Origin of the sequence: Streptomyces sp. IBSNAI002, from assembly GCF_052244475.1 — a bacterium.
In the GTDB taxonomy this organism is placed as follows: Bacteria; Actinomycetota; Actinomycetes; order Streptomycetales; family Streptomycetaceae; genus Streptomyces.
This window is the reverse complement of record NZ_JBQPXG010000002.1, coordinates 451,240-507,134: the sequence shown is the minus strand read 5'-3', so window position 1 is coordinate 507,134 and position 55,895 is coordinate 451,240. Positions and strand designations below refer to the sequence as shown.

Below are 55,895 nucleotides of genomic sequence, written 5' to 3'. Positions count from 1 at the left end.
GCTCCGGGATCCACGGTCCGAGGTAGCGGGAGAGGGGCCCCATGTCGCGGTGCAGCAGCTTGTACCAGGCCTTGGCGAACGCCTCCGCGAGCCTGGCCGGGTTCTCGTGGAAGCCCTTCGAGATGGGCCCGTAGACCGGATCCAGCTTCAGCGAGAGGTCCGTCGTCAGCATGATCGGAGCGTGCCGCTTCGACGGGTCGTGGGCGTCGGGCACCGTGCCCCGGGCCGACGGGTCCTTCGGGGTCCACTGCTGCGCACCGGCCGGGCTCCTCGTCAGCTCCCAGTCGTAGCGGTACAGGTTGTCCAGGAACCCGTTGTCCCACTTGGTCGGCTCGGTCGTCCACGCGCCCTCGAGACCGCTCGTGATCGCGTCGACACCGCTGCCGGCGCCGTACGAGTTGTGCCAGCCGAGGCCCTGCTGCTCGACCGGGCCGGCCTCGGGCTCCGGACCGATGTACTCGGGATCGACCGCGCCGTGGCACTTGCCGAAGGTGTGCCCGCCGACGATCAGCGCGACGGTCTCCTCGTCGTTCATCGCCATGCGCGCGAACGTCTCGCGAATGTCCCTGGCGGCGGAGAGCGGGTCCGGGTTTCCGTTGGGGCCTTCCGGATTGACGTAGATCAGGCCCATCTGCACGGCTCCGAAGGGACCGGTCAGTTCCCGGTCGCCCGTGTAACGCTCATCGCCGAGCCAGGTGTCCTCCGGCCCCCAGAAGATCTCCTCCGGCTCCCAGATGTCCTCCCGGCCGAAGCCGAATCCGAAGGTCTTGAAACCCATGGATTCCATGGCGCAGTTGCCGGCGAACACCAGAAGGTCGGCCCATGAGATCTTCCGGCCGTACTTCTGCTTGACCGGCCAGAGCAGACGGCGCGCCTTGTCCAGGCTCGCGTTGTCGGGCCAGCTGTTGAGGGGGGCGAAGCGCTGCGCGCCGGAGCCGCCACCGCCCCGGCCGTCGGCGATCCGGTACGTTCCCGCGGCGTGCCAGCTCATCCGGATGAAGAGCGGCCCGTAGTGGCCGTAGTCGGCGGGCCACCAGTCCTGCGAGGCCGTCATCACCTCGAAGACGTCCCGCTTCAGCGCGTCGACGTCGAGGGCCGCGAACTCCGCCGCATAGTCGAAGTCCCCGCCCATCGGGTTGGCCTGGTCCGAATGCTGGTGGAGAACCTGGAGGTCCAGCTGGTTCGGCCACCAGTCCCGGTTCGTCCTGGGCTGGGGCGCCGCCGGGGCCGGGGAGGGGATCGCTGGGTTTTCGCTTTCGCTGCCGGACACGTACGTCCTTCTTCCTGTCTCGGGGTTTCCCTCTGCTGGCTGCATTCCGTTTTGAGGCTGTCTGTCCTAAGTCGGCGTCCGTTATGGTTGCGCACCGCAGACCGCCTCGGCCGAAGGCGTGCCGGTAGACTTCGGTCATCCCGCCGAGCCCGAACTGTGAGCCGAACATGAGTGACCTGCTGGAGAGACTGCGAGGGCGCCGCTGGCGCATGACCTCCCAGCGGCGTGTCGTCGCGGAGGTCCTCGACGGCGAACACGTGCACCTCACGGCCGACGAGGTGCACGCCCGGGCGGCCCGGCTGCTGCCCGAGATCTCCCGCGCGACCGTCTACAACACCCTGGGCGAACTGGTCACCCTCGGCGAGGTCCTCGAGGTCTCCACCGACGGCCGCGCCAAGCGCTACGACCCCAACGCGCACCACCCGCACCAGCACCTGGTCTGCTCGGCCTGCGGCCTCATCCGCGACGTGCACCCGGCCGGAGATCCGCTGGCCGGCCTCGCGGCGGAGGAGCGGTTCGGCTTCACGGTCTCCGGGGTCGAGGTCACCTACCGCGGACTGTGCCCGGCCTGCGCGGCCGGCGCGGCCCGGAGTGAATGAGACGCCCCTGACCGGGCAGGTGCCCTGTGGATCGCCGGTGCGGGGCCGTTTCCCGGTGCCCCGGTCATGAAGTGGAGGCGAGCTGCGCATGACCGAAAGCGCGAGTCCCTACATCTCCGCGGCGCGGGTCACGGTACTCGCCGTGAACCCCGGTGACGCGCCGTTCCGCATCGTCGAGATCGACGGTGAGTTCGTCGGCACCGCCCGGTCCATGACGGACGTGCTGCTGACCGCGGCGGCCAACGGCATCACGGTGCACGACCTCGACGACCCGGACGAGGTCCGGTGGGTCGGCGGCGGGAAGTACCGCTGGAGCGCACACACGCACTGACCCGGTGCCCCGGCCCCCGGCCGCTCACGCCCCCACGTGGAGGTGCGCGGCCCAGCGGGTGGGGACCAGGGGATAGCGGTCGCGCAGGTCCCGCAGCGTCTCGTTCAGGGCGCGGGCCGCGTCCGCCGTGTCCGCGGGCCGCGTGCCCCCGTCGGTCAGCCGGAGGTAGAAGCCCTCGGCGACGGCCGCGGCGGCACGGTCGACGACCGGCCAGAGCGTACCGATGGCGTGCGGGTAGCCGGACAGCTGGAACGCGGCCGCGATGTGGACGGCCTCGTCGGCGAGGCGCGGGCTGGTGACCGCCGTTCCGCAGGCCGACAGATAGACCAACTCGGCCTGCTCCAGCCTGAGTCCGGCGATCTCCGAGACGGACAGCGGCCGGCTCTGGTGGTCGGCCAGGAGCAGCCGGCCCCGCGAGGGGTCGGCCGGGTCGCCCACGCCGTGGCAGACGAAGTGCGCCAGGCCGTGGTGCAGGAGCCGGGCGCGTACGGCGGAGGCCGTGGCCTGGGCGCCGATCAGTGTGGTGACCGCCCCGTGGGGCTCGAGCAGTCCGCGGGTGATGTCCGCCTCGGCGGCGGCCTGGGACAGCGGTTCCGCCCCGGGCGTCCGGGGCATGGCCACGACGAGCGTGGCCGGCACCGGCCCGCCGGGGTTCCGCCGGGCCCGCACCCGGGAGCGCGAATGGCCCAGGGCGCGGAGCGTGGTGGTCGTGGAGGACACCGTCCGGTCCAGCAGGGTCGGCGGCAGCCGGTCCGCTGTACGCGGTGCGCGGTGCCGCCCGGCGGCCTGGAGCGGCAGCCGGGCCAGGAAGCCCACCGGGCACCACCAGATCCGCGGCGGCCCCCCTTCCGGAAGGGAGCCGTCGATGCCGAGGTGGTCGAGTACCGGCGCGGCGATGGCGTCCCACAGCCACTCCAGCAGCCCGTGCAGGTCCTCCTGCGCCTGCTCGCGGGCGCCGAAGCCGGCGGCGTCGGCCGCCGCGCCGACCACCTCGGGAAGGCCCGCCATCCGGGCCAGGGCCTCCTCGGCGACCAGCAACGGCAGCGGCACGACCTCCACGTGGTGCCCCGGGGCGGTGCCCGGACGCAGGACGAGCGCGTCGGACCGCCGCGGACCGGTGTACACGAAGACGACGGGCCCCGGCTCGGCCTCCCGGGCCAGCAGGCCGATGGCGGGCGGCCGCAGGAACCCCTCGTGGCCGGGCAGGGAGCGGATGCGCTCCAGGAGGGCGGTCCACCGCGCACCGCGGCGGTAGCGCTCCTCGGCCTGCCCGGAGCCGGGGAGCGGCGCCGCCGGCTCCCGTACGGACGCGGCGCGCAGTTTCTCGTACTCCAGGGCCAGCGCCGGGTGGCTGCGCCGCAGTGCCTCGATCTCGTCGTCCGGGCCGGGCAGTACTTCGGCGTGGAGCCGGCCGCGGCACTGTTCGAGCAGTTCGACGGCGCGCTCGGGCCTGCCCGCGGCCACGGCCGCCTCGGCGGCGGTGTTGGCCAGTCCCGCCGTCCCCTGGAGGAGGTGCTGCCGGTCCCGCCGTGCCAGATCCCGCGGAGCGATCAACGGAATCTGGGCGACGGCCTGTTCCACGGCGGCCAGCGCGGCCGCGGCGTCCCCCCGGGCCATCGCGGCCCTGGCGAGGGCGCCGGCCGCGCTCTGCACGATGTGCGGTCGGGCGGTGGTCGTCGAGGTGATCGTGCGGCAGATCTCCTCGGCCTCGGCGGCGGCCCGCGGGACTCCGCCCGTCGCGGCCTGTTCCTCGAGGACGCGGGCCAGGAGCAGGGAGAACTCGTCCTTCCCGAGGGGATCGTGCGCGGCGGCCGCCGCACAGGCCGCCCGGGCCGCCGCCACGGCGCCGGGGAGGTCGTCCGGGAAGCCGCCGAGGAGGCCCTCCTCCTCGGCCGTGCAGCGGTGGCGCGTCAGGAGGAGTTCGGCCAGGGCCGCCCCGGCCTGGGCTCCGTTCGGATCGTCCGGGGGCAGGGCCAGCGCCTCCTGCCGCAGGTAGGCGTGTGCTTTGACGAGCGCCGCCGTGAGCCCGCTCCGCCGGTAGAGGCCCAGACAGGCCTGTCCCGCGCCGAGCAGCATCGCCGGGTACCGCCCGTCGTCCTCTGGGCAGGCCTCCTCGGCCTGGATGATGCACGTGAACGACTCGGTGGTGCGCGATCCGGCCGTGTGCACGTCGGTGGCCCGCTCCACCGCCTGGTCGAGTACGCCGCCCAGTTTGGCCAGGGCGATGGCGCGCCCGATGCCGGTGTCCGGAGCGAGGGCCAGGGCCCGCCGTGCGACCTGCTCGGCCTCGTCGAGCGCGTCGAGGTCCTCACGCCGCAGGTAGAGGAGCTGCAAGACGTCAACGAAGGCGAGCAGGTCACCCAGCGGAGTGCCGGACTGCGGCGGCGGGTGTCCGGCGGCCGCCGGGCCGGTCAGCCTCCGGTAGAGATCGGCGCATTCCACCAGTGTGCTCAGCTCGCCCGTGGAGTCGTAGGCGCGCTTGAGGGTCTCGGCGAGCACCAGCGCCGCCTCCACCGCGGCGCCGGGCCCGGCGGACTCGGCACGCCGCCGGGCCGTGTCCACGAGCTCGGCGGTCGTCTCCCGGTGCCCGGGACTCCGGCCGCTCAGCTCCAGGGCGCGGTACAGGTTGTCGAGGGAATCGGAGTGTTCGGCGTGGCCGGGGGGCGCGTGCCGGAGGTTCTCGCGGCAGACGGCGACCGCGAGGCGAACCGTCTCGGCGTCGGTCGTCGCCTCGGCCAGGTCCATGAGGAACGCGGCGAGGTTGTGCCGCCGGCCCGCCCACTGCGGGGACCCCTGAGCCGTGGCGGCCACGGCCCTGCGCTGCGTGCTCACGGACTCGCGCAGGGCCTGGAGGTCACCGTCGGCCTCGTACAGGGTGTGCAGGTCCTTGGCGAGGTTGTGCAGCCGCCGGCCGTCCCGGACCGGTGGTTCGGACGGCCGGCTGCGTACCGCCTCCCGGCCCGCCGCGACCGCCCTGCGCAGCTGGTGGGGATCGCGCGTCCGGTCGTACGCGAGGGAGTGCAGGTGCGCGACGTGGGCCAGCCGTTCGCGGCGGTCGGGATCCGCCTCCGGGGTCAGGGCCAGCGCGCGGAGGGCCAGGTGCATGCTCTCGACGAGCGCCCCGTCGTCGCCGGCGCGGAGGTGGGAGTCCAGGAGCAGGCTGGCGAGGTTGAAGAGCACCCGGGGGCGTTCGGGATGGCCGTCGGGACAACGCCGCAGGGCCTCGCGGCCGAGGGCCACGGCGCTGGGAAGGACCCTGAGGTCGCCGGTGAGGTGGAGCATCCGCTGGAGCCCGGTACCGAGGGCGCACCGCGCCTCCATGCCGAGCGTGTCGGCGTACGGGCTGCCCGGGGGTGTGGCGTCGACCGCTTCGAGCATGAGGTCGAGGCCCAGTTGCAGGGTGGGCCGGTCGCGCAGGCGGTCGTAGCGGTTCAGGGCGGCGAGCCCGTGCCGTCCGAGGGCGGAGATCCGTGCGCGGGGGTCCCGGCGCAGGGGCTTGAACGTGCGGGGCAGCCGGGGGAGTGCGCGGACGGCCGCCCGCACTTCGGCCGGTACGGAAGCCGGCAGGAAGGCGTCCGCCCAGGCGTAGAGGAACAGCGCGGTGCGCCGCTCGCTCCGGCCGTCGGCGCGGCGGGCACCCGGCAACCGGCGCCGGAACAGGTGGTGTTGCCACAAGAGGGTGGCCAGGGTGTGCACGACGTCGAAGTCCGCGCCGTCGGGGTGGGCGCGCCAGGCGGCGGCCATGCCCAGGGCGCGCTCGGCGGCCGCCGGGTCGCACAGCGGGCGGGCGTCCCCGCGCTCTTCGAACAGCGTGACCCGGGCGCGCAGTTCAGGGTATCCGTCGGCCTGCAAACTCGTCACTTTCGGTTATGTGTTCACTGCTCTCGGTGTCTGATCGTCTGTCATCATGACGCCTTGGGAGGTCGGATGTCGGACATGGATCACCGGATCGAGCGGCTGTGCGCGCAACTCGCGGGCGGTGAATTGACGCTTCGCGCCGAGCGGTACGGAGTCGCCGGAGCCTTGGAACGGGTGCTGGGCGCGCTGCGGCAGGGGGCGGATCCCGAAGCGGTGCGCGGGGACCTCGACGCCGTCGACGAGGGCTTCGCGGTGCACGGGATCGACGGTCTGACCACCGGCAGCCGCGCCTACCAGCCCCTGCCGGGCGAAGCCGGCCATCCGGAGCTGCGGGGCTGGGTCTGCCCGGCGCCGCGGCGCTGCGTGCGCTTCGCACCGCTGGGCGCCGAGGGCCGCCCGCCGACCTGCGCGGCGCTGGAGGCCCCGCTGGTGCGGGTCGAGATCCCCCTGTGAACGCCTTCCTCGGCGAGCTCGGCAAGCGGTTCGCCGAGCGCTGGCTCGCCCTGCTCGTGCTGCCCGGCGCGCTGTTCGTGGCCGCCGTCACCATCGCCTCCGTGCTGGGACACCGGCGTGCGCTGGACGCGGGCGCACTGGGTGCCTGGATCGACCGGCTGGCCGCCACCCAGGCGAGCGGGAAGACCGGGATCGGCGTGCTCGTGGCCGCCGGTGTGCTGGCGGCGGCCGCGGTGGCCGGGCTCGGCGCCTCGGCCCTGGGCCATTTCGTGGAACGACTGTGGACGGCGGACGGCCGCGCCTGGCCGCTGCGCCCGCTGACCCGGCTGCGGGGACGGCGCTGGCTGCGCGCGCAGGAGGAGGTCCGGGTGCGGCGTACGGCCGTCATCCGGTCGGCCACGCCCCCGAACCGGGCCGATCCGCAGGCGCGGGCGGCCCTGCGCGAGGCGATGGCCCGCTGCACGCGGACGTCCCTCGTGCCGGCCGAACGCCCGACCTGGATCGGGGACCGGCTGCGCGCGGCGGACGTACGGGTCCACCACGCCTACCGGGTCGACCTCACGGCGTGGTGGCCGACGCTCTGGCTGGCAGTCCCGGACAGCACGCGGGACGAGCTGACCCGCGCCCACGCGGCCTACCGGGCCACCGCGCGGCTGACCGCGTGGGGACTGCTGTACCTGGTGCTCGGCGGATGGTGGTGGCCGGCCGTGCCGGTCGCCGCCGTCACCCTGGCCACGGCCGTCATGCGGGCGAGGGCCGCGGCCGCGGCCCTCGCCCAGCTGGTCGAGGCCGCCGTCGACCTGTACGGCCGGGAGGTCGCCGCGCTGCTCGGCGTCGAGGCCGCCGCCGGCGCCCTCGACGCACGGACCGGAGCCCGGGTCAGCGCCCTGCTCCGCAAGGACGACCTCGTCGCCTTCGACGCCGGCACGCTGGAATTCGTACCGGAGCAGCCCCGGTCCTAGACCGGGGAGGCCAGGAGTGCGGCGGTCGGGTTCGGCGAGCCGGCGGGCCGGGCCGAGGCCGTGGTGCGCTGACTCGGCGGGGCCGCCGGGGGTTCGGTGTCCGTCAGCAGGGCGATGAGGGCGGTACGGGCACGGGCCACGCGGGAGCGGACCGTACCGATCGGGCAGCCGACGGCGGCGGCGGCCTCGGCGTACGGGAGGCCCAGCAGCTGGGTCAGTACGAAGGCCTCGCGGCGCTCGGCCGGGATCGCGGCCAGCAGCTCCGCCAGGGCGATGCCGTCCTCGAAACCGGGGACACCGTACGGCTGGCTCTGCTCGGCGGCGGTCTGCCAGTCGAAGCGGTCCGACAGCCGGGGACGGGCGGCGGCGTGCCGCAGGCTGTCCACGACGGTGCGGCGGGCGATGGACAGCAGCCAGGTGCGGGCGGAGGACCGGCCTTCGAAACGGGGGAGCGCGGCGAGGGCGCGCAGGAACACGTCCTGGGCCAGATCGTCGGCGGCCTGGGGGTCGGCACTGAGGTAGGCCACGTAGCGCCAGACGTCGCGGTGCAGGGCGCGGACGAAACGGTCCGCCTTCGCGGGGTCGCCGTCGCGGGCGTCGAGGGCCAGCCGGGTCACCGCCGCATCGGAATCCGGGGTGTGCCGGGCCGGCCGTTCGCCGGCGGGACGCTGCTGGGAGGTGGGCAGGGCAGGAGTCATCGCCACAAGTCCTTATGCAAGGTGTCCGGTTCCGCCGCGCACGGCGGAACCGGTGAAGGGGTACGGCCAGGCGGAGCGCATGGCCGATGCCCGAGGCGCGACGGGCACGGAGGGAACGCCGTCAGCGCGAGCTCGGGAAACCGGCTGTCACAGGACAGCGGTTCCCGTCGGAGGGCCCCGCGAGGTGATGGCGTGGACGAGGAACAGCTGCGGGAGCGCCCGGCTCCGGCGCTCCCGGCGCACGCGGACGCGCGGTGGGAGCGGCGCCGGGGCGAGACCGGCGAGCAGGCGCAGCGGCGCCCGCAGCCGGCCGGCGACGGCGCGCAGGACACGGAAGGCGCCCTGCTCGCCGTGGGCCAGCCACAGGCCGCAGAGCAGTGCGGCCAGCAGATGGGCGGCCAGCATCCCGGCCATGTCGTGACCGCCGGACGGCACGAGCGTGCCGGCCGCCTCGGCCGCGGCGCCGGCCGCGCCGTGTGCGGCGTGGTGCGCGTGGTGGGCGCCGGCGTCCGGTACGGCGGCGACCGCGGCGGCGGCCGTCCGCGAAGGGTGCGCAGGCAGCACCGACGACTGGACCAGGGAGAAGCCCCAGTGGAGCGCGGCCTGCGCGGCGACCGTCGCCGTGGTCACGCAGAGCAGTCCGCGTTCCCGTCCGGCGAGCGCCCAGGCCGCCGCGCCCGTGACCGTCACAGCGGCGGACAACGCCCACCAGGGCAGGCCCGTACCGGACATGAGGACGTGCCCCACGGCTGCGAGCAGCACGCAGACGGCTGCGAACATCGCAGCCCGTACGGCTCGTAAACAGGGCCCTGGCGTCATGGCGGGTTCATCCTCGCACCAGCCTTCCGGGTCGTGCAGTGGAGTGCGCACTACCTGACAAGTTCTGGAACGCGACCGAGGAGAGCGCCTCGGAGGCGCTCGCCCGGTGTGGTGCGGGGCACGGCGAAGGACGGGAACCGCACTGCCGGTCCATCCGACTCCCTTCCCGGTCGGCCGAGTTGTGCAACATCCGGGGAAGGGAGACTTCTGTGGCGGCAGAGGGGACGACGGCGGCCGGAGAGTCGCCACCGCGTGCGGGGGACGGGGGCACCCGGAGCCTGACCGCGCTGCTCACCTGCGCCATGGCCTTCTCGATGCTGCAGTTGTTCCTGCTCGGCGCGCTCGGGCCGCGCCTGGTGGCGGAACTGGGCATCTCGCCCACCGTGCTGGGGCTGACGACCACGATCGGCTTCGGTGCGGCCGCCGCGGTGTCCCCGGCCGGCGGCCGGATGGTGGACCGGGTCGGGCCCCGGCGTTCGCTGGTCCTCCTGCTCGTCACGTCCGCCGTGGCACTGGCCCTGATCGGGGCCGCCCCCGGCGCCGCTCTGCTGCTGGGCGCCGTCGCGCTGGGCGGAATACCGCAGGCACTGGCCAACCCCGCCACCAACAAGGCGATCCTGGCGACGGTCCCGCCCGCCCGGCGGGGCGCGGTCACGGGCCTCAAACAGTCCGGGGTCCAACTGGGCGCGTTCGCCGCCGGGTTGCCGCTCGCCGCCCTCGCGGGCGGACTCGGCTGGCGGGGTGCCGTGTGGACCGCCTCCGGGGCGGCGCTCCTCGCCGGGGCGTGGGCGCTGCTCGCGCTGCCGGCCGATCCGCCCGGACCCCGGGCCCCGCTCGGCGGTACGCCGTTCGTGCCGCGCGGGATGGTGGCCTGGCTGGCAGGCTTCTCGCTGTTCCTGGGGGCCGGTATCGCCTCCGTCAACACCTACCTCGCCCTGTACGGGGCGCAGCGCCTGGGGATGGGCCCCACGGTCGCCGGCGCGCTGGTCGCCGTACTCGGGGTCGCGGGGATCGCCGGCCGGATCGGGTGGTCGAAGGCGGCCCGTCCGGGGCGGGCCGAGTGGCTGCCGGGCCTGCTGGCCTGCGGGGCCGTGGGCGCCGCGGCCCTGCTGGCCGCGGCGCTCCTCGCCGGTCCGCTGGTGTGGGCCGGGGCCGTCGCGGTCGGGGTGTTCGCCGTATCCGGCAACGCCGTCTCGATGGTGCTGGTCATGCAGCGGGCCGCCCCCGGGCGGGCCGGACAGGACTCGGCGCTCGTCGCCACCGGGTTCTTCGCCGGATTCGCGGCGGGCCCGCCCCTGTTCGGCCTGCTCGCGCAGAGCGGGAGGTACGGCTGGGGCTGGTCGCTGGTGGCGGTGGAATTCGCGGCGGCGGGAGCGGTCGCGTTCCTCTGGGCCGTGCGGGACCGCCGTGCGAAGACGGCGAAGACGGCGAAGACGGCGTGAGCGGCGCGGGGTCCGAGGACCGGGCCGGCCGCGCGCTGGCGGCCGTCATCGACCGGGTGACGGTGACCGAGGCTGAGGTCGGATCCCGCTTCCCGCTGTACGCCGACCCGCGGGACGGACGGTGGACGACGACCGGCCGCGGCTCGTGGACCGGCGGATTCTGGGCCGGACTCCTGTGGCTGCGCGCCCGGCGCACCGGCAGCGAGGCGGACGCGCGTACCGCGGCGGCGTGGACGGACCGGCTCGCGCCGTGGGCGGAGGCCGACACCGCCACCCGCGGCCTGATCTTCTGGTACGGGACGGCCCCGGCGCTCGGCGAGGCGGCGGCCGGGGCCGAGCCACTCCGGGCGCGGGCGGCCCGGGCCTGCGTGCAGGCCTACGATCCGCGGGCGGGCCTCGTGCCCTGGGGCGCCGGGCTCGGCGGCCCGCGCCTGCTGGCCCGTGCGGACGCCGTGGCGGGGCTGGTGCCGCTGCTGGCCGGCGCCGGACCCGAGGGGGCCGCCGTGGCGGCGGCCCACCTGCACCGGCACCTCGACCTCTGCCTCGGGCCGGAAGGCGCCCCGCACCCCGGGAGACCGCGGCCCGCCTGGCGGTTCGACCCGGCGACCGGATGGCACCCCTGCGAGGATCCGGCACCCGGCTGGAGCCGCGGCGAGGCGTGGCTGCTGCTGGCCGTGGCCGACGCACTGCTGCGCCCGGAGCCGGCCGGCCACCGGCCGCAGCGGCTCGCCGACGCGGCCGGGCACCTGCTCGAACGGGCCGGGGCCCTGACGGGACCGCTGATCCCGCCCCATGAAGCCTCCCGGCCGCGGGGGCCCGTCGACACCTCGGCCGCGGCGATCACCGCCGTCGCGCTGCTCAAGTTGTCGCTCGTGCCGGGGCCGCGTGCCGCGGCGTGCTCGGACCGGGCCGCGGCGATCCTGGACCGCCTGGCCGAGGGCCACCTCAGCCCGCCGGGCGGCCGACGTCCGGCGGGCATGCTGCTGGACGGCTGCTACGACGCGCGCAAGGGCCTGGCCGTACGCCACGAACTGGTCTGGGGCGACTTCTTCCTGGCCCTCGGACTGGCCGCCCGCGTCGGCCTGGCCGACCTCACCCGCGTGTAGCGGGCCCGTAGCCGCGCAGCACCCGGCGGGCCACCGAGGTGATGTGCAGCTCGTCCGGGCCGTCGAGGATGCGGGCCGCGCGCCCGCCCCGGAACAGGGACGGGAGCGCGGTGTCGGGCCCGAGCCCTGCGGCGCCGTGCACCTGGATGGCGCTGTCCGTGACCTGCTGGAGCATCCGGGCGGCGGCCACCTTGGCCAGGCCCACTTCGGTACGGGCGTCCCGCCCGGCCGCGATCAGCGCGACCGCCTCGTGGACCAGGGGCCGGGTGGTGCGCAGTGCGAGGAGGGCGTCGAAGACGTGCTGCTGGACCAGCTGGTGGCCGGCCAGCGGCCCGCGCGACCCGGCGCGGGTCGCGGCGCGTTCACACATGAGGTCGAAGGCGCGCTGGGCCTGGCCGAGCCAGCGCAGGCACCGCAGGGTGCGGCCGAGCGCGAGCCGCTCGCCCGCGATGGCCAGGGCGTCACCTCCTGCGCCGAGGAGGTGGTCGGCGGGCACCCGGACCCGGTCGAGTTCGATCTCGTACGGTCCGGCCGCCCCGAGGACGGGCAGTTCCCGTACGACGCGGAACCCGGGGGAGCCGGTCGGCACGAGCAGGAGCGACAGCCCGTCCCGGTCGCCGGCGGACCCGCCGGTACGCGCCATGACGGTGACGAGGTCGGCTCCCGCGGCGCCGGAGGTGAACCACTTGCGGCCGCTGACGCACCAGCTGCCGTCCGTCCGGAGCTCGGCCCGACTGCCCGTCAGGAACGGGTCGGTGCCCGGCACGTCCGGTTCGGTCATCGCGTAACAGGTCCGCAGCCCGCCCGCGACCAGCCGCTCCAGGTATTCCTCGCGCACCCGGGCGCTGCCGTGACGGGCCAGCATGGTGACGTCGAGCAGCGGGGCGGAGCCCAGCGCGGCCGGGCCGTGGTCGCTGGCGCCCTCGGCCTCCGCCAGTCGTGCGTACGCGCCGAAGGACAGCCCGCCGCCACCCAGCTCCGCGGGGAGCGGCAGGGCCCACAGCCCCGCGTCGCGCGCCTCGCCCCGCAGCTCCGTCAGGACGGCGGCCGCCGCCGGCCCGCCCGCGTCCAGCACCGCCTCGCGCGGGACCACCCGGGTTCGGACGAACCGTTCGACGTGCAGCCTCAAGTCGGCCGTCCGCACGTTGGGTTGGGCCGACGCGCCGTCCGCGGTGCCTGAATCCGTCACTGCGTCCTCCTCATGCCCGTTCCCGGGAACCGGTGGGAACGGCTGTCCGACTCCCTGTCCGAGGAACTGGTCGGGTGCGCACCCTCCCCGGTTCCCGCGATCCGTTCGACCTGGGCGACGGCCACCGCCGCGCCGGGAGAGGAGAGGCATGGCGTCCCCCGCGAACACGCAGACGATCCGGCCGCTCGACACGATGCTCTGTGAGACCTCCGGGGCCGGGAGCGGCCCCCCTCAGATCACCGGCGTCGTCGCCGCACACCTGCGGCTGCTCGGCGCCCGCCCGCACGGGCCCGCCCACGGCGACCCGTCCCGCCGCATCACGCTGTCCGGAGGCGGCTTCGAGCCCGCCCGCGCGACCGCCGCCTGGTCGGACACCGGGAGCGGGCTCGTCGACGAGGCGACCGTGCAGGCCGCCACCGGGATCATGGCGGTCCACGGACGGCGCGACGGCCGTCCGCGCGCGCTGGCCGCCGACTACGCGGCCACGGCCACCGCCGTCCTGACCGTCCAGGGGCTCCTCGCGGGCCTGGTCGGCCAGGCCCGCGGAACCGGGCCCTCGCAGGTCACCACCACCAGCGCCGGCCGGGCCGGGCTGCTCGCCGTGTCCCAGTACCTCGCGGCGGCCGGGGCCGACGAGGGCGAAGCCGCCGAACTCGCGCCGGGCGGACCGCCCTTCACCTCGGCCGAGGGGGTCCTGTTCGAGCTGGAGACCCTCGACCCGGAAGCCTGGGCCGTCTTCTGGCGGGCTCTGGAGGCGCCCGCCGAGGCGGTACGCGACGGGTGGCGGCCGTTCCAGTTCCGCTACGCCACCGGCTGTGCGCCCCTCCCCGAAGCCCTCCACACCGTCACCCGCTCCCACCCCCTCGCCCGGATCCGCCGGGCCGCGGCGCTCTCGGGCGCCGAGGTGTGCGTCCTGCGCACCCTCGCCGAACGCGCCGGGGAGGCCGACGGCGCCGCCCCCTGGTCGCTGCGGCCCCTGGGCAGGCGAGCGGATGCGGGTCCGGGTGCGGGTCCGGGCGCGGCCGTCGCCCCGGCGGGCACCAGACCCGGCGGGCCCGGCCCCTCTCACGCCCGGCCGCTGGCCGGGCTGACGGTGCTGGAGGCGGGCCGTCGCATCCAGGCCCCGCTGGCCGCGCACCTGCTCGGCCTGCTCGGCGCCGAGGTCATCCGGATCGAGCCGCCCGGCGGTGACCCCCTGCGCGGCATGCCGCCCGCCTGCTCCGGCGTCTCCGCGCGCTGGCTCGCCCTCAACCGGGGCAAGAAGGCCGTCGAAGTGGACATCAAGTCCGCCGCCGACCGCCGCCGCCTGCGGGAGATGGCCGCCGAGGCCGACGTGTTCCTGCACAACTGGGCCCCCGGCAAAGCCGCCGGACTCGGGCTCGACGCCGAGGACCTCGCGCCCGTCAACCCCGCCCTCGTCTACGCCTACACCAGCGGCTGGGCCGGCCGGCTCGCGGACGCCCCGATGGGGACCGACTTCATGGTGCAGGCCCGCACGGGCGTGGGCGAGGCCGTCCGCCCCCGGGGCGAGGCCCCCGCCCCCTCGCTGATGACCCTGCTCGACGTACTCGGCGGTCTGCACGGCGCCGAAGCGGTGCTCGCGGGACTGCTGCTCAGGGAACGCACCGGCCTCGGCGTACGGGTGGACTCCTCCCTCCTGGGCGCGGCCGACACCCTGACCGCCCCGGCCCTGCGCAGGGCCGCACGCGGACAGGACCCCAGGCGGCCCGCCGGATTCCGGCACCCGCTGCCGACCGCCGACGGCTGGATCGCACCCGCCGACGACGCGGCCGGCGCCGCGGCCGCGTACGACCTGCGCAGCCTCTCCACGGCCGACGCCGTGGCCCGGCTGCGGGCCCGCGGACTCGACGCCACCGCCGTCACCACCGACCTCGCCGACCTGCACCACGACGCGCGCTTCGCCGGCTCGATCAGCCGCGACGCGCACGGCGCCCCCGCCGTCCCCGACCCCTGGAGCTTCGTATGACCGCGAACAGGCTCGTACTGCACGACCTGCTGCCCGCCGAACTGCGCCGCTCCTGGGTGGTCGACGGCACCTGCCCCGACCTCGACCTGTACAGCCTCTTCCGGGCCCGTCAGATCGCCGACCTGCACGCCACCGCCGTCCTCGACGCCAAGGGCAAGCTCTGCTACACCGCACTGGACCGCAAGGTGCGATGTCTGGCCGGCGGCCTCAGAGACCTCGGCATAGGCGAGGGCGACGTGGTCGGCGTCCAACTCCCCGACAACCGCAACGCCGTCATCGCCGACCTGGCCCTGGCCGCCCTCGGCGCCGTCGCACTGCCCTTCCCCGCCGGCCGCGGCACCCTCGAGGCCGAGAGCCTGCTGCGCCGCGCCGGGGCCGTCGCCGTCATCGCGGCGATCCGGTACCGCGAGCTCGGCCACGCCGCCGAACTGCACGCACTCGCGGGCGGGCTGCCCGGCCTGCGCCACGTGATCGCCGTGGGCCCCGGCACCGCTCCGGAGGGCACGGTCCCGTGGCCGGAACTCATGCGCGGCGACCCGAGCGGATTCGTCCCCGCCCGCCCCGACCCCGACAGCGCGGCCCGGATCCTCGTCTCCTCCGGCTCGGAAGCCGAACCCAAGATGATCGCCTACTCGCACAACGCGCTGGCCGGCGGACGCGGGAACTTCCTCGCCTCCCTCATCCCCGACGGGACCCCGCCGCGCTGCCTCTTCCTCGTCCCGCTCGCCTCCGCCTTCGGGTCCAACGGCACCGCCGTCACCCTCGCCCGGCACGGCGGGGCCCTCGTCCTGCTCGACCGCTTCCACCCCGACGCCGCGATCGCGGCGATCCGCGAGCACGCGCCGACCCACGTCCTCGGCGTGCCCACGATGGTCCGCATGATGCTCGGACGGCTGGACGCGACGGGCGGGCAACTGCCCGCGCCGACCGCGCTGGTGCTCGGCGGAGCCCCGCTCGACGAGACCACCGCGGCCGCCGCGGCCAAGGCGTTCGGCTGCCCGGTGGTCAACCTCTACGGATCCGCCGACGGAGTCAACTGCCATACGGGACTGGCCCATACGGTCCCCCCGACCGACGGTTCGGGCGTGGTGGCCGGTCACCCGGACCCCAGGGTCGCCGAGATCCGCATCGCCGACCCCGACACCCACGCCCCGCTGCCCGACGGCGAGATCGGGGAGATCACCTCCCGGGGCCCCATGACACCCCTGTGCTACGTGGGCGCCCCCGAGCTGGACGCCCGTTACCGCACGCCCGACGGCTGGGTCCGTACGGGAGACCTCGGCTACCTCGACGCCGACCGCGTCCTGCACGTCGTCGGGCGGCTGAAGGACATCGTCATCCGCGGCGGAGCCAACATCAGCCCGGCCGAAGTCGAGGGTGAACTCCGCTCGCACCCGCGCGTCCGGGACGTGGTGTGCGTGGGCGTCCCCGACCTGCTGATGGGGGAGCGGCTGGCGGCGTGCGTGGTGCCGAGGGGAGAGCAGGCCCCGACGCTGGCCTCCCTCGGCGACCACCTGGCCGCGCGGGGGCTGGAGCAGGGCAAGCACCCCGAACGGCTCCTCGTGGTGGACGAAGTGCCCCTGACGGCGGCGGGCAAGCCGGACCGGGCGGCCCTGCGGGCGCGGCTGACCGAGCCCCTTCCGCAGCCAAGGCCCGGCGTACCGGAGGCGGCGCCCCTCGCCCAGGCCGGCTGACCGCCGGGGCGGGGAGGGCGGCGCAGAGGGCCGTACGACGCGGCCCGGGACGGTCCACGGGGACCGTCCCGGGCCGCCGTCGGCGGGGCCTCGCGGATCAGGAGCCGCCCATGGCCTTCTTCAGCTCGGCCGCCGCATTGCGGTACACCGGCAGCAGATCCAGGTCCTCGCCCGGGTAGTTCACGATGCCGACCTGCCTGGCGCCCGCATCGGGCAGCACCGTCCCGGTCGACATGTGCACGTTGTCCAGCACCAGGGACGGCTTCTTGGCGGAGAGAGCGGCCAGCTGCGCCGGGGTCACCGCCTCCGGGCCGTACGTGCCCACCGTGGTGGCGCCGGCGAGCTTCGCGGACCAGGCCGTGAAGACCTGGGCGACCACGGTGGGGCTCGCGCCGCCCGGCCAGGCGGCCTGGAGCTCCTTGTTCAGCCTCCCGTACTCCGCGTCGAATCCGGCCTTCCACCGCGCGGCGGCGTCCGGGGTGCCGAAGAGCGCCGCCAGCCTGTCGACTTCGGCCTTGACCCTGTCGGGGTCGTTGTCGAGGTTCACCTCGACCAGCTTCGCCTTCGAACCGGCCGCCTCCTTGATCTTCGCGGCGTACGGTTCGAAGGGCGCGTACAGCACGAAGTCCGCCTTGGCCACGGCGGCGAGGTCGGAGGGCTTGGGATCGTAGTCGGGGGCGTGGTGGACCGACTGCGGCACGATCACCTTGACGCCCTCGGCCCCGGCGGCCCGGGCGAAGGCGCCCTCCCAGGTGGTGGTGACCACCACCACGGGCTTGCCCTCCTTCGGGGGCGCGCCGTCCGCCGCGGGTGTGGCGGTGCCGTTGCCGCAGCCGGTGGCCAGGGCGAGTGCCGCGCTCAGTGCGAGGAGGGAAGGGATACGGACGCGGGTGCGCGCCATGAGCTGATTCTCCGTTCGGGTACGGCGTGGACGGCGAGGACGAGCGCCCCCGCCGTCAGGACGAGGACGGGGCCGGGCGGCCAGTCCAGCCACAGGGCCAGCAGGAAGCCCGTCGCGTTGACGGCCACCCCGATGCCCACCGCCCACAGGGTGATGGACTTCAGCGAGCTGCCCAGACGGCGTGCGGCGAGGGCGGGGAGCAGGGTCAGGGCGTCCACCAGCAGCGCCCCGGTGAGCTTGATCGCGCCCGCGACGGCGATCGCGACGAGCACCAGCAGGGCCGCGGTCAGGGCGCGTACCGGGACGCCGGAGCACTCGGCGAGCTCACGGTCGTGGAGGAGCAGGCCGATGTCGCGCCGCCGCCACCAGAACAGGCCCGGTACGACGGCGGCCAGCAACCCGAGCACGACGAGGTCGGGCGTGCCGACGGAGAGGACCGACCCCCACAGCAGGGCGAAGGCGCCCGAGGCGTTGACCCCGGACACGGCGAGCACCAGCAGGGCGGCGGCGATGGCCAGGCTCATCAGCAGGCCCATCGCCCCCGACAGACCGTCCGGGGTGCGGGCGAGCGGTGCGACCCCCGCTCCGGCCAGGGCGCAGGCGACGAGCGCGCACAGCATCGGGTCGAGGCCGGTCAGCAGCCCGATCGCGATGCCGAGCAGGGCGACGTGCATCATCGCGAACCGGACCGGCATGATGTCGAGCCCGACGATGACCACCCCGATGACGGGCAGGCAGACCGCCGCGAGCAGCAGCGCCAGGGCGGCCCGCTGCACGGGCAGCAGCTGGAGGAGGGCGCCGAGGTCGGCGGTGGCGAGGGTCACCGGACCTCCCGCAGCCGGCCCGCCGCCATCTCCAGCACACGGTCGCAGCGCTCCGCCAGGGCCCGGTCGTGGGTGACGACGACCAGGGTCACCGGCAGGGAGGTGAGGACGTCCGCGGCCTCCGCCTGCCCGTCGAAGTCCAGCGCGGCGGTGGGCTCGTCGGCCAGGAGCACCTGGGCCCCCGCGGCGACGCAGCCGATCGCCCGCGCCAGGTACATGCGCTGCAACTGGCCGCCGGAGAGGGTGTGCAGGGGCCGCTCGGTCAGGGCCCCCACCCCCAGCCGGGCGGCGGCCTCGGCCGCGTCCTCGGGTGCGGCGCTGCTCGCGAGCAGTTCGGCCCCCAGCAGGGGGAAGCGGCCGGCCGCGGGCTTCTGGGGGACCCAGGCGCAGGCCCGGCGCCGCCAGGCCCATCCGGCGGGCGAGCCGGTGTCGCGGCCGCCGACCGTGATGGAGCCCGTCACCTGGCGGTGCAGGCCGAGGACCGCACGCAGCAGGGTGGTCTTGCCCGAGCCGTTGGTCCCGGTCAGCGCCACCCGCTCACCGGCGGCGATCTCCAGGCTCACGTCGGAGACGGCCGCCACCCGGCCGTGCCGGCAGGCGACCTCCCGCATGCGCACATCCAGCCCGCCCATCCCACGCCTCTCCGCTGCTCCGGGTGCTCCCGGCCGAGTGGAGTACGGGTTTCCGCCTCCCACACGGCAGTAGTCGGACGGAGTGCGGCCCCGGTTCCCGGCAGCCGCCGCCGGGTGAGGCGGACGGGCGGGCGACGCCCGTCACACGAGGGAACCCACGCGGCCGCGCGCCGGGGAGGGCGAGCGGTTCCATCGCATCCGGGCCCAGGGCAGGGCGAGTTCGGCCTGGTCCGTCACCGGCTGCGGGGCCAGGTCCTCCAGCCGCGCCACCTGGCCGTGGCGGGCGTAGACGGAGTCCACGTAGCGGTGGCCGGTGTCGGGGGCGATGAACAGGACGGTCCGCCCGGGGCTGCGGTCGCGCTCCCAGCGGGCCGCGAGGTAGCCGGCCCCGGTGGAGAGCCCGGCGAACAGGGCGTGCCGGCGCAGCAGGTCGATGCTGCCGGCGCGCGCCGCGTCGAAGGAGATCCAGTGCAGGACGTCGTACAGCTCGTGCGCAACGTTCCCGAACGGGATGGAGCTGCCGATCCCGGCGATGATGATCTCGGGGTCGGAGACGTGCTCGGCGCCGAAGGTGACGCTGCCGTACGGCTGCACGCCGACGAGTTCGACGCCGGGGTCCTCCTCGCGCAGGTACCGGGCCAGGGATCCGGTCGAGGCGCCCGTCCCGACGCCGCCGACGACGGTCAGGGCCTCGGTGCCGGTCGCGCGCCGGATGCGCTCGGCGATGGAGCGGTAGCCGAGGTAGTGGATGTCGTCGTGGTACTGGCGCATCCAGTGGTACTCGGGGTGTTCGGCGAGGATCTCGCGGACGCGTGCGACCCGGCGCTTCTGGTCGAGCTTGAGGTCGCTGCACGGTTCCATCTGCTCCAGCGTCGCCCCGAGTCCGGCCAGCTGGGCGCGCAGGGTGCGGTCGACGGTGGTCGAGCCGACGATGTGGCAGCGCATTCCGTAGCGGTGGCAGGCCAGGGCGAGGGCGTGCGCGTAGATGCCGCTGGAGCTGTCGAGCAGGGTGTCGCCGCGCCGGACGGTCCCGGTGTCGAGCAGGTGGCGGACGGCCGCGAGCGCGGAGACCACCTTCATGGTCTCGAAGCGGAGGCAGACGAGCCGGTCGTCGAGGCGTATCAGGTCGGGGCGGCCGACCGACTCCGCGAAGTGCTGGTCCATGCGGGAGTTCCTTGTCGTGGAGGACGTGAGGGACGTGAGGGACGTGAGGACGGGCCGCAGGCGGGCCGCGGCCCGCCCGCGGTCAGGCGCCGGACGTGGCGCGGTAGCGGTACAGCCGTGTGGGGTCGGCGCTGAACTGCGAGAAGGGGAAGGGCTCCGCCGACAGCGCGCTCACGCCCGCCCCGAGGAAGGCGCGGGCCACGGCACTGCCGCTCTGCGCGTACACCACCAGCGGGATCCCCCGGGACCGGCAGCGGTCCAGGATCGTGTCGAACGAGCCGTTGCTCAGGGTCATTCCGGTGGCGACGACGGCCTCCGCCCCGTCGAGTACCTGGTGCATGTCGGCGGTGACCGGGTCTCCCCACTGGGTGGTCCTCAGGTTGAAGTCGCAGGGCAGGGGTACGCCGCCGCGCTCGCGGATCGCGGCCACGAGCGGGTTGACGACGCCGATGATCGCGACCTTCGCGCCCGCCCGGATGTCGAGCAGCCCCGCGATCGCCGCGTCGCGGGCCGCCGCGCGGACTTCCGGTGTTCCGGCCGGCAGGACGAACGCCTCGGCCTCCCCGGCGTCCACGGCACGTACGTGCGGGCGGACTTCGGCGAGGTAGGCGTCGAGCGCGGCCATCCGCAGGGGGCGGGGTGCCTCGCGCAGCAGGACGTCGAGGGGGCTGCCCGAAGCCTCGCGGCAGACGGCCGGGTCGATCTCGCCCGCTTCGAAGGCGCAGCCGCCGAAGGAGGCGCCGAGGCGGACCAGGACGTACTGGTTGAGGTAGGTGGAGTCGCCGCCGGCGAGGCGCGTGCCGTGGTGGATCCAGAACACGCTGGTCGCGACGAGCTCGGAGGGCAGCGGGCCGTACGCACCGGCGAGCACGGACGCGGTCAGTGCGTCCACGGTCCGGACGGGTGCGGTGGAGGCGGGGGTCATCGGGGGGTCCTTGTCAGAGGGGGAGCGGGGTGGAGCGCGGTGGAGGGGGCGCAGGTGCGCCTGCGGTAGGCGACCGTGCGGTTGCCGAGGGCGTCGGTGGCGAGTTCGGCGTCGACCTCGAAGACCTCGGCGAGCCGCTCGGGGGTCAGGACGGCCTCGGGGGCCCCGGACGCGACCAGCCGGCCGTGGTGCATGAGCACCAGCCGGTCGCAGTACCGGGCTGCCAGCGACAGGTCGTGCAGCGCCACCAGGACGGTCTGGTCGGTGCCGGCCAGCAGCTCCAGCAGCTCCAACTGGTGTTTCACGTCGAGGTGGTTGGTCGGCTCGTCCAGCAGCAGACCGTACGCCTGCTGGGCCAGCGCCCGGCCGATGTGGGCGCGCTGGCGCTCACCCCCCGAAAGGGCCCGCCAGGAGCGGCCGGCCAGCGCGGTGAGCCCGACGCGCTCCAGCGCGGCGGCCACGACGGCCCGGTCGGCCGCGTCCGGTCCGCGCCAGCGGTCCCGGAAGGGGGTGCGCCCCAGGCCGACGACGTCCGCGACGCTCAGATCGCTGTCGGAGCCCGAGTCCTGCTCGACGAAGGCGATGTGGCGGGCGATGCGCCGGGCGCTCCACCGCCGTACGCACGTGCCGTCGTACAGCACCGTGCCCGCGTCCGGGGCGCGCAGGCCCGCGAGGCAGCGCAGCAGGGAGGACTTGCCCGACCCGTTGGGCCCGAGCAGCCCGACGGTCTCACCGGGGGCGATGTCCAGGTCGACCGCGCGGACGACGGGCGTGCCCGCCACGGACCAGCTCAGCCGTTCGGCCGTGATCCTCACAGCTCCCCCCTCTTGCGCAGGACGAGCAGGAACAACGGGACGCCGAGCAGCGCGGTGATGACGCCCACGGGCAGCTCGCGCGGCGCGAAGGCGACCCGGGCCAGGGCGTCCGTCCACACCAGGAACACCGCGCCCGCGAGCGCCGTGTACGGCAGCAGCACCCGGTGCAGGGGTCCGATCAGGAACCGCACCCCGTGCGGCACGATCAGCCCGACGAAACCGATGGCGCCGACGGTCGCGACGGCCACCGAGGTCAGCACGGCCGTCACCACGAGCAGCAGCAGCCGGGTGCGCCGTACGCCGATCCCCAGGGAGGCGGCGGTGTCGGCGCCGAACGCGAGACCGTCGAGGGCGCCCGAGCACAGCCATGCGGCCGCCAGCCCGAGGGGCGTGACGATCGCACAGACGAGGACCGCGTCCCAGCGGGCGGGTGCCATCGAGCCCAGCAGCCAGTGGGTGACGGCCCGGGTGGTGTCGGCGTCGGCCGAGGACATCAGGGTCAGAGAGGTCAGCGCGGTGAAGAGCTGGCCCACGACCACGCCCGTCAGCACGATGCGCACCGAGTCCAGGCCGGTCCGGCGCAGCAGCAGGAGGAGCAGGCCGAAGGAGAGCAGCGCGCCGACGAGGGCGCCGCCGGTGACCCCGAGCACGCCGGCGCCCACGCCGAGGACCACGACGGCCACGGCGCCGGTCGAGGCGCCCGAGGACACGCCGAGGAGGTAGGGGTCGGCGAGTGCGTTGCGGGTGACGGCCTGCAACACCGTGCCGCACACCGCGAGTGAGGCGCCGACCAGGGCGGCCATCAGCACCCGGGGCGTCCGCAGGTCCCAGACGAGCGAGTCCACCAGCGGCGGAAGCGGCTCGACGGCCAGGCCGAGCCGGCTGCCGAACACCGCGGCGAGGTCGGCCCACCCCACGTCGGCGGTGCCGATGCGCACGGCCCACGCCATGGAGACGGCCAGCGCCGCGGCGGCGGCGAGGAACAGCCCCGCCCGGGCCGGCGCGGACCGGACGGCGGGGAGTGCGGCCGCCGGTGGCGCGGCCGTCGGGGACTGCGGTGACGCCGGCGGCCGCGGGCCCGGGCGGCGGGCCGCCGGGTGCAGCAGGTCCACCGGTCCCGGACGGGGGGCCGGATCAGTGGGCATGGCCGAGGTCCCGCATGCCCGTGGCGAGCAGCTCCAGGGCGTGTACGGACCGTACGGACGGGTCGAGTTCGATGCCCGGCACCTCGAGGATCTTGTCGCCGCGCACGGCGTCGAGCTTGGAGATGACCGGGTGCCGGGCCATCACCTCGCGCTTCTCGGCGGCGCTGTCGCCCTGCCGGCCGCGCTCGGAGAGGTCGCCGATGACGATGAAGTCGGGGTCCCGTTCGGCGACTTCCTCCCAGGAGACCTCCGGCCAGTCCTCGTTCACGTCGTCGAAGGCGTTCCTGGCGCCGACGATCCGGCTCATCTCGCTGGGCAGGCCCGTCTTGCCGGCCACGTACGGCATGCCGTTGAAGACGGAGTAGAGGTAGACGACGGTCGGCCGTTGCTTGACGTGCGCGGCCGTCTCGCCGGCCTTGGCGACCGCGGCGCGCTGCCCGGCGGCGAGTTCGGTGGCGGCCCGGTCGGCGCCGAAGGCCTTGCCCAGGTTCTCGTAGTCGGCGAAGAGCAGGTCGAAGGCCGTCTTCCCGGGCTCGTTCTGCTGGGGGCAGTCGACGGCGCTGACGAAGGTGGGGACCTTCAGGGCCTCGAGCTCCTCGCGGGTGCCCGCCCGGTCCTTGGTGAAGAGCTCGCCGGAGCCGGCGACGACGAAGTCGGGTGTGGCGGAGCGCAGTTGCTCACTGGTGGCGATCTTCGGGGCGATGACGGGGACCTTGGCGTAGGCGTTCTGGTACTTGGCCGGGATCTTCGTCTTGAGGTTGGCCGTTCCGGCCATGCGCTCTTGGAGTCCGAGCTCCAGCAGGATCTCGGTCGAGGTCTGGTCCAGGGCCACGGCGCGTCGGGGTGCCTGCCCGAAGGCCAGTGGCCGGCCGCAGCTGGTGAGGGTCGTCGCCTTGGCCGGGGCGGTGGCCGCGGCCTCGTGGTCCGGGGCCGGGCGGCCGGCCGCGGCCGAGCAGCCGGCGGTCGCGAGGGCGACGGTGAGGGCGATGCCGAGGCGGACGGGATGGCGCATGGGTTCTCCGGTCTGGGAAGGGCGTGGTGCTGGTCGCGGGGCAGGAGTGCCGCGCCAGAGAGTACCGTAATGGTTATCATGTTCAATAACTACTCCGGGGGTGGCGCTTTCCCGTCGGGCAGCCGTCGAGCCGTTCGGCGGCGCCGGCGGCAACGGCGCCGAGTGCGTGCCGCGTTGCCGTCCCGCCGCCACCGGACCCGTCCGACCGTGAACAAGGGAGCAACACCCCGTGGCGACTCCATACACGCCCGCCCCGGCCCCGGCCGAGGCCGATCCGACCGATCCGGACGTTCCGCCTCCCGCGCCGTCCGTCCTGCGCGATGTCGCGTTTCTCCGCCTTTGGGTCGGAACTACCGCCTCCGGCCTGGCGACCTGGGCGCTGCCCTTCGTCCTCGGTCTGGCCGTGCTGCACCGAGAACTCGGCCCCGCGGGGCTCGGCCTCGTCCTCGCCGCCCGAACCGCCGGCTTCCTGGCCGCGGTCGCCGTCGGCGGCGTACTCGCCGACCGCCACTCCCGCCGCGCGGTCGTCCTCTGGTCGGCTCTGGCCGCCGCCGCTGCCGCCCCCCTCCTCGCCGCCGGCCTCGGCCGCTCGGTCCTGCTCATGACCTGCGCCGCGGCCCTGGCCGGCGCCGGCCAGGGCGCCTGCCGCCCGGCCTTCCAGGCGCTCACCGCCGAGGTCGTCGCGCCGGAGCGCAGGCAGCAGGCCAACGCCGCCATGACCCTGGCCGTCCGCAGCTCCACCCTGGCCGGCCCGGCCCTGACCGCCCTGCTCGCGGCCTTCCTGGACGTGTGGACCCTGCTGCTCGGCATCGGCCTGCTCTGGCTGATCGCCGCTCTCGTACCGGGCCGCAGCGGCGCCGCCCCCTCCGCCGCTCCGCAACCCGCACGGCGGGCCTCGTTCCGTGCGGAGTTCGTGGACGGCATACGCGAGGCCCGCCGGCACCCCTGGTTCCTCGCGGGCCTCGCAGCGCTCACCGCGGTCATCGCGCTGGGCTACTCCGCCACCAGCGTCGCCCTCCCGCTGATCAGCCGGGACCGCTACGGCACGGAGTGGGTGCTGGCCGCCGCCGTGACCGCGTACACCCTCGGCGCCCTCGGCGGCGCCCTCGTGATAGCCCGCTGGCGGCCCCGCGCCCAGGGCTGGGCCGCGTTCGCCGGCCTCGCCGCGTACGGCTTCGCACCGCTCAGCCTCATGCTGCCGCTGCACCCGGCCGCCGTGATCGCCGCGTACGCCGTCGCCGGCATCGGGATCGAACTGTTCAACGTGCCCTGGTTCACGGCCACCCAGCGCGAGGTCGCCCCGGACAAGCTCGCCCGGGTCTCCTCGCTGGACTTCCTCGTCTCCTACGGCCTGGCCCCGCTCGGGCTCGCCCTCATCGCACCGGCCATCTCCGCCTTCGGCGTCACCCCGGTCCTCGCCGTGTGCGCCGCGGTCTGCTTCGCCGTCCCGGCGGCCGCGGCCCTGGTGCCCACCGCACGCCACTTCGCCCGTACCCCCGCGGCGGCCGACTGACCGGTTCCGGCCACCGTGACGCCCGTGGACGGTCCATGTGTTCCGCCTACCGGCCCGTCAGGAGACACTCACCCCATGGCATCCGAGTACGACGCGACCTCCGAGCCCGTACGGGTCAGCCGGAGCGGCGCGGTGACGACCATCAGCCTGAACCGGCCGCACGTCCGCAACGCGGTGGACCTGACCACCGCGACCGCGCTGGCCGACGCGTTCCGTGCCTTCGACGCCGACCCGGAAGCGGCCGTCGCCGTGCTCCACGGCGAGGGCGGCACCTTCTGCGCGGGCGCCGACCTGAAGGCCATCAGCGACGGAAACGGAAACCGGGTCGCCGCGGACGGAGACGGCCCCATGGGCGTCTCCCGGATGCGGCTCTCCAAGCCCGTCATCGCCGCGATCAGCGGACACGCGGTGGCCGGGGGCCTGGAACTGGCCCTGTGGGCGGACCTCCGAGTGGCCGACGAGAGCGCGGTGTTCGGAGTGTTCTGCCGCCGCTGGGGCGTACCCCTGATCGACGGCGGAACGGTCCGGCTGCCGCGGCTGATCGGTACGAGCAGGGCCATGGACCTGATCCTCACCGGAAGGGCGGTCGACGCCGCCGAGGCCCTCCACATCGGCCTCGCCAACCGCGTGGTCCCGGCCGGACAGGCGCTGAAGGCGGCCCGGGAACTGGCCGCGCAGCTGGCACGGTTCCCGCAGACCTGCATGCGCCACGACCGCCTTTCGGTACTCGAAGCGGAAGGCCTCGACGAACCGGGGGCCCTCGCCGTCGAGTTCGGCCACGGCGCGGTCTCCCTCGCCCGCCGACGCCGTGACCGGGGCCACCCGCTTCGCCTCCGGATCCGGCCGCCACGGCGCCGGCACCGGCTCCGCCTGACCGCCGGGCACCGTCGGGGCGGTGGGCCGGTCGGGCTCACCGCCCGGGTCCTGCTGGAACGGTGGGGCGCGCGGACGCTGCTCGTCGAGAAGCTGCGGGTCCAGCACTGGGTGATGAACGCCTTCGTCGTCGACCGCTTCCGCCACGGCCGGGTCCTGCTGGCGGGCGACGCCGCACACGCGATCCCCGTCTTCGGCGGCATGGGCATGAACACCGGCGTCGCCGATGCGCACAACCTGTGCCGGAAACTGGCGGGAGTGCTCCGCGGCCGGGCCGGACCGGGCGTGCTGGACGCCTACGGGGCGGAGCGGCACCCCGCGGCCCACCTGACCCTCCGCCAAGCGGTGGCCAACACCCGGCTCGCCCTCCAGGTGCAGAGCCGCCGCCGCGAACAGCGCGAAGCCGGCGCCGCGGCACCGGCCCTGATGGAACTGCCCTGGACGGAGCGCTACTTCGCCCAGCTCGGTCTCGTGTTCGGTGTGGCCTACCGGTCCGGCGCCGTCCTCACCGACCCCAGCGCCCCACCCGGGCCGGCCGACGTGGGCACGGACTACGTGCCCACCGCGGAACCAGGACACCGGATGCCGCACCTCTGGCTCGCACCCGGCCGCTCCACGCTCGACGCCTTCGGCGCATGGTTCACGCTGGTCACCGCGGATCCCACCGCCTGGGAGCGGCGGGCCGCCGGAGCCTGGCCCCTGCGCGTCGAGCCCCTCACCGGCGAGCAGGCCGGGCTTGAGACCCGGCCAGGTCAGCGCCGGTGCAGGGTTTCGAGGGCCTCGACGAGGACGCGCGGGTCGTGCCCGCCCTTGTAGACGGCCGGGGGCCTCTTGTCGAGGCGGAGCAGCCGGGACACCGCCGTCCAGGCGGTGCGTACGGAGTACTCGACGGTGAAGACCACGTCGTCGGGGACCTCGGCGTACTGGCCGATGAACGCCAGGTTGGTGGAGCCCGCGGGGACGACCTGGGGGCGGTCGCCGGCCTTGCGGACGAGGAACTGGCTGGTGATGTAGGGCATCATCGCGGGGATCACGACGGACCCGTCCAGGATCCGCTCCCGCTCGGCGAAGGGCAGGTGCCGCAGCACCTCCTCGAGGATCTCGCGGCCCGTGCACGCGGACATGGGCTTGCCGACGAAGTCGCCCTGCCGGTCGGGGAACAGGGCGTAGCCCCACCAGACGAACGTGTCCTCGGGCTGCTCGCGGAAGTGCGGCTGGTGGTTGAGCACGATGGTCAGCAGCCAGCTGGACTGCTTGAAGGTGATCAGACCGCCCTTGCCCGCCTCGCTGCCGCTGAACTCCTCCATCAGTTTGAAGAAGAGCGGGTCCTTGGTGGTGACCGTGAAGGACTCCCAGGTCGAGTCCTTCACCGAGGAGTTGAACACCTTCGGATCGCCCAGTCCGGCTCCGGGCCGCTTCGCGGCCAGGGTCTCCCACAGCTGCCAGGCTCCACTGGCGGAGGCCGTGTCCAGAGCCGGGACGGTGTCGGTGGAGCCCAGGGTGGAGTTCGCGGTCATCGAACCGTTGGTCACCAGCACCAGGTCGTCCGGACCGACCGCCGTCTCGCCGCTCTCACCGGAGCCCCCGCGGAGCTCGGTCGTCCCCGTCTTCCCGATGCGCTCCCAGACCAGGGCCTCCACCGTCAGCCCGGCGCCGTCGGCCAGACGCAGATCGGTCACACGCGTGCCCAGCTCGACCGTGACGCCCTGGGCGGTGAGCCAGGCCAGCAGGGGGCGCACGATCGAGTCGAACTGGTTGAACCGGGTGCGGTAGATCCCCGACATGGTGTCGAAGGTCTTGAACAGGTGGACGAAGCGGTTGAGGTAGCGGCGGAACTCGATCGCGCTGTGCCAGGGCTCGAACGCGAAGGTGGTGCACCACATCGCCCAGAAGTTGGTGGTGAAGAAATCCTCGTGGAACAGGTCCGAGATGCGCTTGCCGTCGAGCAGGGCCTCGGGAGTGGCCACGCACTTCACGAGTTCGAGGCGGTCGCGCTCGGTGAAGGTCATCGAGTGCGCGTCGATGATGTTCCCGTGTCCGTCGACCAGGCGGGCCCGGTCCTCCCAGGCGAAGTCCTCGTGGAACGCGAAGGTGTCCTGGGTGACGGAGGTGTCCGGGTCGTCCAGTGAGGGAATCGAGGACAGCAGGTCGTAGGTGCAGTCGAAGTGGATCTCGAACATGCGGCCGCCGCGCATGGTGTATCCGGTCTCGGGTGAACCCGCCGCGTCCAGGCTGCCGCCCTCGCGGTCCTGCTCCTCCAGGATCACGATGTCGCGTCCGGCGAACCCGCCGTCGCGGATCAGGAACGCCGCCGCCGCGAGCGATGCGATCCCACTGCCCACCAGATAAGCCTTGGCCACAGCCATCCCCGTTCCCTGGGCTGAAACAACCCTTCACGGGTCCCCTGAACCGCGCGGCCCGACACCGGGAAGGGCCCACGATCCCCGGATCGGACCAGCCCGCGCGGCCCCGGTGACCCTCGGTGAGCGGATGTGGGCGGTCCGTGGGCGGGGCCGACCGGGAGGCGGTGGCACGCCGACCGGCAGACGATGGAACCGCGACCGCGGAATGCAAGGCCGGAACGCAAGGCCGGAACGCAGGGCAAGGACACCGCGGCGTTGGATGCGGGTGCCAGATGAACGAGCACAACGCGGTCGACGATCTGATCAGCAGCGCCGCGCAGGCCGCCGGCGGCTGGCTGGGCGCGCTGCCGGTGGCCGTCGTGGCCACCAGCGCCGACGGGACGATCGTGCGCTGGAACCAGCTGGCGCAGGAACTGCTGGGTCACGCCCCCCAGCAGATGCTGGGCCGCAACATCGCGGACCTGCTCCACCCGGGAGCCGACCGCAGTCTGGGCCGCTCCCTGTGGGAGGCCGCGGCCATGGGGCGGGGCGTGATGGGCACGGTGACCGCCTGGCACCGCGACGGGCACCCGCTGGAGGTGGAGATCTGGGCCGCTCCGGTGTCCGACCGCCAGCACGGCGCGGCCACGGTGCTGGTCTTCGCGGCCGACGCCCACGCGGCCCGGCGCATCCGGGGGTCGTCGGCGGTGTGGGACGGACTGTTCGCCCGGTCCCCGGTCGGCATCGCCATTCTCGACACGCAACTGAGGTTCCTCCAGGTCAACGCCGCGCTCGAAGCCATGAACGGTCTGCCGGAATCGGCTCACGTGGGCCGCAGCCTGGCCCAGATCCTGCCGGAGGTGAACGCCCAGGAGATGGAGGACGCCATGCGGCAGGTGCTGGAGACCGGCCGCCCCGTCCTGGACCGCCGCCGCGTCGGGCGGACGCCGTCCGAACCGGACCACGACCGGGTGTGGTCGTGTTCCTACGTCCGGGTGGAGGACCCGGCCCGCATGCCGATCGGCGTCATCGCCTCGCTGGTCGACATCACCGAGCAGCAGCGCGACCACGTGGAAGCCGAAGCGGGACGGCGCAGGCTGGCCATGCTCAGCGAGGCCAGCATGCGCGTCGGATCCAGCCTGGACCTGGAGCGCACCGCGCAGGAACTCGCCGATCTCGCCGTGCCGCGCCTGGCCGACGCCGTCACCGTGGACGTCCTGGACGCGCTGGCCCAGGGGGACGACCCCGGCATGGGCCTGACCGGCGGGGTCGCCCTGCGAAGGCTGGGCAAGGCTCCGCTGTCCGGATCCCGGGTGACCGACATCCTCGATCCCCTCGGCCGGACCCTCACCTTCCCCGCGGCCGCCCCCTACAGCCAGTCCCTCGCGGCCCGGCAGCCCTACCTCATCGCACGCCTCGGCGAGCAGGCCGACGCACCCGCCACCCGGCACGCGCCGCAACCCGCGCAGCTGGTCTCGGTCGGCGTGCACTCCTTCATCATGGCGCCGCTCGTGGCGAGGGAGTCGGTGCTCGGCGTCGCCACCTTCTACCGCACCCGCCCGGTCGGGCCCTTCGGCTCCGAGGACGTCACCCTCGCCGGTGAGCTCACGGCGCGCGCCGCCCTCAGCATCGACAACGCCCGGCTCTACCAACGCGAGCACGAGACCGCGGTGATCCTCCAGCGCAGCATGCTCCCGCAGCACATCACCCCGCCCCCGGGCATCGCCGTCGCCCACCGGTACCTGCCCGCGAGCGACGTCAACGAGGTCGGCGGGGACTGGTACGACGTCCTGTCCCTGGCCGGCGGCAAGGCCGGGCTGCTCATCGGCGACGTCATGGGGCACGGCATCGCCGCCGCCGCGGTCATGGGCCGGCTGTCCGCCTCCGTACGGGCCCTCGCACGCCTCGACCTGCCACCCGTCGGCCTGCTGCACCATCTGGAATCGACCCTGGCCGATCTGGCCGAACCGATGCTGGCCTCCTTCCTGTACATCGTCTGCGACCCGGCCACCGGGCACTGCACCGTCACCCGGGCCGGACACCCGCCGCCCGCCCTCGCGCTCCCCGACGGGACGGTCCGCCTCCTGGACACCCCGCCCGGCGTCCCCCTGGGAGTCGGGGGAGTCGACTTCACCCCCACCGACATCGAGGTGCCGCCGGGCAGCCTGCTCGTGCTCTACACCGACGGCCTGATCGAGGCCCGCGGCCGCGACATCGACGAACGGCTGGCCGAACTGACGCAGCTGCTCGCCGATCCCCAGCGGCAGCTGGACCACGTGTGCGACTCCCTGATCACCCACCTCGTCCCGGCGGCGGCCGACGACGACATCGCCCTCCTCGTCGCCCGCGTCGGCGGCTAGGCCAGGCGGTACTCAGGCGTCGAGGGGCTGCCAGGCCGGCCCGTTTCCGTCCCGCCTGACGTGTCCGAAGACGACGTCGGCGAAGTGGACGCCGAAGCCGATCGTGCCGGGCTCGGACAGCTCCGCGACCAGGCGGTGGCGGCATGACGACGTCCCCCGGCCCGGACCCGCAGGCCATCGCCGAGCGCCAGCTGTGCGGTCTGGTGAACGGTCTGGCCCAGCGGATCGCCGAGCACGTGCGGGAGCGCGCCGCCACCCTGGGCCTCACCGCACCCCAGGCGACGGCCCTGCGGGAGATGAGCGGGCCGATGACCATGCGGGAGCTCGCCGAACGCATGAGCTGCGAGCCCTCCAACACCACCTTCGTCGTCGACAAGCTGGAGAAGCAGGGCCTGGTCGAGCGCCGCCCGCACCCCACGGACCGCCGTGCCAAGCGCCTCGTCCTGACCGTCGAGGGCTCCGCACTGCGCGAACGCCTCCTGGGGCTCCTCGCCGTGGACTCCCCGCTCTCCGGTCTCGCCCCGCAGGAGCAGCGCGTCCTGCACGGCCTCCTGGAGCGGGCCATCACCTCGGCCTGAGCCGTCGCCGGCCTCGGCGACGGGACGGCCCACGTCAAGAGTGGTCGTCGTCGTCCGCCGCCGCGGGCCGGTCCTCCCGCGGCCGGGTCAGCAGCTGGACGACGAGCTCCCCGGCTGCCGCCGCCACGACGGACCAGAGCTCGCCGGAAGCAGGGCCGGCCGAGATGAGCGCGACCAAGCCCACGAGCACCAGAAGCCGAATCCATTCCGCCGTGCCCCAGCCGTTTCGCTTCTCGCCGTTCATTGCGGCCTCCTCCACCCCAGAGATGGGACTTTCCGCCCATCAGCCAGACGTTCTGGTCCTACTGTCGAGAGCGGCAGCGGGGTGGGCACAGGTGCGCGGCGTCGGGCAACAGGCGCGGCAGGGGGCTCGAAAAGGGCGCGTTGACGGCAAAGACTTAGTCAACCTGACGTCGGGTCACTAGCGTGGGTGGTCGAGCGGAGCAAACGCATCGGGGGTCTGATGAGTACTCGTCGAGAACCGAACCGGAACCTGCAGGACCTGATCAATGAAGCACGATTCTCTCGCAAGGGTCTGGCGCGGCGAGTCAGTGAACTCGCCGCCACACAGGGGCTCAGCATGGGCTGCGACCACACCGCGGTCGCGCGCTGGCTGGCCGGTTCCGTTCCGCGGGACCCCGCCCCGAGCCTCCTGGCACAGGTGTTCTCCCAGCGTCTCGGCCGGATGCTGACACCTCAGGACCTCGGCATGGACATCGTCTCGGAAGACCACACGATCGGACTCCGCTATCCCAGGAACACGGAACGCGCTGTCGACACGGCGAGGCGCTTGTGGAGGTACGACGTGGAAAACCGCGGATTTCTGATCGACTCCGCTTTTGCGGCCGGAGCCGTATCGGCCGCCAGTCGCGACTGGCTGATCGGCGGCCCGCGGGAGGACGTGAGTTATGCGGGCACCGATGGCCGCGTCACCATGGCCGATGTGCGGCACCTGCGCGCACTGGGCAATGAATTCGAGCGCCTCAGCCACGAGTTCGGAGCGCAGCGCATCCGCCGGCACATGATCAACTATCTGCATTTCGACGTCGCCCCGCTGCTCAAGAAATCCCGCACCGACGAGGTCGGCCGCGCCCTGTTGCAGACCGCGGCGGAGTTCACCGCGGCCGCCGGCTACATGGCCATCGACTGCAACGAGCTCAATCTGGCGGAGCGCTACTACATCCTGGCCCTGGGTCTGGCGCACGCCGCCGACTCACGGGACTACGGCGCCCAGGTCATGGCCACCCACATGGGACACCTCGCGCTGTACGCCCAGCACCCGGCCGAGGCGGTGCAGCTCGCCGAAGCCGCGAGGCTGGGAGGGCGGCAGCGCGGCGGCCACCTCGCCCTCGCGGTGGCCTGGGTCGTGGAGGCGCGCGGCCATGCCCGCATGGGGGACGGACGGGCCTGCGCCCGGGCGCTCTCGGAAGCCGAGCAGCACTTCGACCGGTCGGGCCCGGCGGACGATTCGGCTGCCTATCTGCGCTACTTCAAGGAGGCCTATCTGGCGGACGCCTTCGCGCACTGCTTCCGGGACCTGAACGAGCCCGCCAAGGCCTGCCAGTACGCGCAGGCCGCCCTGCGGGACCTGCCCGCCACCCACATGCGCCGCCGCTCGATCAACACCGGCATCCTCGCCCACGCCGACCTGACGGACAACGAGCCCGAAGCGGCCGCCCGGCACGGGCTGGAGGCGGTCCGGCTCACGCGGCAGCTCCACTCCCCACGGGCGTTCCGCAGGATCGCGCGCCTGCGCAAGCGGTTCGAGCCGTACCGGGGCGTTCCGGAGGTCGCGGAGTTCGTGGAGCAGGCCGACACCCTGCTGGCGGACGCGCCCGCGTAGTGGGGCGGCCGGCCGTCCTGGACGGACCGTCAGAACGCCCACCGGGTATGGGTGTACACCCCGTCGTCCCGGCCGAAGCCGTACGCGGTGGCCGGGGCCACGGCGAACACCACGTCGTCCCCCTTCCGGAACGCGTCCCCCATCCCGTGGAAGGTGCCCTCGGGCGAGGTGATGTGCGCGCCGTACTTCGTCTCGAACGCCGCGATCACCTCCTCCAGCACCGCCGGATCCGACACCCGCTCCGCCGTGCCCTCGACCACGAGGTCGAGGCCCGCGGTGAGCGAGTTCCCGCCGGTGGTCAGCGCGCAGTGACCGTCGTGCGCGAGGTTCCGCGCCTTCTGTTCCGCCGTGCCGGTGGAGAAGTACAGCGCCCCGTCGTGCCATGCGGCGATCACGGGGGTGACGTGCAGCCGTCCGTCGGGCCGCACCGTGGACACCCAGAAGATCTCCGCGGCTCCCAGCTGCCGCAGGGCCTCGTCCCAGTCGCTGGCGGTCACTTCCGCGGCGCCCGGGCGGGGGTTGAGCGCGGAGCTGTAGCGGGCGTCGAGTTCGGCGGTGGGCTGCTGTGCGGATCCGTCTGCGGGCATGGCTGGTTCTTCCTTTTCTCCATCTTTGCCCGCCCCGCGGCACCGGGCTCAGAGCCGCTCCGGATTCCATCCCCACGCGGTGAGCATTCCCGGTGACAGTCCGGTGCAGTCGGGCGAGCCGAGGTAGCGCAGGGCCTCGTCGAGCCCGGCGTCGTCGATCAGCCCCGTCGCGGTCATGGCCGGACGCGCCCGCTCCCAGGTGTCCGCCCAGAACCGGCTGATCGCGCTGCCGGGCAGGAGGGGCGGCACGTGGATCTCGGCCGCGACCGCCTCCAGCCCGGCCTCCCGCAGCAGCGCGGGACGGTGGGGCACCTGCGAGACGTCGGTACCGATGCTGTCGCGCAGTCCCTGCCACATGGCCCGCATGGCGAGGGTGTACGGGGTCACGGGCGCCGTCCGCGTGGTCAGGTCGACGGCGTCGCTGACGACCAGCACCCCGCCGGGGGCGAGCAGCCCGGCGAGCCGGGAGACCAGCTGCCGCGCGGAGGGCAGGTGCATGAGCACGAACCGGGCGTGGACGAGCCGGAACGGCCCGGGGGAGAAGTCCTCGGAGGTGACGTCCGCCTGGAGCACGGTCATGCCCGGCACGGGATGCGCTGCGAGGAACCGTACGTCGCGGTCGACCGCCAGGACCGACGCGACCCCCGCCTCGCCGAGGAGACGCCGCGTCACGGTGCCGGTCCCCGCGCCGATCTCCAGGCAGGTCCAGCCCGGTCCCACGCCCAGCTGCCGCAGCCGGGCCATGGTCGTCTCGTCGTAGGTGAGGGCCCCGAGATCGATCCGGTCGTCCTCGCCCCGGTCCTCGGGACGGAAGACCCGCTCACCGTAACGGCCCTCGCCCGAGGGCCCCGCACCGGTCATGTGGCCATTGTGGCAAGGGTGAGCGGATACCACATGTCGAGTACGCCGTCCTTCCGATAGGTTCGATCTTCGTTCTTCGATCTTCGATCTTCGATCACGTGACGAGGGAGCCCGCATGGCCACGATCCACCGCACCACCCTGACGCCCACCAAGCTGGAGCTGCTCACCGCCTGGCTGCCGAAGCAGAGCTGGTACGAGGGCCATGCGGGGACGCCGGAGCTGGCCAGGGCCGGCGGGTTCCGCCTGGACGACCCCGAGGGCGAGGTCGGCATCGAGTTCATGGTCGTGGTGGACGCCGGCGCCCCCGAGCCGGTGGCATACCTGGTCCCGCTGGCCTACCGCGGCGCGGCGCTGGACGGAGCCCCCGCAGAGGCACTGATCGGCACTTCCGAGCACGGGGTGCTCGGCACCAGGTGGATCTACGACGGCGTCCACGACCCGGTGGTGACGGCGCAGCTGCGCGCCCTGCTGCGCGGCGAGGCGGTCCCGCAGCACCAGAGCACGAGCGACACCCCCGACCCGACCGTCACCGTGCACGGAACGGGCCCCGGCGACGGGCGCGACGTCCGGGTCCACCGCGTCCTGCGGACGGCGGAGGCCGGCCGGGAGGCGTCCGGACACCTCGTCGCCGGGTGGACCTGGCCGGACGGAACGGCCGTACGGGGCGTACTCGCGGCCGTCACGCCGCGGTAGGACCTCGTACGGCCCGGCACGGCCGACCCGCAGGGCGGCTCAGGGGCCGAACCGCGGCCGCGTGTCGATGTGGTAGAACGCGGCTGCGTTGTCCCACAGCACCGCGCCCAGGTGTTCCTCGCCGACGGTCTCGGCGATGAGGGCGAAGTCCTCGTCCGAGAACGGCCGGCGCGCGCGGGTCGAGGGCAGGTCGGTGCCGGCCATCAGCGCGGTCGGATCGGCCCGTACGACGGCGGCCATGACCGTGGCGGGGTCGAGGTCGACGCGCCCGAATCCCGTGGCCTTGACCTTGACGCCCTGCTCGACCAGTTTCAGCAGGTGGGGAAGCCCGTCGCGGTGCAGGCCGAGGTGGTCGACGCTGACGGCGGGCAGCGCCGCCAGGGTCGCGGACAGCTCGGGCAGGTCGCGGGCGTCGATGTACAGCTCGGTGTGCCATCCGGCGACGTCGTGGACGCGTCGGGCGAGGCGGTCGAGCTGGTCGAGGGTTGCCGATCCACCGCGGCGGACGTTGAAGCGGACCGCCCGTACGCCCGCCGCGTCGAGGCTGCCGATCTCCTCGTCCGTCACCGTGGCCGGTACCTGGGTGACCCCGGCGTACGTAGGCCCGAGGACGGCCAGCGCGTCGCGCAGGTAGCCCTGGTCGAAGCCCTGGAACGAGCCCGAGACCACGGCGCCGCCGCGGATGCCGAGCCCGGCGGTGCGCTCGCGGTACTGGGCGACGGTGAAGGCGGGCGGCAGGTAGCCGTCGTTCTCGATCAGGGGGAAGCGCGGGTCGACGATGTGCAGGTGGGCGTCGAAGACCGGACGCCGGGGCTCTCGGTCCGCCCGCATTCAGCGCTCCCCGCCGGCGCCGTAGTCGGCGACGATCCTGGCCACCAGCGCCTCGAAATCGGTGTTCCAGCCGAACTGCTGCTGCATGCGCGCGCTCCCGGTTCCTCGTCGAACTGCCACTGACACACTCGCACACGTGCTGGGCCGTCTCTTCCGGATCTTGCTCCCCAGCTAGCGCTGGGAGGTGCCCCCAGTCAAGCCCGCGTCGTCTGGCGCTGTGCATCGCAGGGCGGAGGGGCGCCGGAGTACTGGACGTACTTGGGCGCCCCGACAACGCGGCGAGGTGCGGTGCCAGACGGCGCGGGTCAGGCGAGATCCGGAAGAGACGGCTTAGGCCCGGCGGGTGTTGAGCCGGGCGGCCTGGCGGGTCAGGTGGTTGCGCTCGGCCAGGTTGGCGGCCTTGGCGGCGGCCTCGGTGTACAGGCGCGCGGCCGTCGCCAGGTCGCCGTCGCGCTCGTGGAGGTACGCCGCCACCGCGGTGTGCCGGGGCAGGGACTGGTCCAGCGCGGCGAGCGCCGCCAGGCCGGCGCGCGGTCCGTCGGCCTCGCCGACGGCCACCGCGCGGTTGAGCCGGACGACCGGGCTGTCGGTCAGGCGCACGAGCTCGTCGTACCACTCGGCGATCTGCACCCAGTCGGTCTCCCCGGCCGTGGGCGCGTCGGCGTGCAGCGCCGCGATGGCGGCCTGCGCCTGGAACTCGCCCAGCCGGTCGCGGGCGAGGGCCGCCTGCAGGATCGACACGCCCTCGGCGATGGACCCGGTGTCCCACCGGCCGCGGTCCTGCTCGGCGAGCGGCACCAGGCTCCCGTCGGGTGCGGTCCGGGTGGCTCGCCGGGCGTGGTGGAGCAGCATGAGGGCGAGCAGCCCGGCCACCTCGGGGTGGTCGATCGCTGCCGCGAGCTGCCGGGTGAGCCGGATCGCCTCGGCCGCGAGGTCCACGTCGCCGGAGTAGCCCTCGTTGAAGACCAGGTAGAGGACGCGCAGCACGGTCGCGACGTCGCCGGGCTGGTCGAACCGCACCCCCGAGAGGGTGCGCTTGGCCCGGCTGATCCGCTGCGCCATCGTCGCCTCGGGCACCAGGTAGGCCCGGGCGATCTGGCGGGTGGTCAGGCCGCCGACGGCGCGCAGCGTGAGCGCGACCGCCGACGACGGTGTCAGCGAGGGGTGGGCGCACAGGAAGTACAGCCGGAGCGTGTCGTCCGCCTCGGGCACCGGCCCGGGCGCCGGCTCCTCGTCGACCAGGTCCTCGCGCCGGCGCCGGGCGGCGTCCGAGCGGGTCGCGTCGAGGAACCGGCGCCAGGCCACGGTGACCAGCCAGCCCTTGGGGTCCCGCGGGGGATCGGCCGGCCAGACGCGGACCGCCTCGACGAGCGCGTCCTGCACGGCGTCCTCGGCCGCCGCGAAACCGGCGCCGCGGCGGACGAGGATCCCGAGCACACCCGGCGTGAGGCTCCGGAGCAGGGCCTCGTCCATCGCGGCGGTCACTCCATGATCGTGGGCGGCGCGGCCAGGAACGGACGTACCTCGAGCCACTCGTGGAGGGGCTTGCCGCCGGCCCCGGGGGCGGCCGAAAGCTCCCCGGCCAGCTCGACGGCGCGGTCGTAGCCGTCGACGTCGATGACCATCCAGCCGGCGATGAGGTCCTTGGTCTCGGCGAACGGGCCGTCGGTGACCGGCGGGCGGCCCTCGCCATCGTAGCGGACCCACGCTCCGCCGGGGGCGAGCGCCTGGCCGTCGACGAACTCGCCGGTTGCCTCGAGCCGGGTCGCGAAGTCCTGCATGTACTGCACGTGGGCCGTGATCTCCTCCGGGGTCCACTGGTCCATGGGCACGTCGTTGACCGCGGCCGGGGCGCCGCGGTAGTGCTTGAGCAGCAGGTACTTGGCCATCGTTCTTCTCCTCCGTGCTGTGCGGCCCCATTCTGGCCGCCTTCACAGCGGGGACGGAGCCGGTCGCGGATCCTCGACATCGCCGTCCGAACTTTTTTGACCCGCGTGGCTGAGCCCCTCCGTCCGGCGCACGAGGGACCGGGGCCCGGACCGTGTCGGTCCGGGCCCCGGCCGCGTGCGGAGGGGAGTGCCTCAGCAGCGCGTGGACACGCCGCCCGTCTCGTTCCCCTTCAGCAGCCCGCCCCAGATCCAGTTGCCGGAGTAGAGCCTGACCCACTTGTCGTGAGCGACGCCGTTCTGGTTCACCCACTGGCCGTGGCTCCAGCACGAGGCGTTGAGACCGGTGTTGGCGTCCACGGAGTAGGCGATGTCGCAGTTGGTGGAGGCGCAGGTGCGGACGTTCGCGGAGGTCCAGGTGGTGACGACCTGGTTGACGCCCGCGTCGGACGCGGTGCTCTGAGTGATCGGCCGGTCGGCGGGCGGTGTCGCCGCGGCAGCGGGCGCGGCCATCCCGACGGCAGCCAGCATCCCTGCCGCGACCGCCGTCGCGACCCTGACTCGCGTACTCATGGTGAAATTCCTCCCCCTTTGGGAATGATCTTCCGGAATATCCGGCGCGAAAGACGCTAATCGCCGAAGAGTCCGTGTGTTGAGTCATGTATTGGCCAACTTGTTTGGGCTGCTGCCGCCGCCACTCCCGGCACTGTCCTACGGGCCCATGTGAAGGTGGGCGGCCCAGAGGGTCGGGGTGTCGGGGTAGCGGTCGCGCTCCGCGCGGACGGCCTCGTCCAGGGCCAGCGCCGGATCCCCCGCCGCATGCCCGGGGCCGACGAGAGCCGCGTAGAAGGCAGTGGTCAGGCGGGTGGCCGCCTCGTCGTCGGCCGTCCACAGCGTGCCGATCACATGGGTGTACCCGGCCATGAGGAACCCTCCGGTGAGGTGGAGCGCCTCGTCGGCCAGATCGTCGCGGGTACGGACGGTCCCGCAGGCCGAGAGGTAGGCCAGCTCGGCTCCGCCCAGGTGGAGCCGGCTGACGTCGGCGACGGTGAGCGGCCGCTCCCGGTGGTCGTGGAGCAGCAGCCGCCCCGTCGCGGCCCCGTCCGCGGCGGCGACGGCGTGACAGCCGAAGTGGACCCACGGGTGGTCCGGCAGTGCGTCGAGGACGGCTCGGCGGGTCGCCTGACCGGCGGTCAGGACCCGGCTGTCCGGCCGGTGCCGGGTCAGGGCCCCGGCTTCCCGGAGGACACCGGGCAGCTCCGGGGCGTCCGGGGTGCGGGGCAGTGCGACCACCAGCGGCGACCGGACCGCCGCGGCGTCCTGCCGGGCCCTTTCCCGTACGGCGGCGCGCTCCCGGGCCGCGACCAGGCCGCGCAGGGTGGGCGCGTAGGACGAGACCACCCGGTCCAGGACCGGGCCGGCCGCGTGCAGGGGGAGGGCGGTGAGCGCGCCGGTGGGCACCCACCACAGGCGGGGCCGGACCGCGCCGGGGGCGGCCGGCCGGTCGAACGACAGGGCGGTCAGCACCGGTTCGGCCACCTCGGTCCCGAGCCAGTCCAGGGCGGCGCGAACCGTGTCCTGGGCGTCCAGTTGCCCGGTCATCGACAGGGCGGGGTCCCCCAGGGAGTCCACGGCCGCCACGAACGCGCCGACCCGCTCCGAGACCGCACCGTGCGTCAGGCCGGGCAGCGGGACGAGCCGTACGCCCTCCGTGGTGACCAGCAGGGCGTCGGTGCGCAGCCCGCTGTGGTTGAGGATGACCACCGGGCCGTCGGCGGCGGCCGCCGCCATCAGCTGCGCGGTGCGCGGCGGCCGGAGGAAGTCGGTGAACCCGGGCCTGGAACGGATCTCGCCGACGAGCTCCTCCCAGGCCTGGGCCAGCGCGTGCCGGTCCCGGCCCGGCAGCGGCGCCTCGGCCGGGCTGCCGTCCGGAGCCTCGGACGGCCCGGTGAACAGGGGGTGTTCGGGGCGGTCCAGTGCCTCGCGCAGTTCCTCGAACCGGCGGGCCAGGTCCGGATGGAGCCGGTGCAGCTCGGTGACCTCGGTACGGGCGTCCAAGGCCTGGCCCAGGAGGATGCCGCGGCCCTGCTCCAGCAGCTGCACCGCGCGCTCCGGGTCCCCGAGCCCCAGCGCGCAGGCCGCGGCGTCCGAGGCGAGCCCGGCCAGCGCGGCGAGTTGGCGCTCCCGGTCCGAGCGGCCGATCCGGCGCGGGGCGACCCGGGGGAGCAGCTGCACGGCGAGCTGCAGGGCATGGTCCGCCTCGACCCAGTCGTCGCGCTGCAACGCGCCCAGGCCCCAGCGGCGGGCGGCGGACACCCGCTCGCTGACCGGCACCGCCTCGTCCCGTGCGAGCAGCCGCCACAGCCGCCCGGAGGCGGCCAGCGCGCCCGCGTCCTCCTCCGTGACGGCGCGCACGTCCAGGGCGTAGGCGAGCAGCGCGAGGGAGACGGGGAACTGCCGGTGCTGCGGCGGCGTCGCCCTGACCGCGTCCTGGGCCGCCCCGACCAGGGCGTCGAGCGTGGCGGGACCGGGATCCCGGTCGTAGGCCATGCGCAGCACCTGGGCGTGCATGCGCAGCCGGTCGGCCAGGTTGGGATGGCCCTCGGGGGTCGCGGCGACCGCCCGGTGGGCGGCCTGTACGGCATCGGCGAGGTCCGGCGGTTCGGCCCGCTCCCGGAACCGCTGGGCCAGCGCGAAGGCGAGGTTGGACTGGAAACGCGCGTGCAGCGGATGCCCGGTGCCGGTCGCGGCCACCGCCCGCCGGGCCAGACCCAGTGCCTCGTCCAGTGCCTCCGGCCCGCCGCCGCCCCACTCGGCCTGTTGCCGCAGGGCCTCGCCGAGGTTGGACCAGGCGGCGGGCGGGGTGGGGCGGCCGGGGCCGTCGGCGGACTCGCGCAGCAGGACGACGGCTTCGGCGAGGGCCGAGGAGTCGTGGTGGTGCAGGGCCAGGGCCAGCATGCAGGTGCCGAGGCCGGAGACCCGGCCCGGCCGGCGCGGGTCGTCGGCGGGGGTCGTGGCCAGCACGGCACGATGCAGGTCCACGGCCTCGGTGAGGTCCTGGGGTGCGCCGAGGCGCTGCCAGCGCAGCTGGAGGGTGCCCGCCAGGTTGGCCCGTACGGCGGGTGCGCCGGGGTGCTGCGGCGGGACCGTGCCGAGGGCCGTGCGGAACAGGCGGACGGCGGTGTCCAGATCGCCGGGCTCGCCGAGGCGTTCGTAGCGCGACCAGTGGGAGGTGCCCAGGCCGTTCGTGGCCTCGAAGCGGATCTCGCCGTCGCCGCTCATCTGCACCAGGGCCCCGAATCCGCTGATCGCCTGCTCCAGGTCGGCCGCGCTGCCCTGCTCCTCGTACCGGGTGAAGTGGGTCTGGGCCCGTTCGAGCGCCGCGAGTTCGGGCCGCTGCCGCGGTTCGTCCGGGCGTACGGGCGGGTTCGGGCGGAGGGGCTCGGGCGGGCGTACGGGCGGGGGCCGCCGGACGGGCGAGGCCCGGACCGCGCGCGTGGGCGGTCGCGGCGCTTCGGGCGCCGGCACGTTCGCGGGCGACCGCCCGTCCGGGGTGCGTTCCGTGTCCGCCGTGGCCGCGCGCAGGGCCTGCCGCAGCCCCTCGGCCCGGGCGGCGGCCTCCTCCACCCGGCCGCGCTGGGGATGGCCGTCCGGGAACCGCGCGAGGGCCGCCCGGTAGGCCTCGGCCGCCTCGTCGAGCGCGACCACCGACCGGCTGGTGCCCGCGAGCCGCATCAGGGTTCCGGCGAGGTTGATCAGGCCCCGGGTGTGGGCGGGCGTGCCGGGGGCGGTGTGTCGTACGGCCGCCCGCTGGTGCACGGCGGCCTCGTCCAGGACGGCCGGATCGGGCCGTTCGACGTCGAGCCGCAGCAGGGCGTTGCCGAGGTTGCCGCGCTGTCCGGCGTACTCGGGATGAGCGGAGGGCAGGAGCACCAGCGTCCGGCGGTAGAGCGCGATGGCCTCCTCCAGCACGGCCGTCTCCCGGGAGGCCTCGAAGAGTTCCTGGAGGCTGGTCGCCAGTGCGGACAGGTGCTGCGCCGTCGAGGCGGGGTCGGCGCGGCCGTCGGCCGTGACCGCCGCGACCGCCGCACGTCCGGCGGCGACGGCCTCGTCCAGGGCCTTGCGGGAGCCGTCCCGCTCCCAGCTCAGCCGCAGCAGCGTGCCCAGGGTGGTCAGCGCGAACGCGTGCCGGGGCTGCCCCGCGGGGGTGCCCGCCACCGCGATCCGCGCCAGCCGCACTCCGGCGGCCAGGTGCCGCGGGTCGTGCGAAGCCATGTACGCCATCCGGAGCTGCTCGGCGGCGTCGAACGCCTCCTCGGGCCCGGCCGGCGCCGGAGCCGCCCCGGACCGCCGCCGCCCCGCCCACCTGGTCCACCAGCCCGCCACGAGCCCCACCCCCGTACGTACGTCACCCGCCGGCCCCGGAGCCGGAGTCTGACAGCGCCCGGCCCCGCGGGCAACGGCGACACCAGCCATATGGATCAAGGGAGTTGGGCAATGGACTGGTGGGGGAGCCGGGGCTAGCGTGGGTGGGTCGACAGAAGGGGGAGCCGATGGCGGTCGACGACGGTCCGACGGACGTATCCGTGCCGCTGGCCACGGTCTGCGCACGCCTCGACGACGTGCGCGAGGTCGCCGCCCGGCGCGGCCGGACGGCCGAACTGGAGGACGTCCTCACCGGGATCCGCGGCGCCGAGGACGATCCGGGCCCGCACGTCCGCGCCCTGCACGAGCTGCTGCGCCGGTGCGGGGTGCACAACGGCATCGACGGCATCGGCCGGGGGGCGGGCATCGGCGGACTCCCCGCCCTGGACGGGCACCCCGTCGAGGAGGGCTTCGTCTGCCCCCGGCGCCGGTGCGCGCGCGTCGCCCTCGGCCGTGATCCGGAGCGGGAACGCCACTGCCGCCTGCACGACGAGCCGCTCAGGCTGCGGCGGGTGGCCCCATGAGCCTGCTCCTCGCCGAGATCGGCAAGGGCCTGGCCGCACGCTGGCTGACCCTGCTCGTCCCCTCCGGGCTGCTGTTCCTCGGGCTCGCGGCGGCCGCGGCGCTGCTCGGCCACGGCCACGCCCTCGACGCGGGCCTGCTGGTGCGGGAACTCGACGCGATGGCCGCCCGTCCCGCCGCCCGTTCGCCGGGCGTCGTCCTGCTGGCCGCCGCCGCGGTCGTCCTGGCGGCCGCCGGCATCGCGCTGCTGGTGCGCGGGGTCGCGGGGTCGGTCGAAGCGCTCTGGAACGGGCAGTGGCCCCGCCCGCTGCGGCCGCTCGCGCGCCGCCTCACGGCCCGCCGCCTGGCCCGCTGGCGGCAGGCGGACGAGGAGCACGCCGAGGCGCTGCGCGTGAAGATCCGGCTGCTGGAGACCGAGGGCGCGGACGCCGCGGGCATCCCCGACACCGCCGCGCTGAACGCCGTACGCAACCGGATCTGCCTGGTGCGGCCCGGCCGGCCGGTGTGGACGGCGGACCGGATCCGCGCGGCCGACCTGCGCGTGCACACCGCCTACGGCCTGGACCTGGACTCGGCCTGGCCCAGACTGTGGCTGATCCTGCCCGAGGAGGCCCGTACGGAACTGCGCGCGGCACGCGCCGCCTACGCGGGCGCGGCCGGGCTGGCCGCGTGGAGCGTCCCCTACCTGCTGCTGGCGCTGTGGTGGTGGCCGGCGGCGCCGGTCGCGGCCGGCATCGCGGCGGTGGCCCTGCGCCGCGGCCGCGCCGGCATGGACGCCTTCGCCGAACTCGTCGAAGCCGTGGTCGACCTGCACGGCGCAGACCTGGCCGTCAGGCTGAACGCGGACACTCCCGACGTCTTCCTGCCGGAGACCGGGGCCCGCATCACCCGCCGTCTGCGCAAGGGCGCGTGATGTGATGGCACCCGTGGACCACGCACCCGACCCCTTCCGGCCCTTCCGGCTGCTCCCCGGCGCCGCCGCCTCGCCGGTGATCCTGCACGTGCCGCACTCCTCGCGCCTCGTACCGAAATCCGTCCGCGACGGCATCGTGCTCGACGACCCGGGGCTCGAGCGGGAACTGGACCACATCACGGACTCCCACACCGCCGGCATCGCCGAGGCGGCCGCGGCCGGGTCCGCCGTCAGGCCCTGGCAGTTCGTCAACGGGCTGTCCCGTCTCGTCATCGCCCCCGAGCGGTTCCCCGACGAGCGCGAGGAGATGCTGGCCGTGGGCATGGGCGCGGTGTACACGCACACCACCCACCGGGAGCGGCTGCGTCCCGACGGTTTCGACGGCCGTCCGCTGGTGGACCGCTACTTCCACCCGTACGCGGAGGCGGTGGCGCGGGCCGTGCGGGACCGGCTGGAGGCGGTCGGACGAGCGGTGGTCATCGACGTGCACTCGTACCCGACGCGGCCCCTCCCGTACGAACTGCACGGGGAGGGCGCGCGGCCGCCGATCTGCCTGGGCACGGACCCGTTCCACACGCCGCCCGGCCTGCTCGCCGCGGCCGAGCGGGCGTTCGCGGGTTTCGGCGGCACGGGCCTCGACAGCCCCTTCGCCGGCACGTACGTGCCGCTGGAGCACTACGGCAAGGACAGCAGGGTCCAGGCGCTGATGGTGGAGATCCGCCGGGACACGTACATGTCCGAGCCGGGCGGCCCCGCCGGACCCGGGCTTGCCGTGCTGGCGGGGGCGCTGGCGGAGCTCGTGGACGGCCTCTCCCGCAGCGGGACGGGGCCCGTCTGAGCCCATCGGACCGGGGGTCATTGGGCTTTCCGCCGAGGGAATCCGATATCCGTGGTGGAGAACGCGCATTGCGTGCGCGGAAGCCGCCGGATTGGATTGCCAAGATCAAGACGCGGGGGAAGCGAATGACATCCATGCTCGACGGCTGTACGCCCTGGCCCCAGGAGTTCGTCGACCGCTACTGGGCGGCCGGGCACTGGCGCGGCAACACGCTGGACAACCTGCTGCACGGCTGGGCCCTGCAGCACGGACCGCGCACCGCGCTCGTGCACGGCGACACCCGCGTGACGTACGCGGCCCTGAACCGGCGCGCGGACCGCATGGCCGCCGGATTCCGGCTGCGCGGGCTGCGGTCCGGGCAACGGGTCGTCGTCCAGCTGCCGAACGTCCCCGAGTTCGTCACCACCGTGTTCGCGCTGATGCGGGCCGGCGCGGTCCCCGTCCTCTGCCCGGTCTCCTGCCGCGCGCCCGAGGTGTCGCACCTCGTGCGGCTCACCCAGGCCGTCGGCTACGTCGGCCCCTCGGTGCACGAGGGCTTCGACCACACCGCGATGGCCGCGGACATCGCCGCCCAAGGCCCCTTCCTGCGGAGGGTGTTCACCTTCGAGGCGCCGGGCACCTCGTCCCCGTACGGCGGCCTCACCACCGACCCGGCGGGCTGCCAGTACAGCCCGCTGGGCTCCATCGACGCCGCGCCCGAGCCGCCGCTCGCGCAGAGCGCCGGGCAGGTGGCGTTCTTCCTGCTCTCCGACGTCACCTCCGCCGCGCCCCGGCTCGTTCCGCGCACCCACGACGACTACGCCCACCAGGTGCGCTCCGCCTCCGAGCGGGCATCCCTCACCGAGGAGGACGTGTACCTCGCCGCGCTGCCCGTCGAGTCCGACTTCGCCCTCGGCGGCCCGGGCATCATCGGCACCCTCTCCGCCGGCGGCGCCGTCGTCCTGGCCGAGGACCCGGATCCCGCCGCGTGCCTGGCCGCCATCGGACGGGAGCGGGTCACCGTCACCGCGGTGGCGCCCGCCACCGCGCGGCTCTGGCTCGACGTACTCCCCACGGTCCAGGCCGACTTGAGCAGCCTGCGCCTCGTACAGATCGGCGGCGACGTGCCCGCGGACCGGCCGACCGTCGAACGCGTGGGCCGTGCGGGGGGCTTCCGCGTGCAGCAGGCCTTCGGTACGGCCGAGGGTCTGCTCACCCTGACCCGGCGCGCCGATCCCGACGAGACCGTGCTGACCACGCAGGGCCGTCCGCTCTCGCCCGACGACGAGATCCGCATCGTCGACGCCGACGGCAAGGACGTACCCGAGGGGGAGCCCGGCGAACTCCTCGCCCGCGGTCCGCACACCCCGCGGGGCTACTACCGGGCGCCCGACCACGACGTCCGCACCTTCACCCCCGACGGCTACTTCCGCACCGGAGCCGCCGCCCGGCGCACCCCGGACGGCAGCCTGGTCGTGACGGGCCGCATCGGCTTCCAGGTCGCTTCGGGCTGACCGTGAACGGCTTCGCTCCGGCCGCCTGCCGGGGAGGGACGGGACGGAGCCGGCCGGATTCGAACCGGCGTCCTCACGATTTTGGAGACCGCGCGCGTCGACCTCTGCGCTACGACCCCGCCCCGCCCGGAATCTTAGGCCGCCCTGCGGCTCCGTCGGTGCGGTGACGCCATGGGTGGCAAGTGTGGCGCCATAAATGAATCGCAATGGCGCTATGTGTGTGCCATGATGGCATCACGGGGGACGCGCTCCTCGGCCTCGCAGGCCGAGGGGCGCGTTGCGCGGACGCCCTCCCCCGACCGCATGCGGCCCTCTACGGCTGTAGAGTCCCGGTGTGCGGCCTTACCGGGCCCGGGAGTTGAAGGGGAGTGGTGTGCCATGCCGAGACGTCACGCAGTGGTGGCCGGGGCCGGAATCGGCGGCCTCACGGCGGCCATCGCCTTGCACCGCCGGGGCTGGCACGTCACCGTCTGCGAACGCGCCCCCGAGCTCCCCGCCACCGGCGCCGGCATAGGCCTCGCCCCCAACGCCCTGCGCGCGCTCGACCACATCGGCGCCGACGCCGCGTACGCCGCCGGGAGCGCCGTCCCGACCACCATGGGCCTGCGCCGCTCCGACGGCCGCTGGCTCACCCGTGCCGGCACCGCGGACATGGCGGCCCGCTACGGTCTGCCCCCGATCGCCGTCCCGCGCCCGGCCTTCACGGCCGCCCTGGCCGCGGCCCTGCCGCCGGAAGCCCTGCGCTTCGGCACCACCGTGACCGGCGTCGACGACGCCGCCGACGGCGCGACCGTCCGTACGGAGGCCGGCCCGGCTCTGTCCGCCGATCTGGTCGTCGCCGCCGACGGCATCCACAGCCCGCTGCGCCGTGCGTACTTCCCCGCCCACCCCGGCCTGCACTACACCGGCGAGACGGCCTGGCGGACCATGGTCGACGCCGCGGACCTCCGCATACCGGCCATGAGCGAGACCTGGGGGAGCGGGGAGCGGTTCGGCGTGACCCCGCTCTCCGACGGCCGGTTCTACCTCTACGCCACCGCCGTGGTCCCCGCCGGCACCCGGTCGGCCGACCCGCGCGCCGAACTGCGCCGCCGCTTCGGCTCGTGGCACGACCCGATTCCGGCCCTGCTGGACCGGGTCGACCGCCTCGACCCCGCCGACCTCCTCTGCAACGACCTCTACGACCTGGCCGCCCCGCTCCCGCGCCTGCACCACGGCCGGATCGCCTGGCTCGGCGACGCGGCCCACGCCATGACCCCCAACCTCGGCCAGGGCGGCTGCCAGGCCATCGAGGACGCGGTGGTCCTCGCCCACCTGCTCCCCGCCGGAGATGATGGAGCCGATGGAGGCGGCGCAGGCGACGGCGACGGCACCGACGCCGTCCCGGCCGCCCTCGCCGCATACACCGCGGCCCGCCGCGCCCGTACGGACGCCGTCCGCGTCCGCGCCCGCCGGGTCGGCCGCCTGGGCGCCGTCCGCAACCCCCTCGCGGTGGCCGCCCGCGACCTCGCGGTCCGCGCGACCCCGGACGGCCTGGCCCTGCGCGGGATGGACGACCTCTTCAACGGCTTCCGCCTGCCCGGGTGACGGGCGCCTCCCCGGTAACAGGGCCCGCCCCCCTGCGCGTTGCTACCGCCGGTGCGCGCCCGGTGCCGGCTCCAGGCCGGTGAAATAGGCCGCGTCCTTCGGACGGGCAGCGCCGTGGCTGCCGGGGCGGGGCGCCGGCTCCAGGTGGGGTATGTACTTCGAGCAGTGGATGTAGGCCTCTTCGACGCTCATCTGGACCCACATCTCGGGAGCGCGCCCGGGCGCCGCGCAGCTCGGCAGGCCGGTGTGGAGGGAGCGCAGGCCCGCGTCGGTGTACAGCCGGGCCACGCCGTTGACGTGCAGGCCCACGTGGTGGTGGGTGAAGTCCACGAACAGCATGCCGAGATGGGGGTTCTCGGTCATGTTGCCGGCGCTGGCGAGCACACCGTTCCCGCGGAACTCGGGGTAGGCGAGGGTGTGGTCGTCGATCACGTGGACGAACCCCGGCGGGCCCGCCCGGAAACTGGCGTCGCATTCCCCGCGGGAGTCGGAGGTGGCCAGGAAGACCATGGACTGGCGGCCGATGAACTCCCGCATCTCGGACGTGAGGCACGGGCGCACCTGCTGGTCGTAGAACCGGGCGGCGCGCTCGGAGGTGCCCAGCTGCTGCTGCAGCCGGTGCTCACCTGCTGATCCGAAGGACGGCGGGGACGAGGTCACGGGGCGTATCTCCTGGCAGAGCGGGCGGGACGGGCGGGACAAGCAGGCGGATGGCTCAGGGCAGGGACAGGACGGGCGTCTCGAACGGGTCGTGGTGGATGCGTTCGGGCAAGGTCCCGCCCAGCGTGAGCGTCTCGTTGGCGGCGACGACCATCTGCGCCGGGCCGCTGAGGTAGACGTCGTGCTGGTACCACGGTCCGTACTCGGCGAGCACCTGCGGCAGGGAGCCCCGGATGCCCGGGATGTACTCGTGGGAGACCGCGCCCCTGATGCTCAGCCAGTGGTGGCGCTGGGCCATCCGGAGCATGTCGTCCACCCCGTACAGCTCGGCTCCGGTGCGGGCGCCGAGGAAGAGGTCCACCTGGTGCCGCCCGCCGCGCCGGGCGACCTCCTCGACGAGCGCGCGGATCGGAGCGAGGCCCGTCCCGCCGGCCACGCAGAGCAGCTCGCGGTGGACGGCGGCGTCCAGCACCATGTCGCCCATCGGGGCGCCGAGGCGGACGACGTCGCCCACCGTCGCCCGGTGCACCAGGGCGTCGCTCACCGATCCGCCGGCGACGGCGCGCACGTGAAAGGTGAGCGTGCCGTCCTCGCGGGGCGCGTTGGCGGGGGAGTAGTAGCGCCAGTGCTTCGGCAGCCAGGGGGTCTCGACGCTCGCGTACTGTCCGGCGGCGTAGGGGTAGGGCAGGTGGGGACGCACGGTGATCTCGGCGATCCCGTGTCCGCGCGAGACGTGGTGCACGATGGTGGCGGGCCACACGGCGGGTCGTACCGCCTCGTCCGCCGCGGCCGCGCCGATCATGACGTCGGAGACCACTCCGTACGCCTTGGTCCAGGCGGCGGCGGTGTCCACGGTCCACGCAGGGCCGGCGTAGCGGGCGAGCGAGGCCAGCAGGCACTCGCCGACGGCGGGGAAGTGCGCGCTGAGCGTGCCGAACTTGCGGTGGTCACGTCCGAGGTGTCCGCAGAAGCGGACCAGGCTCTGCGGGTCGTCGACGAGGTCCACGATGCGCAGCAGCGCGCGCAGCAGACGGCCGCGCTGGGCGTCCATGCCCGGCGGGAACAGCGGGCGGACCTCGGGGTGGCGGGCGAAGAGGATGGCGTAGAAGTACACCGTCATGTCGGCGGCGAGCGGCTCGACCACGGCGACGGAGGCGCGTACGAGGTCGGTCTCGTGCGCCGACAAGGGAGGCTCGGCGGCCACTGGTTCGGCGGCCTCCGGTTCAACACGGGGGACGGCCGCGGGGGGTGACGGTTGATCCGGAGGAGGGAGGTGGGACGCGGGGCCCGAGCGGTGTATTCGGAATCTCAAAGGACCAGCGCTCCTCCCTCCGTTGTTCGAGGTGGCGTCTCGGCGGGGGCGTCGCAGGTGGTGGGCATGAGTCCTCATGGCAGGGGGCGGCGCTGAAACGGATCAAGCGGTTCCGGACGCTACATGACCATGTGGGTGACTCAGAAGTAGCCAAGGGGGTGACGGGCGCCGGGCTGGTTCCGTCTGGACGGGTATCTCCGCTAACAGGCGCTTCGAGGCCACCCGACCTTCACAGCACCCCCACACCCCCGCCCGCTCGGGCCGGGGCGGCTCCCCGATTTGATAGGCAAGTGAATGTTTGCCTATCCTGTGGTCGTGGCCGACGACGTTTTCAAAGCTCTGGCCGACCCCACGCGCCGCATCATCCTCGACGAGCTCGCGGAGCGGTCCGGGCAGACACTGTTCGAGATCTGTTCGCGACTGAGCGTGAAGCACCAGCTCGGCATCTCGCGCCAGGGGGTCTCCCAGCACCTCGCCGTGCTGGAGGCCGCCGGGCTCGTCGAGACACGGCGGGAAGGCCGCTACAAGTTCCACGACCTGAACACGGACCCGCTGCGGCAGATCGCCGAGCGGTGGCCCGTACCCGATACGCCCGCACCCGAGGAGAACACCCCGTGAAGATCCATCTGACCAGCGTTTTCGTCGACGACCAGGCCAAGGCCCTGCACTTCTACACCGAGATCCTCGGCTTCGTGAAGAAGCACGACGTCCCGGTCGGCGAGAAGGACCGGTGGCTGACCGTCGTCTCGCCCGAGGAGCCCGGCGGCACCGAACTCCTCCTGGAGCCCACCGGCCACCCGGCCGCGAAGGCCTACCGCGACGCCCTCGTCGAGGACGGCATCCCGCTCGCCCAGTTCGCCGTGGACGACGTGAAGGCGGAGTACGAGCGCCTGCGCGGCCTCGGCGTCCGCTTCACCCAGGAACCCCTGGACATGGGCCCCGTCACCACCGCCGTCTTCGACGACACCTGCGGCAACCTGATCCAGATCGCGACCCAGCCCCAGTAGGCGGCGCGGCGGCGAGCCGACGTCAGGCGGGCGGGTGCTCCTCCCACCGTGCGATGACGCGCGCCGCCTGCCGCTTCAGGGAGTCGACCAGGTCCTGGGCGCTGCGGGCGGTCGTCGTACGCAGTACGGCGACGCTGATCTCGCGTGCCAGGGGCGGCCCCTCCAGCGGCCGGACGGCGAGATCAGTGCGCGGCGCCCCCAGCGCCAGGCGCGGGACCAGCGAGACGCCCGTACCGGCCGCCACGAAGCCCTGTACGACGCCGTAGTCGTCGGTGCGCATCACGTGCACCGGCTCGAACCCGTGCTGCGCGCAGGCCCACGACAGCAGGCGGTCGCACGGGTCGCGGGGGTCGGCGGCCCCCACCCAGCTGTCCTCCCGCAGCTCCTCCAGCGGCACCCGCTCCAGGGCCGCGCACCGGTGGCCCTCCGGGAGGACCAGCAGCAGCGGATCGGTCAGGAGGGGGTGCACCTCGAACTCGTCCTCCAGGTCGAGCCGGTCGCCCGGCTGGGAGAAGACCAGAGCGGCGTGCAGTTCCCGCGACCGCAGGCCGTTCAGCAGGACGGGCAGTTCGCCTTCGACCAGGGAGACGTGGACGCCCTGCTCGTGCAGCGACCGCACGGCGCCGGGCAGCAGGAGCGCGCCGGCGGTGGGGAAGGTCCCGATGTGCAGCGTGCGCGTCCCGCGAGCGGCCTGGTCGCGGACCTCCCGCTCGGCCAGGCGCAGCCGCGACAGCACCGCCTCGGCGTGCGGCAGCAGGGTCTCGCCGAGCTCCGTCAGCGTGGCGCCGCGCGGACCCCGGTGCACCAGCGCGGCGTCGAAGTGCCTTTCCAGAACGGTCAGATGATGGGTGACGGTCGGCTGTGAATAGTGCAGGGCCCGGGCCGCACCGGCGAGGGAACCCTCGTGGGCGATGGCCCGCAGGACGTGAAGGTGACGGATCTCGAGCATATAGACAGAGTATGGAGATCCATAGGTGAATGCAGCATTCCTATAGACCTCGGGCGCCCCCACACTGAGCGACGTGAACAGCCCCCTCGCCCTCGCACCCCACTCCCGCCCGACCAGGGCGCGCCAGGACCGCGCGCCCTATGCCGAGGCGCTGCGCGCCCACGCCGACCGTGCCTGGCTGCGGCTCAACGTGCCCGGCCACTCCGCCGAGGGCGACAGCCCACTGGTGGAGACCTTCGGCGCCGACCTGCTCCGGCTGGACTTCCCGCCGCTCCTCGATGGTCTCGACCTCGGCACGGACACGCCGATGGACCAGGCGGCGGAGCTGGCGGCCGAGGCGTGGGGCGCCCGGCGCACCTGGTTCCTCACCAACGGAGCCTCGCAGGGCAACCAGATCGCCTCCCTGATCGCACCCATGCTCGGACGCACCCTCGTCGTGCAGCGCAGCGTGCATTCCAGCGTGATCGACGGTCTGGTGCTCTCCGGTCTGAAGGCCGCGTTCGTCCAGCCCTCCCTCGACACCGAGCACGGCATCGCGCACGGCGTCACGGCCGAGGCCGTCGCCGACGCGGTCAAGGCCCACCCGGACGCGGCGGCCGTGTACGTGGTCTCGCCCAGCTACTTCGGGGCCGTCGCCGACATCCGCGCCATCGCGGACACGGCGCACGCGCACGGGCTTCCGCTGATCGTGGACGAGGCCTGGGGCTCCCACTTCGGCTTCCACCCCGGCCTGCCCTCCGGCGCCCTGGCCCGGGGCGCCGACCTGGTGACCTCCAGCACGCACAAGCTGGGCGGCAGCCTCACGCAGTCCGCGATGCTGCACCTGGGCCACGGACCGTTCGCCGAGCGGTTGGAGCCGCTGGTCGACCGGGCCTTCCGGCTCGTGCAGTCCACCAGCGCCAGCGCGGTCCTGCTGGCCTCCCTCGACCTCGCCCGCAGGGGCCTGGCCTGCGGACACGACGGCATCGGGGCCTCGCTCAGGGCAGCGGACACGCTCCGCGGCGTACTGCGCCGCCTGGGCCGGTACGGAGTGGTCAGCGACGGCTTCGGGCGGTTCCCGGACATCGTGGCCGCCGACCCCCTGCGCGTCGCCATCGACACCAGGGCCGGGGGGATCAGCGGCCACGAAGCCCGCCGCCGGCTCTTCGCCGACCACCAGATCATGGTCGAGGTGGCCACCGATTCGGCCATCGTCGCGGTCGTCGGCGCGGGCAGTGCACCGGACACCGACCGGTTCGTCGAGGCGCTGCACACCCTCCCGCGCCCCCTCGGCGCCGGGACCGACGGCGGCCTGCGGCTCTCGCTCCCGGCCCCCGGCCAGGCGGTGCTCACCCCGCGCGAGGCGTTCATGAGCCCCGGCCGGGTCGTACCCGCGGCCGAGGCGGTGGGGCGGGTGTCGGCGGACACGCTGGCCGCCTACCCGCCGGGCATCCCCAACGTACTGCCCGGGGAGGTCATCACCGCCGAGACGGTGCGCTTCCTCCAGCTCACCGCGTCCGCGCCCAACGGCCACGTACGAGGCGCCGTCGACCCGGCCGTCGCACGCCTGCGCGTGGTCGACGCCTGAGCGGGCCGGCTACCGCGCCCGCCCCCCTTCGCTCTTCCCTTCCCGCCCCGTCGGCCCCACCATTCCGATCCATTCCGTCGAAGGAGTCCACTGATCATGACCAGAGCGGTAGCAGGAAGAAGCACGGTCGCGGCCCTGGCCCTCGTGAGCGCCGCCGCCGTGACCCTGGCCGGCTGCGGAGACCAGACCGGCGGCGAGTCGTCGGGCAAGGCGAAGACCAGCGATGCCCCGCTGTTTTCGAAGCTGCCGAAGAAGATCCAGGACGCCGGTGTCGTCAAGGTCGGTTCCGACACTGCTTACGCGCCGATGGAGTACGTCGAGGGCGGCAAGATCGTCGGTGTCGACCCGGACATCGCCGAGGCGCTGGGCAAGCAGCTCGGTGTGGAGTTCAAGTTCACCTCCGGCACCTTCGACGGCCTGCTGACCTCCCTGGAGACCGGCCGCCAGGACATCGCGATGTCCTCCATCACGGACAACAAGAAGCGCCAGGAGGGCCTGGACGACGACGGCAAGAAGATCGGCAAGGGCGTCGACTTCGTCGACTACTTCTCCTCCGGTGTCTCGCTGCTGGTCAAGAAGGGCAACCCGGACAACATCAAGTCCCTCGACGACCTCTGCGGCAAGACGGTCGCCGTCCAGCGCGGCACCCTCTTCGAGGACACCTTCAAGGCGCAGGCCGAGAAGTGCGGCTCGGACAAGCTCACCATCCAGTCGTTCGACACCGACGCCGAGGCGCAGACCCGCGTGAAGGCCGGCGGCGCCGTCGCGGACCTGAACGACTACCCCGTCGCCGCCTACGTCGCGAAGTCCTCCGGCGGCGGCAACGACTTCGAGGTCGTGGGCAGCCAGAGCGACGTCGGCCTCTTCGGCATAGCGGTTCCGAAGGAGAACGCGCAGCTGCGCGACGCCATCAGGGAAGCCCTCGACGCCATCATCAAGGACGGCTCCTACGCCAAGGCCCTGGAGAAGTGGGACGTCAAGGACGCCGCGGTGCAGCAGGCCCAGATCAATGCGGGCCAGTGATCCGAGCACCCCGTCGAAGGCTCCACTGAAGGGCAGTCGTTGTGACTGACAAGAACGACAAGGGTCCGGCCGTGCCTGTGCCGGCCGGGCCCGGTGCCTCGGGTATCCCGTACGAGGCGATCAAGGCGATTCCGGTGCGGCATTACGGGCGCTGGATCAGTGCGGTCGTGGTGGCCGTGCTGTTGGCGTGGCTGGTGTACGCGTTCTCCCAGGGCAAGATCATCTGGGGTACGGTCGGCGACAAGCTGTTCGATCCCGCGGTCCTGAGCGGTCTGGGCAACACGGTCATCATCAGTGTGGCGTCGATGGCGCTGGGTCTGGTGCTGGGCATCGTGTTCGCGGTGATGCGGCTCTCGCACAACCCGGTCACGAGTTTCGTGTCGTGGCTGTACATCTGGTTCTTCCGCGGTACCCCGGTCTATGTGCAGCTGCTGGTGTGGTTCAGCCTTCCGCTGATCTTCCAGTACATCAACCTGGGTCCCATCTACAAGAACGAGACCGTCGATGTGATGACGCCGTTCATGGTGGCCCTGCTGGGGCTTGGCCTGAACGAGGGCGCCTATATGGCGGAGATCGTGCGTGCGGGTATCCAGTCCGTCGACGAGGGGCAGAGCGAGGCCTCGCACGCGCTGGGCATGACGCGTACGCAGACGATGCGCCGGGTGGTGCTGCCGCAGGCGATGCGGGTGATCATCCCGCCGACCGGCAATGAGTTCATCAACATGCTGAAGACCTCTTCGCTGGTGTCGGCGGTGCAGTACACCGAGCTGCTGCGGGCCAGTTCGAACATCGGGTCGACGGCGGGTGCGATCATCGAGATGTATTTCGTCGCCTCGATCTGGTATCTGGCGTTGATCCAGTGTCTTCAGTGTCGGCCAGTACTACCTGGAGCGGCGTTACGCGCGCGGTTCGCTGCGGAGTCTGCCGCCGACGCCGTTCGAGCGGCTGAAGGCCAACCTGAACATGTTCCGCCGTACGGAGGTGACCAAGTGACCGCCCAGCCGATGGTCAAGGCAGAAGGCGTCCACAAGTCGTACGGCGCCGCCCACATCCTGCGCGGGATCGATCTGGAAGTCGCTCCGCGTGAGGTGTTCTGTCTGGTCGGTCCGTCCGGGTCCGGCAAGTCGACGTTCCTGCGCTGTATCAACCACCTGGAGCGGATCAACGCCGGCCGGCTGTCGGTCGACGGGCATCTGGTGGGGTACAGGCAGAAGGGCGACAAGCTGTACGAGCTGAAGGACTCCGAGGTCGCGGCGCAGCGCCGGGACATCGGGATGGTGTTCCAGCGGTTCAACCTGTTCCCGCACATGACGGCCATAGAGAACGTCATGGAAGCGCCGGTGATGGTCAAGGGCGAGTCGAAGGCGGTGGCGCGGGAGCGTGCCGTGCGGCTGCTGGACCGGGT

49 protein-coding genes, 1 tRNA gene and 3 pseudogenes (2 of these 53 only partly in view) are annotated in these 55,895 nt (G+C 74.0%); 26 read left to right on the top strand and 27 right to left on the bottom strand.

Translation table 11 applies throughout. The features are described from left to right. On the bottom strand, positions 1-1,270 hold the 5' portion of the coding sequence (gene katG, locus ACTVZO_RS02680; RefSeq protein WP_443296773.1) for a catalase/peroxidase HPI. 920 nt of this gene lie to the left of the window's left edge; the window shows 1,270 of its 2,190 coding nt (coding positions 1-1,270); its start codon is at positions 1,268-1,270; its stop codon lies off the left edge, out of view. A 167-nt stretch (positions 1,271-1,437) separates the two neighbouring features. Between katG and ACTVZO_RS02675 the strand changes: the two genes are divergently transcribed. Together ACTVZO_RS02675 and ACTVZO_RS02670 are read left to right on the top strand one after the other, a co-directional pair. Beyond that, positions 1,438-1,869: a Fur family transcriptional regulator gene (locus ACTVZO_RS02675; RefSeq protein ID WP_443296772.1), complete on the top strand. Its 432-nt coding sequence runs from the start codon at positions 1,438-1,440 to the stop codon at positions 1,867-1,869. 88 nt (positions 1,870-1,957) lie between these two features. Then, the gene (locus ACTVZO_RS02670; RefSeq protein WP_443296771.1) at positions 1,958-2,200 is read left to right on the top strand and encodes a hypothetical protein; all 243 of its coding nucleotides are present in this window, start codon (positions 1,958-1,960) and stop codon (positions 2,198-2,200) included. Between the two features lie 24 nt (positions 2,201-2,224). Here the strand turns inward: ACTVZO_RS02670 and ACTVZO_RS02665 are convergent, their stop codons facing one another. Next, entirely contained in the window at positions 2,225-6,061 is a 3,837-nt protein-coding gene (locus ACTVZO_RS02665) for a CHAT domain-containing protein (protein WP_443296770.1), read from the bottom strand. 66 nt (positions 6,062-6,127) lie between these two features. Here ACTVZO_RS02665 and ACTVZO_RS02660 point away from each other — a divergent pair, with 66 nt between their 5' ends. Then, on the top strand, positions 6,128-6,511 hold the full coding sequence (locus ACTVZO_RS02660) for a hypothetical protein (protein ID WP_443296769.1): 384 nt from the start codon (positions 6,128-6,130) through the stop codon (positions 6,509-6,511). Then, a complete protein-coding gene (locus tag ACTVZO_RS02655; RefSeq protein WP_443296768.1) occupies positions 6,508-7,473 on the top strand; it encodes a hypothetical protein in 966 nt (321 codons plus the stop codon). Before ACTVZO_RS02660 ends, ACTVZO_RS02655 begins: the two co-directional genes overlap by 4 nt. On the opposite strand, the gene ACTVZO_RS02650 is transcribed toward ACTVZO_RS02655, so the two are convergent. Both ACTVZO_RS02650 and ACTVZO_RS02645 read right to left on the bottom strand, forming a co-directional pair. Next, positions 7,470-8,171: a sigma-70 family RNA polymerase sigma factor gene (locus tag ACTVZO_RS02650; protein WP_443296767.1), complete on the bottom strand. Its 702-nt coding sequence runs from the start codon at positions 8,169-8,171 to the stop codon at positions 7,470-7,472. The genes ACTVZO_RS02655 and ACTVZO_RS02650 overlap by 4 nt on opposite strands. Before the next feature lie 147 nt (positions 8,172-8,318). Further along, positions 8,319-8,990, bottom strand: coding sequence for a hypothetical protein (locus ACTVZO_RS02645; RefSeq protein WP_443296766.1), 672 nt, complete (start codon positions 8,988-8,990; stop codon positions 8,319-8,321). A gap of 209 nt (positions 8,991-9,199) precedes the next feature. Between ACTVZO_RS02645 and ACTVZO_RS02640 the strand changes: the two genes are divergently transcribed. Further along, entirely contained in the window at positions 9,200-10,432 is a 1,233-nt protein-coding gene (locus ACTVZO_RS02640) for an MFS transporter (protein ID WP_443296765.1), read from the top strand. Next, a complete protein-coding gene (locus ACTVZO_RS02635) occupies positions 10,429-11,538 on the top strand; it encodes a sugar ABC transporter permease (protein WP_443296764.1) in 1,110 nt (369 codons plus the stop codon). Before ACTVZO_RS02640 ends, ACTVZO_RS02635 begins: the two co-directional genes overlap by 4 nt. On the opposite strand, the gene ACTVZO_RS02630 is transcribed toward ACTVZO_RS02635, so the two are convergent. Then, positions 11,525-12,727, bottom strand: coding sequence for an acyl-CoA dehydrogenase family protein (locus ACTVZO_RS02630; protein ID WP_443296763.1), 1,203 nt, complete (start codon positions 12,725-12,727; stop codon positions 11,525-11,527). The genes ACTVZO_RS02635 and ACTVZO_RS02630 overlap by 14 nt on opposite strands. A 148-nt stretch (positions 12,728-12,875) precedes the next feature. Here ACTVZO_RS02630 and ACTVZO_RS02625 point away from each other — a divergent pair, with 148 nt between their 5' ends. Together ACTVZO_RS02625 and ACTVZO_RS02620 are read left to right on the top strand one after the other, a co-directional pair. Next, a complete protein-coding gene (locus tag ACTVZO_RS02625; protein ID WP_443296762.1) occupies positions 12,876-14,714 on the top strand; it encodes a CoA transferase in 1,839 nt (612 codons plus the stop codon). Continuing rightward, positions 14,711-16,408 carry a class I adenylate-forming enzyme family protein gene (locus ACTVZO_RS02620; protein ID WP_443296761.1) on the top strand — a complete coding sequence of 566 codons (1,698 nt, stop codon included), beginning with the start codon at positions 14,711-14,713 and terminating at the stop codon, positions 16,406-16,408. Before ACTVZO_RS02625 ends, ACTVZO_RS02620 begins: the two co-directional genes overlap by 4 nt. A gap of 97 nt (positions 16,409-16,505) precedes the next feature. On the opposite strand, the gene ACTVZO_RS02615 is transcribed toward ACTVZO_RS02620, so the two are convergent. From ACTVZO_RS02615 to ACTVZO_RS02580, 8 genes are all read right to left on the bottom strand, one after another. After that, the gene (locus ACTVZO_RS02615) at positions 16,506-17,309 is read right to left on the bottom strand and encodes a metal ABC transporter solute-binding protein, Zn/Mn family (protein WP_443296760.1); all 804 of its coding nucleotides are present in this window, start codon (positions 17,307-17,309) and stop codon (positions 16,506-16,508) included. Then, positions 17,267-18,133 carry a metal ABC transporter permease gene (locus tag ACTVZO_RS02610; RefSeq protein WP_443296759.1) on the bottom strand — a complete coding sequence of 289 codons (867 nt, stop codon included), beginning with the start codon at positions 18,131-18,133 and terminating at the stop codon, positions 17,267-17,269. Before ACTVZO_RS02610 ends, ACTVZO_RS02615 begins: the two co-directional genes overlap by 43 nt. Further along, positions 18,130-18,765 carry a metal ABC transporter ATP-binding protein gene (locus tag ACTVZO_RS02605; RefSeq protein ID WP_443296758.1) on the bottom strand — a complete coding sequence of 212 codons (636 nt, stop codon included), beginning with the start codon at positions 18,763-18,765 and terminating at the stop codon, positions 18,130-18,132. Before ACTVZO_RS02605 ends, ACTVZO_RS02610 begins: the two co-directional genes overlap by 4 nt. A 141-nt stretch (positions 18,766-18,906) precedes the next feature. Beyond that, complete coding sequence (locus tag ACTVZO_RS02600; protein WP_443296757.1) at positions 18,907-19,929, bottom strand: pyridoxal-phosphate dependent enzyme; 1,023 nt, start codon at positions 19,927-19,929, stop codon at positions 18,907-18,909. An 82-nt stretch (positions 19,930-20,011) separates the two neighbouring features. Further along, positions 20,012-20,854 (bottom strand): Rossmann-like domain-containing protein, encoded by an 843-nt coding sequence (locus ACTVZO_RS02595; protein WP_443296756.1) that lies wholly within the window; start codon positions 20,852-20,854, stop codon positions 20,012-20,014. Then, on the bottom strand, positions 20,851-21,669 hold the full coding sequence (locus ACTVZO_RS02590; protein ID WP_443296755.1) for an ABC transporter ATP-binding protein: 819 nt from the start codon (positions 21,667-21,669) through the stop codon (positions 20,851-20,853). The genes ACTVZO_RS02595 and ACTVZO_RS02590 overlap by 4 nt, the downstream gene beginning before the upstream one ends. After that, positions 21,666-22,814 carry a FecCD family ABC transporter permease gene (locus ACTVZO_RS02585; protein WP_443296754.1) on the bottom strand — a complete coding sequence of 383 codons (1,149 nt, stop codon included), beginning with the start codon at positions 22,812-22,814 and terminating at the stop codon, positions 21,666-21,668. The genes ACTVZO_RS02590 and ACTVZO_RS02585 overlap by 4 nt, the downstream gene beginning before the upstream one ends. Beyond that, the gene (locus ACTVZO_RS02580; RefSeq protein ID WP_443296753.1) at positions 22,804-23,826 is read right to left on the bottom strand and encodes an ABC transporter substrate-binding protein; all 1,023 of its coding nucleotides are present in this window, start codon (positions 23,824-23,826) and stop codon (positions 22,804-22,806) included. The genes ACTVZO_RS02585 and ACTVZO_RS02580 overlap by 11 nt, the downstream gene beginning before the upstream one ends. A 313-nt stretch (positions 23,827-24,139) precedes the next feature. Between ACTVZO_RS02580 and ACTVZO_RS02575 the strand changes: the two genes are divergently transcribed. The 3 genes and pseudogenes from ACTVZO_RS02575 to ACTVZO_RS02565 all read left to right on the top strand — a co-directional run bounded on the left by ACTVZO_RS02575 (position 24,140) and on the right by ACTVZO_RS02565 (position 27,028). Further along, positions 24,140-25,339, top strand: coding sequence for an MFS transporter (locus tag ACTVZO_RS02575; RefSeq protein WP_443303027.1), 1,200 nt, complete (start codon positions 24,140-24,142; stop codon positions 25,337-25,339). Between the two features lie 75 nt (positions 25,340-25,414). Then, positions 25,415-26,213: pseudogene (locus tag ACTVZO_RS02570) on the top strand (crotonase/enoyl-CoA hydratase family protein). Continuing rightward, complete coding sequence (locus ACTVZO_RS02565) at positions 26,177-27,028, top strand: FAD-dependent monooxygenase (RefSeq protein ID WP_443303026.1); 852 nt, start codon at positions 26,177-26,179, stop codon at positions 27,026-27,028. Before ACTVZO_RS02570 ends, ACTVZO_RS02565 begins: the two are co-directional and overlap by 37 nt. Here the strand turns inward: ACTVZO_RS02565 and ACTVZO_RS02560 are convergent. Next, complete coding sequence (locus ACTVZO_RS02560) at positions 26,965-28,572, bottom strand: oleate hydratase (protein ID WP_443303025.1); 1,608 nt, start codon at positions 28,570-28,572, stop codon at positions 26,965-26,967. The two genes, ACTVZO_RS02565 and ACTVZO_RS02560, sit on opposite strands and share 64 nt — an antisense overlap. A 275-nt stretch (positions 28,573-28,847) precedes the next feature. On the opposite strand from ACTVZO_RS02560, the gene ACTVZO_RS02555 reads away from it, so the two are divergent. Beyond that, positions 28,848-30,914 carry a SpoIIE family protein phosphatase gene (locus ACTVZO_RS02555; RefSeq protein WP_443296752.1) on the top strand — a complete coding sequence of 689 codons (2,067 nt, stop codon included), beginning with the start codon at positions 28,848-28,850 and terminating at the stop codon, positions 30,912-30,914. A 12-nt stretch (positions 30,915-30,926) separates the two neighbouring features. Here the strand turns inward: ACTVZO_RS02555 and ACTVZO_RS02550 are convergent. Beyond that, positions 30,927-31,055, bottom strand: a pseudogene (locus ACTVZO_RS02550) (MBL fold metallo-hydrolase); the annotation flags it as partial. Positions 31,056-31,057: 2 nt separating this feature from the next. Between ACTVZO_RS02550 and ACTVZO_RS02545 the strand changes: the two are divergent. Beyond that, positions 31,058-31,492, top strand: coding sequence for a MarR family winged helix-turn-helix transcriptional regulator (locus tag ACTVZO_RS02545; protein ID WP_443296751.1), 435 nt, complete (start codon positions 31,058-31,060; stop codon positions 31,490-31,492). A 34-nt stretch (positions 31,493-31,526) separates the two neighbouring features. Here the strand turns inward: ACTVZO_RS02545 and ACTVZO_RS02540 are convergent, their stop codons facing one another. Beyond that, on the bottom strand, positions 31,527-31,736 hold the full coding sequence (locus ACTVZO_RS02540; RefSeq protein WP_443296750.1) for a hypothetical protein: 210 nt from the start codon (positions 31,734-31,736) through the stop codon (positions 31,527-31,529). A 336-nt stretch (positions 31,737-32,072) separates the two neighbouring features. Between ACTVZO_RS02540 and ACTVZO_RS02535 the strand changes: the two genes are divergently transcribed. After that, the gene (locus ACTVZO_RS02535; protein ID WP_443296749.1) at positions 32,073-33,335 is read left to right on the top strand and encodes a transcriptional regulator; all 1,263 of its coding nucleotides are present in this window, start codon (positions 32,073-32,075) and stop codon (positions 33,333-33,335) included. A gap of 29 nt (positions 33,336-33,364) precedes the next feature. Here ACTVZO_RS02535 and ACTVZO_RS02530 read toward each other — a convergent pair whose 3' ends face one another. Together ACTVZO_RS02530 and ACTVZO_RS02525 are read right to left on the bottom strand one after the other, a co-directional pair. Continuing rightward, positions 33,365-33,922: a pyridoxamine 5'-phosphate oxidase family protein gene (locus ACTVZO_RS02530; protein WP_443296748.1), complete on the bottom strand. Its 558-nt coding sequence runs from the start codon at positions 33,920-33,922 to the stop codon at positions 33,365-33,367. 48 nt (positions 33,923-33,970) lie between these two features. Next, positions 33,971-34,783 (bottom strand): class I SAM-dependent methyltransferase, encoded by an 813-nt coding sequence (locus ACTVZO_RS02525; RefSeq protein WP_443296747.1) that lies wholly within the window; start codon positions 34,781-34,783, stop codon positions 33,971-33,973. Positions 34,784-34,898: 115 nt separating this feature from the next. Between ACTVZO_RS02525 and ACTVZO_RS02520 the strand changes: the two genes are divergently transcribed. Continuing rightward, on the top strand, positions 34,899-35,477 hold the full coding sequence (locus ACTVZO_RS02520) for a maltokinase N-terminal cap-like domain-containing protein (RefSeq protein ID WP_443296746.1): 579 nt from the start codon (positions 34,899-34,901) through the stop codon (positions 35,475-35,477). A 39-nt stretch (positions 35,478-35,516) separates the two neighbouring features. On the opposite strand, the gene ACTVZO_RS02515 is transcribed toward ACTVZO_RS02520, so the two are convergent. The 5 genes from ACTVZO_RS02515 to ACTVZO_RS02495 all read right to left on the bottom strand — a co-directional run bounded on the left by ACTVZO_RS02515 (position 35,517) and on the right by ACTVZO_RS02495 (position 42,580). Then, positions 35,517-36,308, bottom strand: coding sequence for an amidohydrolase family protein (locus ACTVZO_RS02515; RefSeq protein ID WP_443296745.1), 792 nt, complete (start codon positions 36,306-36,308; stop codon positions 35,517-35,519). 330 nt (positions 36,309-36,638) lie between these two features. Further along, positions 36,639-37,781 (bottom strand): RNA polymerase sigma factor, encoded by a 1,143-nt coding sequence (locus ACTVZO_RS02510; RefSeq protein ID WP_443303024.1) that lies wholly within the window; start codon positions 37,779-37,781, stop codon positions 36,639-36,641. Positions 37,782-37,789: 8 nt separating this feature from the next. Continuing rightward, on the bottom strand, positions 37,790-38,197 hold the full coding sequence (locus ACTVZO_RS02505) for a YciI family protein (RefSeq protein WP_443296744.1): 408 nt from the start codon (positions 38,195-38,197) through the stop codon (positions 37,790-37,792). A 192-nt stretch (positions 38,198-38,389) separates the two neighbouring features. Next, a complete protein-coding gene (locus tag ACTVZO_RS02500; protein ID WP_443296743.1) occupies positions 38,390-38,767 on the bottom strand; it encodes a hypothetical protein in 378 nt (125 codons plus the stop codon). A gap of 138 nt (positions 38,768-38,905) precedes the next feature. Next, the gene (locus ACTVZO_RS02495) at positions 38,906-42,580 is read right to left on the bottom strand and encodes a CHAT domain-containing protein (protein WP_443296742.1); all 3,675 of its coding nucleotides are present in this window, start codon (positions 42,578-42,580) and stop codon (positions 38,906-38,908) included. 167 nt (positions 42,581-42,747) lie between these two features. Between ACTVZO_RS02495 and ACTVZO_RS02490 the strand changes: the two genes are divergently transcribed. From ACTVZO_RS02490 to ACTVZO_RS02475, 4 genes are all read left to right on the top strand, one after another. Next, positions 42,748-43,143: a hypothetical protein gene (locus ACTVZO_RS02490; RefSeq protein WP_443296741.1), complete on the top strand. Its 396-nt coding sequence runs from the start codon at positions 42,748-42,750 to the stop codon at positions 43,141-43,143. Then, complete coding sequence (locus tag ACTVZO_RS02485) at positions 43,140-44,054, top strand: hypothetical protein (RefSeq protein ID WP_443296740.1); 915 nt, start codon at positions 43,140-43,142, stop codon at positions 44,052-44,054. Before ACTVZO_RS02490 ends, ACTVZO_RS02485 begins: the two co-directional genes overlap by 4 nt. 4 nt (positions 44,055-44,058) lie before the next feature. Continuing rightward, complete coding sequence (locus ACTVZO_RS02480; RefSeq protein ID WP_443296739.1) at positions 44,059-44,892, top strand: N-formylglutamate amidohydrolase; 834 nt, start codon at positions 44,059-44,061, stop codon at positions 44,890-44,892. Positions 44,893-45,017: 125 nt separating this feature from the next. Continuing rightward, the gene (locus tag ACTVZO_RS02475) at positions 45,018-46,385 is read left to right on the top strand and encodes an AMP-binding protein (RefSeq protein ID WP_443296738.1); all 1,368 of its coding nucleotides are present in this window, start codon (positions 45,018-45,020) and stop codon (positions 46,383-46,385) included. A gap of 44 nt (positions 46,386-46,429) precedes the next feature. Here the strand turns inward: ACTVZO_RS02475 and ACTVZO_RS02470 are convergent. Beyond that, positions 46,430-46,504, bottom strand: a tRNA-Trp gene (locus tag ACTVZO_RS02470). A gap of 259 nt (positions 46,505-46,763) precedes the next feature. Here ACTVZO_RS02470 and ACTVZO_RS02465 point away from each other — a divergent pair. Then, positions 46,764-47,972 (top strand): FAD-dependent monooxygenase, encoded by a 1,209-nt coding sequence (locus ACTVZO_RS02465; RefSeq protein WP_443296737.1) that lies wholly within the window; start codon positions 46,764-46,766, stop codon positions 47,970-47,972. Between the two features lie 42 nt (positions 47,973-48,014). Here the strand turns inward: ACTVZO_RS02465 and ACTVZO_RS02460 are convergent, their stop codons facing one another. Beyond that, on the bottom strand, positions 48,015-48,632 hold the full coding sequence (locus tag ACTVZO_RS02460; RefSeq protein WP_443296736.1) for a pyridoxamine 5'-phosphate oxidase family protein: 618 nt from the start codon (positions 48,630-48,632) through the stop codon (positions 48,015-48,017). A gap of 55 nt (positions 48,633-48,687) precedes the next feature. Further along, positions 48,688-49,836, bottom strand: coding sequence for a globin domain-containing protein (locus ACTVZO_RS02455; RefSeq protein WP_443296735.1), 1,149 nt, complete (start codon positions 49,834-49,836; stop codon positions 48,688-48,690). A 423-nt stretch (positions 49,837-50,259) separates the two neighbouring features. On the opposite strand from ACTVZO_RS02455, the gene ACTVZO_RS02450 reads away from it, so the two are divergent. Both ACTVZO_RS02450 and ACTVZO_RS02445 read left to right on the top strand, forming a co-directional pair. Beyond that, positions 50,260-50,562 carry an ArsR/SmtB family transcription factor gene (locus tag ACTVZO_RS02450; RefSeq protein ID WP_443296734.1) on the top strand — a complete coding sequence of 101 codons (303 nt, stop codon included), beginning with the start codon at positions 50,260-50,262 and terminating at the stop codon, positions 50,560-50,562. Next, positions 50,559-50,951 (top strand): VOC family protein, encoded by a 393-nt coding sequence (locus ACTVZO_RS02445; protein ID WP_443296733.1) that lies wholly within the window; start codon positions 50,559-50,561, stop codon positions 50,949-50,951. The genes ACTVZO_RS02450 and ACTVZO_RS02445 overlap by 4 nt, the downstream gene beginning before the upstream one ends. A 22-nt stretch (positions 50,952-50,973) precedes the next feature. Here ACTVZO_RS02445 and ACTVZO_RS02440 read toward each other — a convergent pair whose 3' ends face one another. Then, positions 50,974-51,900, bottom strand: coding sequence for a LysR family transcriptional regulator (locus ACTVZO_RS02440; RefSeq protein WP_443296732.1), 927 nt, complete (start codon positions 51,898-51,900; stop codon positions 50,974-50,976). A gap of 73 nt (positions 51,901-51,973) precedes the next feature. On the opposite strand from ACTVZO_RS02440, the gene ACTVZO_RS02435 reads away from it, so the two are divergent. The 4 genes and pseudogenes from ACTVZO_RS02435 to ACTVZO_RS02420 all read left to right on the top strand — a co-directional run. Continuing rightward, positions 51,974-53,467 carry an aminotransferase class I/II-fold pyridoxal phosphate-dependent enzyme gene (locus ACTVZO_RS02435; RefSeq protein WP_443296731.1) on the top strand — a complete coding sequence of 498 codons (1,494 nt, stop codon included), beginning with the start codon at positions 51,974-51,976 and terminating at the stop codon, positions 53,465-53,467. Positions 53,468-53,563: 96 nt separating this feature from the next. Further along, the gene (locus tag ACTVZO_RS02430) at positions 53,564-54,490 is read left to right on the top strand and encodes an ABC transporter substrate-binding protein (protein WP_443296730.1); all 927 of its coding nucleotides are present in this window, start codon (positions 53,564-53,566) and stop codon (positions 54,488-54,490) included. A 41-nt stretch (positions 54,491-54,531) separates the two neighbouring features. After that, positions 54,532-55,483: pseudogene (locus tag ACTVZO_RS02425) on the top strand (amino acid ABC transporter permease). A gap of 11 nt (positions 55,484-55,494) precedes the next feature. Then, positions 55,495-55,895, top strand: partial view of an amino acid ABC transporter ATP-binding protein gene (locus ACTVZO_RS02420; protein WP_443303023.1) — the 5' portion only. Its footprint extends 352 nt past the window's final position; the window shows 401 of its 753 coding nt (coding positions 1-401); the start codon lies at positions 55,495-55,497; its stop codon lies off the right edge, out of view.

Bases quoted from the DNA above. Each gene is read 5' to 3' on its own strand.
- ACTVZO_RS02675 (WP_443296772.1), top strand. From the start codon at position 1,438: ATGAGTGACCTGCTGGAGAGACTGCGAGGGCGCCGCTGGCGCATGACC.
- ACTVZO_RS02670 (WP_443296771.1), top strand. From the start codon at position 1,958: ATGACCGAAAGCGCGAGTCCCTACATCTCCGCGGCGCGGGTCACGGTA.
- ACTVZO_RS02660 (WP_443296769.1), top strand. From the start codon at position 6,128: ATGTCGGACATGGATCACCGGATCGAGCGGCTGTGCGCGCAACTCGCG.
- ACTVZO_RS02650 (WP_443296767.1), bottom strand. From the start codon at position 8,171: ATGACTCCTGCCCTGCCCACCTCCCAGCAGCGTCCCGCCGGCGAACGG.
- ACTVZO_RS02645 (WP_443296766.1), bottom strand. From the start codon at position 8,990: ATGACGCCAGGGCCCTGTTTACGAGCCGTACGGGCTGCGATGTTCGCA.
- ACTVZO_RS02625 (WP_443296762.1), top strand. From the start codon at position 12,876: ATGGCGTCCCCCGCGAACACGCAGACGATCCGGCCGCTCGACACGATG.
- ACTVZO_RS02620 (WP_443296761.1), top strand. From the start codon at position 14,711: ATGACCGCGAACAGGCTCGTACTGCACGACCTGCTGCCCGCCGAACTG.
- ACTVZO_RS02615 (WP_443296760.1), bottom strand. From the start codon at position 17,309: ATGGCGCGCACCCGCGTCCGTATCCCTTCCCTCCTCGCACTGAGCGCG.
- ACTVZO_RS02605 (WP_443296758.1), bottom strand. From the start codon at position 18,765: ATGGGCGGGCTGGATGTGCGCATGCGGGAGGTCGCCTGCCGGCACGGC.
- ACTVZO_RS02600 (WP_443296757.1), bottom strand. From the start codon at position 19,929: ATGGACCAGCACTTCGCGGAGTCGGTCGGCCGCCCCGACCTGATACGC.
- ACTVZO_RS02595 (WP_443296756.1), bottom strand. From the start codon at position 20,854: ATGACCCCCGCCTCCACCGCACCCGTCCGGACCGTGGACGCACTGACC.
- ACTVZO_RS02585 (WP_443296754.1), bottom strand. From the start codon at position 22,814: ATGCCCACTGATCCGGCCCCCCGTCCGGGACCGGTGGACCTGCTGCAC.
- ACTVZO_RS02580 (WP_443296753.1), bottom strand. From the start codon at position 23,826: ATGCGCCATCCCGTCCGCCTCGGCATCGCCCTCACCGTCGCCCTCGCG.
- ACTVZO_RS02555 (WP_443296752.1), top strand. From the start codon at position 28,848: ATGAACGAGCACAACGCGGTCGACGATCTGATCAGCAGCGCCGCGCAG.
- ACTVZO_RS02545 (WP_443296751.1), top strand. From the start codon at position 31,058: ATGACGACGTCCCCCGGCCCGGACCCGCAGGCCATCGCCGAGCGCCAG.
- ACTVZO_RS02540 (WP_443296750.1), bottom strand. From the start codon at position 31,736: ATGAACGGCGAGAAGCGAAACGGCTGGGGCACGGCGGAATGGATTCGG.
- ACTVZO_RS02535 (WP_443296749.1), top strand. From the start codon at position 32,073: ATGGGCTGCGACCACACCGCGGTCGCGCGCTGGCTGGCCGGTTCCGTT.
- ACTVZO_RS02530 (WP_443296748.1), bottom strand. From the start codon at position 33,922: ATGCCCGCAGACGGATCCGCACAGCAGCCCACCGCCGAACTCGACGCC.
- ACTVZO_RS02525 (WP_443296747.1), bottom strand. From the start codon at position 34,783: ATGACCGGTGCGGGGCCCTCGGGCGAGGGCCGTTACGGTGAGCGGGTC.
- ACTVZO_RS02520 (WP_443296746.1), top strand. From the start codon at position 34,899: ATGGCCACGATCCACCGCACCACCCTGACGCCCACCAAGCTGGAGCTG.
- ACTVZO_RS02515 (WP_443296745.1), bottom strand. From the start codon at position 36,308: ATGCGGGCGGACCGAGAGCCCCGGCGTCCGGTCTTCGACGCCCACCTG.
- ACTVZO_RS02510 (WP_443303024.1), bottom strand. From the start codon at position 37,781: ATGGACGAGGCCCTGCTCCGGAGCCTCACGCCGGGTGTGCTCGGGATC.
- ACTVZO_RS02505 (WP_443296744.1), bottom strand. From the start codon at position 38,197: ATGGCCAAGTACCTGCTGCTCAAGCACTACCGCGGCGCCCCGGCCGCG.
- ACTVZO_RS02500 (WP_443296743.1), bottom strand. From the start codon at position 38,767: ATGAGTACGCGAGTCAGGGTCGCGACGGCGGTCGCGGCAGGGATGCTG.
- ACTVZO_RS02490 (WP_443296741.1), top strand. From the start codon at position 42,748: ATGGCGGTCGACGACGGTCCGACGGACGTATCCGTGCCGCTGGCCACG.
- ACTVZO_RS02485 (WP_443296740.1), top strand. From the start codon at position 43,140: ATGAGCCTGCTCCTCGCCGAGATCGGCAAGGGCCTGGCCGCACGCTGG.
- ACTVZO_RS02480 (WP_443296739.1), top strand. From the start codon at position 44,059: ATGGCACCCGTGGACCACGCACCCGACCCCTTCCGGCCCTTCCGGCTG.
- ACTVZO_RS02475 (WP_443296738.1), top strand. From the start codon at position 45,018: ATGACATCCATGCTCGACGGCTGTACGCCCTGGCCCCAGGAGTTCGTC.
- ACTVZO_RS02465 (WP_443296737.1), top strand. From the start codon at position 46,764: ATGCCGAGACGTCACGCAGTGGTGGCCGGGGCCGGAATCGGCGGCCTC.
- ACTVZO_RS02440 (WP_443296732.1), bottom strand. From the start codon at position 51,900: ATGCTCGAGATCCGTCACCTTCACGTCCTGCGGGCCATCGCCCACGAG.
- ACTVZO_RS02430 (WP_443296730.1), top strand. From the start codon at position 53,564: ATGACCAGAGCGGTAGCAGGAAGAAGCACGGTCGCGGCCCTGGCCCTC.